This is a genomic window from Kineococcus sp. G2, assembly GCF_037154035.1.
In the GTDB taxonomy this organism is placed as follows: Bacteria; Actinomycetota; Actinomycetes; order Actinomycetales; family Kineococcaceae; genus Kineococcus.
This window is the reverse complement of sequence record NZ_JBBBEM010000132.1, coordinates 1-53,536: the sequence shown is the minus strand read 5'-3', so window position 1 is coordinate 53,536 and position 53,536 is coordinate 1. Positions and strand designations below refer to the sequence as shown.

54 protein-coding genes are annotated in these 53,536 nt (G+C 75.3%); 28 read left to right on the top strand and 26 right to left on the bottom strand.

Annotation, left to right across the window (positions count from 1 at the left end):
* From V9U69_RS17960 to V9U69_RS17945, 4 genes are all read right to left on the bottom strand, one after another.
* The coding region (locus V9U69_RS17960; RefSeq protein ID WP_337063224.1) for an RpiB/LacA/LacB family sugar-phosphate isomerase at window positions 1-188 on the bottom strand (188 nt) is incomplete at its 3' end.
* A 14-nt stretch (window positions 189-202) separates the two neighbouring features.
* Window positions 203-1,912: a dihydroxyacetone kinase family protein gene (locus V9U69_RS17955; RefSeq protein WP_337063223.1), complete on the bottom strand. Its 1,710-nt coding sequence runs from the start codon at window positions 1,910-1,912 to the stop codon at window positions 203-205.
* A gap of 23 nt (window positions 1,913-1,935) precedes the next feature.
* On the bottom strand, window positions 1,936-2,847 hold the full coding sequence (locus tag V9U69_RS17950; RefSeq protein WP_442907821.1) for a sugar phosphate isomerase/epimerase family protein: 912 nt from the start codon (window positions 2,845-2,847) through the stop codon (window positions 1,936-1,938).
* A gap of 217 nt (window positions 2,848-3,064) precedes the next feature.
* A complete protein-coding gene (locus V9U69_RS17945) occupies window positions 3,065-3,772 on the bottom strand; it encodes a GntR family transcriptional regulator (protein WP_337063221.1) in 708 nt (235 codons plus the stop codon).
* 74 nt (window positions 3,773-3,846) lie between these two features.
* Here V9U69_RS17945 and V9U69_RS17940 point away from each other — a divergent pair, with 74 nt between their 5' ends.
* The 12 genes from V9U69_RS17940 (at window position 3,847) to V9U69_RS17885 (ending at window position 17,070) form a co-directional block, all read left to right on the top strand.
* Window positions 3,847-5,226, top strand: a complete 1,380-nt coding sequence (locus V9U69_RS17940; protein WP_337063220.1) for a M20/M25/M40 family metallo-hydrolase — start codon at window positions 3,847-3,849, stop codon at window positions 5,224-5,226.
* Between the two features lie 118 nt (window positions 5,227-5,344).
* On the top strand, window positions 5,345-6,154 hold the full coding sequence (locus V9U69_RS17935) for an SDR family NAD(P)-dependent oxidoreductase (RefSeq protein ID WP_337063219.1): 810 nt from the start codon (window positions 5,345-5,347) through the stop codon (window positions 6,152-6,154).
* 243 nt (window positions 6,155-6,397) lie between these two features.
* Entirely contained in the window at window positions 6,398-7,516 is a 1,119-nt protein-coding gene (locus V9U69_RS17930; protein ID WP_337063218.1) for an FAD-dependent oxidoreductase, read from the top strand.
* A gap of 85 nt (window positions 7,517-7,601) precedes the next feature.
* Window positions 7,602-9,662 carry an excinuclease ABC subunit UvrC gene (uvrC, locus tag V9U69_RS17925; RefSeq protein ID WP_337063217.1) on the top strand — a complete coding sequence of 687 codons (2,061 nt, stop codon included), beginning with the start codon at window positions 7,602-7,604 and terminating at the stop codon, window positions 9,660-9,662.
* Between the two features lie 99 nt (window positions 9,663-9,761).
* A complete protein-coding gene (gene rapZ / locus V9U69_RS17920) occupies window positions 9,762-10,781 on the top strand; it encodes an RNase adapter RapZ (protein WP_442907815.1) in 1,020 nt (339 codons plus the stop codon).
* Window positions 10,778-11,827, top strand: coding sequence for a gluconeogenesis factor YvcK family protein (locus tag V9U69_RS17915; RefSeq protein WP_337063215.1), 1,050 nt, complete (start codon window positions 10,778-10,780; stop codon window positions 11,825-11,827). The genes rapZ and V9U69_RS17915 overlap by 4 nt, the downstream gene beginning before the upstream one ends.
* Window positions 11,828-11,915: 88 nt before the next feature.
* Window positions 11,916-12,896, top strand: a complete 981-nt coding sequence (gene whiA, locus V9U69_RS17910; RefSeq protein ID WP_337063214.1) for a DNA-binding protein WhiA — start codon at window positions 11,916-11,918, stop codon at window positions 12,894-12,896.
* A gap of 205 nt (window positions 12,897-13,101) precedes the next feature.
* Entirely contained in the window at window positions 13,102-14,106 is a 1,005-nt protein-coding gene (gap, locus tag V9U69_RS17905; RefSeq protein ID WP_337063213.1) for a type I glyceraldehyde-3-phosphate dehydrogenase, read from the top strand.
* A 101-nt stretch (window positions 14,107-14,207) separates the two neighbouring features.
* Window positions 14,208-15,434, top strand: coding sequence for a phosphoglycerate kinase (locus V9U69_RS17900; protein ID WP_337063212.1), 1,227 nt, complete (start codon window positions 14,208-14,210; stop codon window positions 15,432-15,434).
* Window positions 15,435-15,481: 47 nt separating this feature from the next.
* The gene (tpiA, locus tag V9U69_RS17895) at window positions 15,482-16,267 is read left to right on the top strand and encodes a triose-phosphate isomerase (protein ID WP_337063211.1); all 786 of its coding nucleotides are present in this window, start codon (window positions 15,482-15,484) and stop codon (window positions 16,265-16,267) included.
* Between the two features lie 121 nt (window positions 16,268-16,388).
* The gene (secG, locus tag V9U69_RS17890) at window positions 16,389-16,640 is read left to right on the top strand and encodes a preprotein translocase subunit SecG (RefSeq protein ID WP_337063210.1); all 252 of its coding nucleotides are present in this window, start codon (window positions 16,389-16,391) and stop codon (window positions 16,638-16,640) included.
* 79 nt (window positions 16,641-16,719) lie between these two features.
* The gene (locus V9U69_RS17885) at window positions 16,720-17,070 is read left to right on the top strand and encodes an RNA polymerase-binding protein RbpA (RefSeq protein WP_242124483.1); all 351 of its coding nucleotides are present in this window, start codon (window positions 16,720-16,722) and stop codon (window positions 17,068-17,070) included.
* Between the two features lie 95 nt (window positions 17,071-17,165).
* Here V9U69_RS17885 and pgl read toward each other — a convergent pair whose 3' ends face one another.
* From pgl to tkt, 5 genes are all read right to left on the bottom strand, one after another.
* Window positions 17,166-17,918, bottom strand: coding sequence for a 6-phosphogluconolactonase (gene pgl / locus V9U69_RS17880; protein ID WP_337063209.1), 753 nt, complete (start codon window positions 17,916-17,918; stop codon window positions 17,166-17,168).
* Window positions 17,915-19,186, bottom strand: coding sequence for a glucose-6-phosphate dehydrogenase assembly protein OpcA (opcA, locus tag V9U69_RS17875; RefSeq protein ID WP_337063208.1), 1,272 nt, complete (start codon window positions 19,184-19,186; stop codon window positions 17,915-17,917). The genes pgl and opcA overlap by 4 nt, the downstream gene beginning before the upstream one ends.
* Window positions 19,187-19,247: 61 nt before the next feature.
* On the bottom strand, window positions 19,248-20,783 hold the full coding sequence (zwf, locus tag V9U69_RS17870) for a glucose-6-phosphate dehydrogenase (RefSeq protein ID WP_337063207.1): 1,536 nt from the start codon (window positions 20,781-20,783) through the stop codon (window positions 19,248-19,250).
* The gene (tal, locus tag V9U69_RS17865) at window positions 20,780-21,901 is read right to left on the bottom strand and encodes a transaldolase (RefSeq protein WP_337063206.1); all 1,122 of its coding nucleotides are present in this window, start codon (window positions 21,899-21,901) and stop codon (window positions 20,780-20,782) included. Before tal ends, zwf begins: the two co-directional genes overlap by 4 nt.
* A 127-nt stretch (window positions 21,902-22,028) precedes the next feature.
* Window positions 22,029-24,122: a transketolase gene (gene tkt / locus V9U69_RS17860; RefSeq protein ID WP_337063205.1), complete on the bottom strand. Its 2,094-nt coding sequence runs from the start codon at window positions 24,120-24,122 to the stop codon at window positions 22,029-22,031.
* Window positions 24,123-24,508: 386 nt separating this feature from the next.
* Between tkt and V9U69_RS17855 the strand changes: the two genes are divergently transcribed.
* Window positions 24,509-25,531, top strand: a complete 1,023-nt coding sequence (locus tag V9U69_RS17855) for a heme o synthase (RefSeq protein ID WP_337063204.1) — start codon at window positions 24,509-24,511, stop codon at window positions 25,529-25,531.
* A 290-nt stretch (window positions 25,532-25,821) separates the two neighbouring features.
* Here the strand turns inward: V9U69_RS17855 and V9U69_RS17850 are convergent, their stop codons facing one another.
* The 3 genes from V9U69_RS17850 to V9U69_RS17840 form a co-directional block, all read right to left on the bottom strand.
* On the bottom strand, window positions 25,822-26,712 hold the full coding sequence (locus V9U69_RS17850; protein ID WP_442907820.1) for a COX15/CtaA family protein: 891 nt from the start codon (window positions 26,710-26,712) through the stop codon (window positions 25,822-25,824).
* A gap of 88 nt (window positions 26,713-26,800) precedes the next feature.
* Window positions 26,801-27,607, bottom strand: a complete 807-nt coding sequence (locus V9U69_RS17845; protein WP_337063202.1) for an ABC transporter permease — start codon at window positions 27,605-27,607, stop codon at window positions 26,801-26,803.
* On the bottom strand, window positions 27,604-28,566 hold the full coding sequence (locus V9U69_RS17840) for an ABC transporter ATP-binding protein (RefSeq protein WP_337063201.1): 963 nt from the start codon (window positions 28,564-28,566) through the stop codon (window positions 27,604-27,606). The genes V9U69_RS17845 and V9U69_RS17840 overlap by 4 nt, the downstream gene beginning before the upstream one ends.
* Before the next feature lie 110 nt (window positions 28,567-28,676).
* Between V9U69_RS17840 and V9U69_RS17835 the strand changes: the two genes are divergently transcribed.
* The 5 genes from V9U69_RS17835 to V9U69_RS17815 are packed head-to-tail and all read left to right on the top strand — an operon-like array spanning window position 28,677 to window position 33,309.
* Window positions 28,677-29,486 (top strand): helix-turn-helix transcriptional regulator, encoded by an 810-nt coding sequence (locus V9U69_RS17835; RefSeq protein ID WP_442907814.1) that lies wholly within the window; start codon window positions 28,677-28,679, stop codon window positions 29,484-29,486.
* An 8-nt stretch (window positions 29,487-29,494) separates the two neighbouring features.
* Window positions 29,495-30,922 carry a Fe-S cluster assembly protein SufB gene (gene sufB / locus V9U69_RS17830; RefSeq protein WP_442907819.1) on the top strand — a complete coding sequence of 476 codons (1,428 nt, stop codon included), beginning with the start codon at window positions 29,495-29,497 and terminating at the stop codon, window positions 30,920-30,922.
* Window positions 30,922-32,148, top strand: a complete 1,227-nt coding sequence (gene sufD / locus V9U69_RS17825; RefSeq protein ID WP_337063198.1) for a Fe-S cluster assembly protein SufD — start codon at window positions 30,922-30,924, stop codon at window positions 32,146-32,148. The genes sufB and sufD overlap by 1 nt, the downstream gene beginning before the upstream one ends.
* Window positions 32,148-32,906: a Fe-S cluster assembly ATPase SufC gene (sufC, locus tag V9U69_RS17820; RefSeq protein WP_337063197.1), complete on the top strand. Its 759-nt coding sequence runs from the start codon at window positions 32,148-32,150 to the stop codon at window positions 32,904-32,906. The genes sufD and sufC overlap by 1 nt, the downstream gene beginning before the upstream one ends.
* Window positions 32,907-32,922: 16 nt before the next feature.
* Window positions 32,923-33,309 (top strand): metal-sulfur cluster assembly factor, encoded by a 387-nt coding sequence (locus V9U69_RS17815; protein WP_337063196.1) that lies wholly within the window; start codon window positions 32,923-32,925, stop codon window positions 33,307-33,309.
* Window positions 33,310-33,361: 52 nt separating this feature from the next.
* On the opposite strand, the gene V9U69_RS17810 is transcribed toward V9U69_RS17815, so the two are convergent.
* Genes V9U69_RS17810 through V9U69_RS17800 form a run of 3 tightly spaced genes read right to left on the bottom strand, consistent with a single transcriptional unit; the run spans window position 33,362 to window position 35,470 of the window.
* Entirely contained in the window at window positions 33,362-34,138 is a 777-nt protein-coding gene (locus V9U69_RS17810; RefSeq protein ID WP_337063195.1) for a CbiQ family ECF transporter T component, read from the bottom strand.
* A complete protein-coding gene (locus V9U69_RS17805) occupies window positions 34,135-34,806 on the bottom strand; it encodes an energy-coupling factor ABC transporter ATP-binding protein (protein ID WP_337063194.1) in 672 nt (223 codons plus the stop codon). Before V9U69_RS17805 ends, V9U69_RS17810 begins: the two co-directional genes overlap by 4 nt.
* 40 nt (window positions 34,807-34,846) lie before the next feature.
* Entirely contained in the window at window positions 34,847-35,470 is a 624-nt protein-coding gene (locus V9U69_RS17800; protein ID WP_337063193.1) for a biotin transporter BioY, read from the bottom strand.
* A gap of 179 nt (window positions 35,471-35,649) precedes the next feature.
* Between V9U69_RS17800 and V9U69_RS17795 the strand changes: the two genes are divergently transcribed.
* Window positions 35,650-37,200 carry an ABC-F family ATP-binding cassette domain-containing protein gene (locus tag V9U69_RS17795; protein WP_442907818.1) on the top strand — a complete coding sequence of 517 codons (1,551 nt, stop codon included), beginning with the start codon at window positions 35,650-35,652 and terminating at the stop codon, window positions 37,198-37,200.
* A gap of 59 nt (window positions 37,201-37,259) precedes the next feature.
* Window positions 37,260-37,544, top strand: a complete 285-nt coding sequence (locus V9U69_RS17790; protein WP_337063226.1) for a helix-turn-helix domain-containing protein — start codon at window positions 37,260-37,262, stop codon at window positions 37,542-37,544.
* Between the two features lie 81 nt (window positions 37,545-37,625).
* Here V9U69_RS17790 and V9U69_RS17785 read toward each other — a convergent pair whose 3' ends face one another.
* From V9U69_RS17785 to V9U69_RS17770, 4 genes are all read right to left on the bottom strand, one after another.
* Window positions 37,626-38,378, bottom strand: coding sequence for an SDR family oxidoreductase (locus V9U69_RS17785; RefSeq protein WP_337063191.1), 753 nt, complete (start codon window positions 38,376-38,378; stop codon window positions 37,626-37,628).
* Between the two features lie 78 nt (window positions 38,379-38,456).
* The gene (locus V9U69_RS17780; RefSeq protein WP_337063190.1) at window positions 38,457-39,464 is read right to left on the bottom strand and encodes an SURF1 family cytochrome oxidase biogenesis protein; all 1,008 of its coding nucleotides are present in this window, start codon (window positions 39,462-39,464) and stop codon (window positions 38,457-38,459) included.
* Window positions 39,461-39,652 (bottom strand): hypothetical protein, encoded by a 192-nt coding sequence (locus tag V9U69_RS17775; protein ID WP_442907817.1) that lies wholly within the window; start codon window positions 39,650-39,652, stop codon window positions 39,461-39,463. Before V9U69_RS17775 ends, V9U69_RS17780 begins: the two co-directional genes overlap by 4 nt.
* A gap of 140 nt (window positions 39,653-39,792) precedes the next feature.
* Complete coding sequence (locus V9U69_RS17770; RefSeq protein ID WP_337063188.1) at window positions 39,793-40,194, bottom strand: DUF3099 domain-containing protein; 402 nt, start codon at window positions 40,192-40,194, stop codon at window positions 39,793-39,795.
* Between the two features lie 100 nt (window positions 40,195-40,294).
* On the opposite strand from V9U69_RS17770, the gene fabG reads away from it, so the two are divergent.
* On the top strand, window positions 40,295-41,050 hold the full coding sequence (fabG, locus tag V9U69_RS17765; RefSeq protein WP_442907813.1) for a 3-oxoacyl-ACP reductase FabG: 756 nt from the start codon (window positions 40,295-40,297) through the stop codon (window positions 41,048-41,050).
* Between the two features lie 28 nt (window positions 41,051-41,078).
* A complete protein-coding gene (gene fabI, locus V9U69_RS17760) occupies window positions 41,079-41,846 on the top strand; it encodes an enoyl-ACP reductase FabI (protein WP_337063187.1) in 768 nt (255 codons plus the stop codon).
* A gap of 150 nt (window positions 41,847-41,996) precedes the next feature.
* Here the strand turns inward: fabI and serB are convergent, their stop codons facing one another.
* From serB to glgC, 3 genes are read right to left on the bottom strand one after another with little or no spacing between them, the layout of a single operon-like run.
* A complete protein-coding gene (gene serB, locus V9U69_RS17755) occupies window positions 41,997-43,259 on the bottom strand; it encodes a phosphoserine phosphatase SerB (RefSeq protein WP_337063186.1) in 1,263 nt (420 codons plus the stop codon).
* Between the two features lie 17 nt (window positions 43,260-43,276).
* Entirely contained in the window at window positions 43,277-44,104 is an 828-nt protein-coding gene (locus V9U69_RS17750; protein ID WP_337063185.1) for an LLM class F420-dependent oxidoreductase, read from the bottom strand.
* Window positions 44,105-44,164: 60 nt separating this feature from the next.
* Window positions 44,165-45,406 carry a glucose-1-phosphate adenylyltransferase gene (glgC, locus tag V9U69_RS17745; protein ID WP_337063184.1) on the bottom strand — a complete coding sequence of 414 codons (1,242 nt, stop codon included), beginning with the start codon at window positions 45,404-45,406 and terminating at the stop codon, window positions 44,165-44,167.
* A 123-nt stretch (window positions 45,407-45,529) separates the two neighbouring features.
* Here glgC and glgA point away from each other — a divergent pair, with 123 nt between their 5' ends.
* The 3 genes from glgA to V9U69_RS17730 are packed head-to-tail and all read left to right on the top strand — an operon-like array spanning window position 45,530 to window position 48,371.
* On the top strand, window positions 45,530-46,720 hold the full coding sequence (gene glgA / locus V9U69_RS17740) for a glycogen synthase (RefSeq protein WP_337063183.1): 1,191 nt from the start codon (window positions 45,530-45,532) through the stop codon (window positions 46,718-46,720).
* A 14-nt stretch (window positions 46,721-46,734) separates the two neighbouring features.
* Complete coding sequence (locus tag V9U69_RS17735) at window positions 46,735-47,832, top strand: type III polyketide synthase (RefSeq protein WP_337063182.1); 1,098 nt, start codon at window positions 46,735-46,737, stop codon at window positions 47,830-47,832.
* A gap of 5 nt (window positions 47,833-47,837) precedes the next feature.
* Window positions 47,838-48,371: an isoprenylcysteine carboxyl methyltransferase family protein gene (locus V9U69_RS17730; RefSeq protein WP_442907816.1), complete on the top strand. Its 534-nt coding sequence runs from the start codon at window positions 47,838-47,840 to the stop codon at window positions 48,369-48,371.
* Window positions 48,372-48,512: 141 nt separating this feature from the next.
* Here V9U69_RS17730 and V9U69_RS17725 read toward each other — a convergent pair whose 3' ends face one another.
* Together V9U69_RS17725 and V9U69_RS17720 are read right to left on the bottom strand one after the other, a co-directional pair.
* Window positions 48,513-49,082 (bottom strand): hypothetical protein, encoded by a 570-nt coding sequence (locus tag V9U69_RS17725; protein ID WP_337063180.1) that lies wholly within the window; start codon window positions 49,080-49,082, stop codon window positions 48,513-48,515.
* Window positions 49,083-49,342: 260 nt separating this feature from the next.
* The gene (locus tag V9U69_RS17720) at window positions 49,343-50,164 is read right to left on the bottom strand and encodes a hypothetical protein (protein ID WP_337063179.1); all 822 of its coding nucleotides are present in this window, start codon (window positions 50,162-50,164) and stop codon (window positions 49,343-49,345) included.
* Between the two features lie 70 nt (window positions 50,165-50,234).
* On the opposite strand from V9U69_RS17720, the gene V9U69_RS17715 reads away from it, so the two are divergent.
* Window positions 50,235-51,056: an ABC transporter ATP-binding protein gene (locus V9U69_RS17715; RefSeq protein ID WP_337063178.1), complete on the top strand. Its 822-nt coding sequence runs from the start codon at window positions 50,235-50,237 to the stop codon at window positions 51,054-51,056.
* Between the two features lie 34 nt (window positions 51,057-51,090).
* Here V9U69_RS17715 and V9U69_RS17710 read toward each other — a convergent pair whose 3' ends face one another.
* Both V9U69_RS17710 and V9U69_RS17705 read right to left on the bottom strand, forming a co-directional pair.
* Window positions 51,091-51,822, bottom strand: coding sequence for a pyridoxine/pyridoxamine 5'-phosphate oxidase (locus V9U69_RS17710; RefSeq protein ID WP_337063177.1), 732 nt, complete (start codon window positions 51,820-51,822; stop codon window positions 51,091-51,093).
* 21 nt (window positions 51,823-51,843) lie between these two features.
* Entirely contained in the window at window positions 51,844-52,578 is a 735-nt protein-coding gene (locus V9U69_RS17705; protein WP_337063176.1) for an aminoglycoside 3'-phosphotransferase, read from the bottom strand.
* A gap of 98 nt (window positions 52,579-52,676) precedes the next feature.
* On the opposite strand from V9U69_RS17705, the gene V9U69_RS17700 reads away from it, so the two are divergent.
* Both V9U69_RS17700 and V9U69_RS17695 read left to right on the top strand, forming a co-directional pair.
* On the top strand, window positions 52,677-53,183 hold the full coding sequence (locus V9U69_RS17700; protein ID WP_337063175.1) for a sigma-70 family RNA polymerase sigma factor: 507 nt from the start codon (window positions 52,677-52,679) through the stop codon (window positions 53,181-53,183).
* Window positions 53,183-53,536 (top strand): zf-HC2 domain-containing protein (locus V9U69_RS17695; protein ID WP_337063174.1); only part of this gene is annotated, 354 nt, incomplete at its 3' end. The genes V9U69_RS17700 and V9U69_RS17695, both read left to right, overlap by 1 nt.

Genomic DNA, 53,536 nt, shown 5'->3' with positions numbered 1-53,536 from the left:
GCGGCGATCTTGCGGGCGCCGGCCACGGCCACGTGCGGGTAGGCGGTCTTGTCGGTGTCGGAGCCCACCCCGACGTCGATGACCTCCTTCACCCGCGGGTCCTTCTCCAGGTCGGCCTTGATGGCGTCCTTGTAGCTCACGCCCGCCTCGTCGGCGGCGAGCACGACGCGCCACTGCTGGTCGGTCACGGTGTTCCTCCGGTTCAAAGCTTGTCGGCGATGGTGCGGGTCACCAGCGCCAGGGAGATCGCGCCGGCGTCGGGGTGGCCCAGGGACCGCTCGGCCAGGGGCCGGGCGCGCCCGATCTGCGGGCGCAGGTCCTTGGTGGCCTCGGCGGCCTCGGTGGCCGCCTGCGCCGCGGTGGTGAAGGCCGTCTTCAGGTCGTCCCCGGCCGCGACGCGCTCGGCGAGCGCCTCGGCGAAGGGCACCTGCGCGTCCAGCATCGTCTTGTTGCCCACGCGGGCCCCGGCCAGGCGCATGACGGCCTCGACGGAGGCCTGCGCGCCCTCGGCGGCCTGCTGCGCGCTGGGGGTGCCCTCGTCGCCGAGCTTGTCGGCGAAGGCGTGCAGCAGCACGCCCCAGATCACCCCCGAGGTGCCGCCGGCCCGGTCGGCCCACGCGCCACCGGCCGCGGACAGCGTCGCGCCCGCCCCGGCCCCGGCGTCGGCGGCGGCGCGGGCGGCGGCGGCCGCGGCGACCGATCCGTTGACCATGCCGGTGCCGTGGTCGCCGTCACCGGCGATCGCGTCGATGCGGCCCAGCTCGGCCTCGGCGTCCTTGAGCACGTCGCGCACGGCCTCGATCAGCGCGGCGACCCGCTGGCCGGCCGCCTGAGCGGCCTCGGGGGTGCCGGAGTAGTCGGCGACCTCGTCCTCCGGCGCGACGTACCGCGGGGCGGGGGTGGTCTCGATGGTGGGGCCGACGGACAGCGCGGGGCACTGGGCCGGCGCGGTCCACAAGGTCTCCAGCTCCTCGTCCAGCCACGTGACCGTCAGCGAGGCACCGGCCATGTCCAGGGAGGTGACCAGTTCGCCGACCTGGGGGGCGACGATCTCGTACCCGGCGGCGCGCAGCTTCGCGGCGATCGGCCCGTAGAGGAGGAACAGCTCCTCGTACTTCGTCGAGCCGAGGCCGTTGACCAGGACCGCGAGCTTCCCGCCCTCGGGCGCGCCCTCGGGCTTGCCGCCCAGGACCTTGCCCACCAGCAGGTCGGCGATCTCCTCAGGGGTGCCGATCGGCTCCTCGGAGATGCCCGGCTCGCCGTGGATGCCCAGGCCGATGCCCATGTGCCCCTCGGTGACCGTGAACAGCGGTTCGGTCTCCCCGGGCAGGGTGCAGCCGGCGAAGGCGATGCCCATCGAGCGGGTGCGGTCGTTGGCGTGCCGCGAGACGCGGACCACGTCGTCGAAGCCGTACCCGGCCTCGGCGGCCGCGCCGGCGATCTTGAAGGCGACGACGTCGCCGGCGATGCCGCGGCGCTGCCCGTTGGCCCCCTGGCCCTCGCTGGCCACGTCGTCGGTCACGACGAGCAGCTCGGCCGGGATGCCCTCGGCGCGCAGCCGCTCGGCGGCCAGGCCGAAGTTGAGGATGTCGCCGGCGTAGTTGCCGAAGCCGAGGACGACACCGCCGCCGCGGTTGGCAGCCTTGGCCACGTCGTAGACCCAGCGGGTCGAGGGCGAGGCGAACACGTTGCCGCACACCGCGCCGTCGGCCAGGCCCGGCCCGACGTAGCCGGCGAACGCGGGGTAGTGCCCCGACCCGCCGCCGGCGATCACCGCGACCTTGCCCTCGGGGGTGGCGGTGGAACGGATCACCCCGTGCGGCACCGGCTGCACGAAGCGGGAGTAGATGTCCACGAAACCGGCGACGGACTCGTCGACGAACGACGCCGGGTCACCGAAGATCTTCGTCATGCGGAACGGTCTCCTTCGATCGCTCAGAGGGTGCGGAACGGCGCCCAGGGCGTCTGCTTCGGCAGGACGCGGCGGATGTACTCGCGGTTGGTGGCGCCGACGCTGATGCTGTCGCCGCCGTAGTGCTCCACGCAGAACGCGCCGCGGAAGCCGGACTCGATCGCGATGGCGATGGCCTTGCGGTAGTTGATGGTGCCGAACTCCAGCGGCGCGGGGTGCGTGCGCACCGAGCCGGTGCTCGGCTCCTCGTCGCGGTAGTAGTTCTTCAGGTGCCAGTAGTTGGTGTGCGGCAGCATCTTCGCCGCGATCTCCTCCCACGGCTCCACGGGGCGGTGCAGGCGCCAGATGTTGCCGAAGTCGGGGTTCAGGCCGACGTTGTCGTAGCCCACCTCGTGGATGAACCGAACGGCCGAGTCGGCGGTGCCGAGGTAGGTGTCCTCGTACATCTCCAGCGCGATCTGCACGCCCACCTCCTGGGCGTGCTTCGCCAGTTCCTGGATCTTCTTCACGGCGGTGCGGCGCGCCTCGTCGGAGAAGTCGTCGGAGTAGCCGGGCTCCAGCCAGAACCACAGGGCCTCGGCCTGCGCGGGGGTGAAGCCGCGCATGAAGCCGAAGTTGACCAGCGGGATGCCGATGGCGGCGCAGGCGTCGATGGCGCGGTGCGAGTAGGCGAGGTTCTCGTCGGCCCTCTCGTGGTCCATGACGCTGCGGCGGGAGGTGGAGAACGCCGGGATGCTCAGGCCCGCGGCGCGCACGGTGCGGGCGAACTCGTCCAGCCGCTGCGGCGACAGGTCCGCGATGCGGATCCACGTGTCGGTGGGGTCGATGCTGGTGTACCCGGCGTCGACCATGACGTCGAGGGTCGCGGCCCAGCCCTCGGCGGACTGGTCCTGCACCGACGTGCCGTCGGCGAGGACGCCCGGGTGGGGCATCATCGGCACGGTGATCGGCCAGTTCTCCCGCGTCAGCGTCTCGGGGTAGCCGTCGAAGACGGTCGTGCGCTGGTTGGACTGTGCGGCGTCGTCGCTCACGTCTCGCTCCATCGGGTCTCGGGCCCCGGATTCTATAGAAAATCAGGACGGGGAGCAGACTGCCCCACGCGCTGCGAGCTGTCAACGGCCCCGGACCCGTCCGGGTGCCCGGTGCGGCCGGTCAGCCCGGCGCGGCCCGCGACAGCACCCGCTCCAGGTGCACCCGCATGGCCGCGGACGCCGCCGCCGGGTCGCGCTCCTCGAAGGCGCGCACGATCGCCTCGTGCTCCGCCACGCTCTCCGCCGAGTCCGGCACGTGCTGCTCGACCTGGTGCAGGCGCTGCACGAAGCCGCGGAAGGAGTCCAGCGTCCGGACGATGAACGGGTTGCCGGTGCCCTCGGCGACGAGCTCGTGGAAGCCCCAGTCGGCCTCGAGGTAGTCCTTGAAACCGCTGTACCCCGGACCCGTGGGAGCCCGCCGCTGCCGCTCCACGGCCAGGTGCAGGCGCCGCACGAACTCCTCGTCCGCGCGGGCGCACGCCCGTTCGGCGTTCCCCGGCTCCACCAGCAGCCGCACGTCCACCAGCTGGGCCAGCTCCCGCTCCGACAGCAGCGGTGCGGCCCGGTACCCGCGCCGGGCGCTGCGCACCACCAGGCCCGTGCCCTCCAGCCGTGCGAGCGCCTCGCGCACCGGCGTCGCCGAGACCCCCAGGCGGTCCGCGAGGTTCTGCGTGCGCAGCGCCGCCCCGGGCTCGACCCCGCGGCTCATCAGCAGTTCCAGCAGCGCGTCGTGGACGGAGTCGGTCACCCCGCGGTGCTCGCCCGCCGTCCACTCCTGCGCGCCGTTCTCTCGCGGGCGCAGCGCCGCGCCGGGAGGCAGGGTGTCCATGGCACGGGGACGTTACCGCCCGTCGCGGCCCCCGCCCCCGCGCGAGGTGCCCGCCGCCCTCTAGCGTGGCGGGCGTGAGCGCACACGGGACGGCGGGCCGGGCGGCGGACGGGCAGCAGGGGGCGGGCGACCTCGCCCCCCGGGCGCGGGAGGTCGCCCAGGACGAGGTCGTCGACCTCGCCCGCGACCTCATCCGCATCGACACCTCCAACCCCGGCGACGGTTCCGGACCCGGCGAGCGGGCCGCCGCCGAGCACGTCGCGGCCCTGCTGCACGAGGTGGGCCTGCAGCCGGAGTACGTCGAGGGGTTCCCCGGTCGCGGCAACGTCGTCCTGCGCATCCCCGGCGACGAGCGCGGCACCGCCGAGCGCGGTGCGCTGCTGCTGCACGGGCACTTGGACGTCGTGCCCGCCCGCGCCGCGGACTGGAGCGTGGACCCCTTCGCCGGCGAGATCGCCGACGACTGCCTGTGGGGCCGCGGCGCCGTGGACATGAAGGACATGGACGCGATGCTGCTGGCCGTCGTGCGCGATCTGGCGCGCACCGGGCAGAAGCCGCCGCGCGACCTCGTCGTGGCCTTCCTCGCCGACGAGGAGGCGGCCGGCGTGCAGGGCGCGGAGTGGCTCGTGCACCACCGCCCCGACCTGTTCGAGGGCGTCACCGAGGCCGTCAGCGAGGTCGGGGGTTTCTCCGTGGACCTGGACGGCCGGCGCGCGTACCTGCTGCAGACCGCGGAGAAGGGCCTGGCCTGGCTGCGGCTGGTGGCGCACGGGCGCGCCGGTCACGGCTCGCAGGTCGGCACCGACAACGCCGTCACCCGCCTGTGCGCGGCCGTGGCCCGCATCGGCGAGCACGAGTGGCCGGTCGAGTACACCGCCACCGTCCGACAGTTCCTGCAGGGCGTCTCCGAGATCACCGGGGTGGCGTTCGACGAGCGCGACCCCTCCGCGCTGCTGGCGACGCTGGGGACCACGGCCCGCTGGGTGGGGGCGACCCTGCAGAACACCGCCAACCCGACGGTGCTGGAGGCCGGGTACAAGCACAACGTCATCCCCGGCACCGCGTCGGCGCTGGTGGACTGCCGCTACCTGCCCGGCCGGCAGGAGGAGCTGCTGGCCACGATCCGGGAGCTGGCCGGTGAGCGGGTCGACGTCGAGACCGTCAACGAGTCCGTGGCCCTGGAGACGGACTTCGCCGTGCCGCTGGTGGACCGCATGCGCGACGCCCTGGAGGCGGAGGACCCCGGGGCGGCCGTGCTGCCGTACTGCCTGGCCGGCGGCACCGACAACAAGTCCTTCTCCCACCTGGGCGTCCGCGGGTACGGCTTCGCGCCCCTGCGCCTGCCCGCGGGCATGGACTTCGCCGGCATGTTCCACGGCGTCGACGAGCGGGTGCCGCTGGACGCGCTGCGCTTCGGCGTGCGGGTGCTGCAGCGCTTCGTCGCCACCTGCTGACGCGCCCGCCCCTCGTGCGATCCCCGTTCGGCGCGCATGGTCCGCGCCGCACGGGGCACGGGGTGCAGCGGGGCCGCCGCGCGGGCGGCCCGAGCCGATCAGCACCCGGAGGTCCGCAGTGAGCACCGCAGACGCTTCCCGCCCGTTCGCCGTCGTCACCGGAGCCTCCACCGGCATCGGCCTGGAGCTGGCCAAGCGGTTCGCGGCCGGCGGCTACGACCTGCTCGTCGCCGCCGAGGACGAGCGCATCACCGGCGTGCCCGCGCAGCTGGCCGAGGTGGAGGCCGCCGCCCGCGTCGAAGCGGTGCGGGTGGACCTCGCCACCGCCGCGGGCGTGGAGCAGCTCTGGGCCACCGCCACCGCCGGCGGGCGGGCCGTCGACGCGGTGGCGATCCACGCAGGGGTCGGCGTGGGAGGGGAGTTCGTCGAGAACGACCTCGAGGACGAGCTGCGCATGATCGACCTCAACGTCGTCTCGTCCGTGCACCTGGCCAAGCTGGCCGCGCGCGCCATGGTGGAGCGCGGCGAGGGCCGGCTCCTGTTCACGTCCTCGCTGGCCGCGCGCGTGCCCGCCCCGTACCAGGCCGTGTACGGGGCCACCAAGGCGTTCGTGCAGTCGCTGGCGCAGTCGCTGCGGCAGGAGCTGGACCAGAGGGGCGTGAGCGTCACCGCGTTCCTGCCCGGCCCCACCGACACGGAGTTCTTCGAGCGCGCCGGCATGGAGGACACGAAGATGGCGCACACGTCCGCCAAGGACGACCCGGCCACGGTGGCCGCGCAGGCGTTCAAGGCGCTGCAGAAGGGCCGCGACCACGTGGTCACCGGCTCGCTCGGCACGAAGCTGCAGGGCGCCGCCGCCAACGTGTCCCCGAACGCGCCGCTGGCCAAGGCGCAGGGCAAGCTCGCCGAGCCCGGCTCGGCGGACTGAGGGGCGAGCAGCGGTCACCCCCGCGGCTCTCCACCCCCTCGTCGGCTACCCAGCGACGTCGTCTGATCACCAGGCGTAGTAGTTGTCGGGTGGGTCCCGGAAATGCCGCGCAGCGCGCCCCCGTGCTGGAAGACTGCCCACCTCCGCGCGACCCGACCGGGCGCCGGACGAGGGACAGCGCCGGGGGACCCCGGCCGTGCGCAGCAGCACGGCGGGGCGGCGCAGGGGGAGGGGAGAGGACCCGTGAGCGCACCGACTCTCACGCGCCCGCAGGCGCGTGCCGGGACGGACCTGCCGATCGTCGTCGCCGGGGGAGGCTCGCGCGGCCTGGCGGCCGCGGAGGCCCTGCTCGACGCCGGCCGGCCGGTCGTCGTCGTCGAGGCCGCCGACGCGGTCGGTGGACTGGCCCGCTCCGTCGAGCTGTGGGGGTCGGCGCACTCCCTCGCCGCGCACGGCGTGCCCGCCACCGCCGGAGCGGGGGTGCCCGCGCAGTGGCTGGACCTGGCCGGGGGGCACGTGGAGCGCACCGCAGCCCACCGGGTCACCGTCCGCGCCGGCCGGTCCGCCGGCCCGGTGCGGCCGGCCGGGCGGCTCGCGCGCTCGGCCGCCCGCCTCTCCGGCGCCCCGGCCCGCGCCGGGCGGCACGACGTCCTCAGCCCCGCGGCCGGCACGGGCGCCCTGTGGGCGGAGCTGGCCCGCCGGCTGCGCGCGCGCGGCGCGGACCTGCTGCTGGGCACCACGGCAGTCGGCCTGGAGGTGCAGGACGGCCGCGTGCGCGGTCTGCGCGTGCGCGACGCCGCGGGCGAGCGCGTGCTCGCCGCCAGCGGTGTCGTCGACGCCCTGCCCGCCCACCGCCGGCTGCTCGCTCCCGGGGCGGTGGCCGTCGCGCGCAGCCTCGACACCCACCTCGTGCACCTGCTCGTGGCCGCCCCCGAGGGTGCGCCCGTCGGGCCACCCGTGCACGAGGTCACCGTCGAGGACCCCTCCCTGCGCACCCACCGGCTGACCGCGGCCCGCGCCTGGCGCCCCCGCGCGCTCGCCGGCCCCGGCGGCGCCGTCCTGCGCGCCGAGCTGCGCACCGGCGCCGACGACGAGGTGGCCGGCCTGGACGACGCCGCCCTGCGCGACCTCGTCGTGGCCGAGCTGCCCGCCCTGGGGGTGCTCCACCCGGTGCGGGTGCTGGAGCACGCGGTGGTGCACCTTCCCGCGAGCGCACCCGTGCCCGGGGCCGCCCTGGCCGAGGTCCCCGGCGCCCTGCCCGCGGGGCTGGTGCGCGCCGAGGACGGCCCGGTGCCCGGTGCGGGCGACGGGCTGCCCGCCGGGCGGGCCGCCGCCGCGCGGTCGCCGCTGGCCGTCCGCTGACGGCTCCCGGGCGCCGGGCCGGCACCGGCTCGGCGCCCGGCGGCTCGGTGCCCGGTGTGTCGTCGGCGCGTCCTAGCCTCTAGGCGTGCCCGACCCCTCCACCTACCGCCCCAAGCCGGGGGAGATCCCCGACGAGCCGGGCGTGTACCGCTTCCGCGATCCGCAGGGGCGCGTAATCTACGTCGGCAAGGCCAAGAGCCTGCGCCAGCGCCTGGCCAACTACTTCCAGGACGTGTCCGCCCTGCACCCGCGCACCGCGGCGATGGTCACCACCGCCGCGGGCGTGGAGTGGACCGTGGTGTCCACCGAGGTGGAGGCCCTGCAGCTGGAGTACTCCTGGATCAAGGAGTTCGACCCGCGCTTCAACGTCAAGTACCGCGACGACAAGTCCTACCCGTACCTGGCGGTCACGATGGGTGAGGAGGTCCCGCGCGTGCAGGTGGTGCGCGGGTCCAAGCGCCGGGGCACCCGCTACTTCGGCCCCTACACGCACGCCTGGGCCATCCGGGAGACCGTCGACCTGCTGCTGCGCGTCTTCCCGGTGCGCACCTGCTCGAACGGGGTCTACAAGCGCGCCGCGGCCTCCGGCCGACCGTGCCTGCTCGGCTACATCGACAAGTGCTCCGCGCCCTGCGTGGGACGCATCCCGGTGGACGAGCACCGGGCCCTGGCCGGCGACTTCTGCGACTTCGTCGCCGGCAACACCGCCCGGTTCGTGCGCCGCACCGAGCGGGAGATGCGCGCCGCGGCCGCCGAGCTGGACTTCGAGCGCGCCGCCCGGCTGCGCGACGACCTCGGCGCGCTGCAGAAGGCCCTGGAGAAGTCCGCCGTCGTGCTGCCCGACGCGACCGACGCCGACGTGTTCGCCGTCGCCGACGACGAGCTGGAGGCCGCCGTGCAGGTCTTCCACGTGCGCGGCGGGCGGGTGCGCGGCCAGCGCGGCTGGGTCGTGGAGAAGGTCGAGGACGTCGGTCCCGCCGAGCTGGTCGAGCAGCTGCTGCTGCAGGTCTACGGCGGCGAGAGCGGCGAGAGCGTGCCCCGCGAGGTGCTCGTGCCGCACCTGCCGGCCACCGGCGAGGCCGAGGTGGAGGACTGGCTCGGCGAGCTGCGCGGCTCGCGCGTGGACCTGCGGGTCCCGCAGCGCGGCGACAAGCGCGCCCTCATGGAGACGGTGCAGCGCAACGCCGTCCAGGCGCTGGCGCTGCACAAGACGCGCCGCGCGGGGGACCTCACCACCCGCAGCCAGGCGCTGCAGGAGCTGCAGGAGGCCCTGGGCCTGGACGAGGCGCCGCTGCGCATCGAGTGCTTCGACGTCTCGCACACCCAGGAGACGAACGTCGTGGCCTCCATGGTGGTCTTCGAGGACGGCCTGCCGAAGAAGGGCGACTACCGCCGCTTCAGCGTGCGCGGCGACGAGGGCGGCCTCGACGACACCCGCGCCATGCGCGAGGTCCTGACCCGTCGCTTCCGCCGCGCCCGCGCCGGGGAGGACGCCGGCGCGCTCCCCGTGGCCGGCGGGACCGAGGCCGCGCTCGAGGACGCCCGCGCCGCGGGAGCGACCGGGGACGGCGCGGGGCTGGAGGTCGTGGAGGTCGACGGCGAGGCGGGCCCGGCGCTCCCCGGCGGCCTGGACCCGGAGACCGGCCGGCCGCGCCGCTTCGCGTACGCGCCCAACCTCGTCGTGGTCGACGGCGGCCGGCCGCAGGTCGAGGCGGCCGCGCGCGCTCTCGCCGACGCCGGCGTGGTCGACGTGGCCCTGTGCGGGCTGGCCAAGCGGCTGGAGGAGGTGTGGCTGCCGGGGGAGGAGCACCCCCTGGTGCTGCCGCGCACCAGCCAGGGGCTGTTCCTGCTGCAGCGCGTGCGCGACGAGGCCCACCGCTTCGCCATCACCTACCACCGGGCCAAGCGCAGCCGCGCGATGACCGGCAGCGCCCTGGACGGCGTGCCCGGTCTCGGCGCGACGCGCCGGGCCGCGCTGCTGAAGCACTTCGGCTCCGTCAAGCGGCTGCGCGCGGCCACCGTCGAGGAGGTCGCCGCCGTCCCCGGCGTGGGCCCGCGCACGGCGGCCGCCGTGGTCGCGGCGCTCGCCGCGACCGGTGCCGGTGAGCCCGCGGTGAACACCGCGACCGGGGAGGTGCTCGACTGAGCGGGGACGTCGCGGCACCCCGGCCGACGGGGTTCTCAGTCACCGTCTGACAGCGCAGCGTGCAGGGCCTGTCGTGCGCGACACGCCCGGGGTGACAGGATGGCGCGCGTGGGAGAACCGGCCGACGACAGCACCGACGCCCGCGCCGACGTGCCGGCCACCGGCTCCGGGGAGGTCCCCGCACCGGCACCGCGCGAGGAACCGGGCGAGGAACCGGGCGAGGGCTCGCACGGGCAGGCGCCGGCGGGCGAGCGCCCGCGCCGCCCCGAGCTGCTCGTCATCACCGGCATGTCCGGCGCCGGCCGCTCCACCGCCGGCAAGGCGCTGGAGGACCTCGGCTGGTACGTGGTGGACAACCTCCCGCCGCAGATGCTCGAGCCGCTCGCGGAGCTGGCCGCGCGCGCCGGGCTGTCCGTGCCGCGCATCGCCGTCGTCGTCGACGTGCGCGGGCGCAGCTTCTTCGCCCAGCTCACCGGCACCCTCGCCGCGCTCGACACCCGCCACGTCTCCCCGCGCGTGCTGTTCCTCGACGCCACCGACGAGGTGCTCGTGCGCCGCTTCGAGTCCGTGCGCCGCCCGCACCCGCTGCAGGGCGACGACCGCGTCGTCGACGGCATCGCCCGCGAGCGCGCCCTGACCGGCGACCTGCGCTCGCGCGCCGACGTCGTCGTGGACTCCTCCTCCTTCAACGTGCACCAGCTCGGCGCGCTCGTGGCGTCCCTGTTCGAGGCCGAGGGCACCGACGACCTGCGCGTGACCGTCATGAGCTTCGGCTTCAAGTACGGCACCCCCGCCGACGCCGAGCACATCGCCGACCTGCGCTTCCTGCCCAACCCGCACTGGGAACCGGAGCTGCGGCCCCTGACCGGCCAGGACGGCCCCGTCTCGGAGTACGTGCTGGCGGCCGAGGGCGCCCGCCCCTTCCTCGACCGCTACGTCGAGGCGCTGGAGCCGGTGCTGACCGGCTACCGCCGCGAGAACAAGCGCTACGCGACCATCGCGTTCGGCTGCACCGGCGGCAAGCACCGCTCGGTGGCGATGGCCGAGGAGCTCGGGGCGCGCCTGCGCGGCACCGGCGTGGTGGTGCGGGTGCTGCACCGCGACCTGGGGCGCGAGTGAGCCTGCCCACCGGCCCGATCCCCGTCACCGGCGCGCTGCCGTCGCGCGGCCCGTCCTCGGACGCGCCCGCGGTCGTCGCCCTGGGCGGCGGGCACGGGCTGTCCGCGTCCCTGTCGGCCCTGCGCCACCTCACCGACCGGCTCACCGCCGTCGTCACCGTCGCCGACGACGGCGGCTCCTCCGGGCGGCTGCGCCGGGAGCTCGGGGTGCTGCCCCCCGGCGACCTGCGCATGGCCCTGTCGGCGCTGTGCGACGACTCCGAGTGGGGCCGCACCTGGCGCGACGTGCTGCAGCACCGCTTCGACTCGGGCGGCGGGCTGCACCAGCACGCCACCGGCAACCTGCTGATCGCCACCCTGTGGGAGCTGCTCGGCGACGAGGTCACCGGCCTGGACTGGGTGGCCCGCCTGCTCGGCGCGCGCGGGCGGGTGCTGCCGATGGCCGCCGTGCCGCTGGACATCGAGGCGGACGTGCTGGGCCTGGTGCCCGGGGACGAGACGGCCGTGACGGCCGTGCGCGGCCAGGTCGCCGTCGCCTCCACCGCCGGGCGCGTCAGCGGGGTGCGCCTGGTGCCGCCGGACCCGCCCGTGCCCGCCGAGGTGCTGCACGCCGTGCGCACCGCGGACTGGGTGGTGCTGGGGCCCGGTTCGTGGTTCACCAGCGTCCTGCCCCACCTGCTCGTGCCGGCCCTGGCGCAGGCGCTGTGCGGGACGAGCGCGCGGGTGTGCGTGACGCTGAACCTGGCCGGTCAGCCCGGGGAGACCGACGGGTTCAGCGCCGAGGAGCACCTCGAGGTCCTGGCCGCCCACGCGCCCGGCCTGCGGGTGGACGCCGTGCTCGCCGATCCGGTGGCCGTGGCCGACCCCGCCTCGCTGGCGGTGGTCGCCGACGGGCTGGGGGCGCGGTTGCTGCTGCGGCCCGTGGCGCTGGGCGACGGCACCGCCCGCCACGACGCGCTGCTGCTGGCGGCGGCCTACCGCGACGTCTTCGCCGGCCCGCCGGGGCCCGCCCGGGGTGCGGCGGTGGCACCGTGGGGTGCTCCGTGAGGGGCCCCCGGGAGCCGGGCGGGCCCGGCACGCAGGAGGTGGCGCGGTGCGCGCCGCAGGGGGACGCGACGTCCGAGGAGGACAGGGCATGGCGATGACGGCGGCGGTCAAGGACGAGCTGAGCCGGCTGCCGGTGACGACCACCGCGGCCCGCAAGGCCGAGGTGTCGGTGATGCTGCGCTTCGCCGGGGGCCTGCACATCGTCTCCGGGCGCATCGTCATCGAGGCGGAGCTGGACTCCGCCTCCATCGCGCGCCGGCTGCGCCGCGACATCGCGGACGTGTTCGGTCACCCCAGCGACCTGCTCGTGGTGCAGGCCTCCGGGTTGCGGCGCGCCACCCGCTACGTGCTGCGCGTGGCGCGCGAGGGGGAGTCGCTGGCGCGGCAGACGGGCCTGCTGGACGCCCGCGGCCGTCCCGTGCGGGGCCTGCCCTCCCACATCGTCTCCTCCTCCACGCAGATCGCCGAGGCCGCCTGGCGGGGGGCGTTCCTGGCCCGCGGCTCGCTCACCGAGCCCGGCCGCTCCGCCGCGATGGAGGTCACCTGCCCCGGCCCGGAGGCCGCGCTGGCCCTGGTGGGCGCCGCACGGCGCCTGGAGCTGTCCGCCAAGGCCCGGGAGGTGCGCGGGGTGGACCGCGTCGTCCTGCGCGACGGCGACGCCATCAGCGCGCTGCTGACCCGCCTGGGCGCGCACGACGCGATGATGACGTGGGAGGAGCGGCGGATGCGCCGCGAGGTGCGCGCCACCGCCAACCGCCTGGCCAACTTCGACGACGCCAACCTGCGCCGCTCGGCGCGCGCCGCCGTGGCCGCCGGGGCGCGCGTGGAGCGGGCGCTGGAGCTGCTCGGCGACGACGTGCCCGACCACCTGCTGCAGGCGGGCCGGCTCCGCCTGCAGCACAAGCAGGCCAGCCTGGAGGAGCTGGGGCAGCTCGCCGACCCGCCGATGACGAAGGACGCCATCGCCGGGCGCATCCGCCGGCTGCTGGGCATGGCGGACAAGCGCGCCGCCGAGCTGGGCGTGCCGGGCACGGACTCGGGGCTGACGGCCGACATGCTCGACGCCTGAGGCGCGTCCCGCGGGCGCGCTCGGGGCCGCGTCCGGGCCCCGGCCCGGCGTCGTGACCCACCCCCGCTGCACCCGACGTGACGCAGGCCATAGGGTCGACCCCGTCGCCGCGGCGCTGCGGCGGGCGCAGCACGAGATGAGTACGCAGACGAGTACGCACAGTTGACGCGCCCGGGAACGCCCGGTGCGTCGAGGAGGAGAGCGCATGACCACCAAGGTCGGCATCAACGGCTTCGGCCGCATCGGCCGCAACTTCTTCCGCGCCGCGCTGGCCTCCGGCGCGGACCTCGAGGTCGTGGCGGTCAACGACCTCACCGACGCGAAGGCGCTGGCCCACCTGCTCAAGCACGACTCCGTGCTGGGCAAGCTCGCCGAGGACGTGCGCGTGGACGGCGACTCCATCGTCGTCGGCTCCCGCAGCGTGAAGGTCCTGGCCGAGCGCGACCCGGGCAAGCTGCCCTGGGGCGAGCTGGGCGTGGACGTCGTCATCGAGTCCACCGGCTTCTTCACCGACGGCGAGAAGGCCAAGGCGCACGTCGAGGCCGGCGCCAAGAAGGTCGTCATCTCGGCGCCCGCCAAGAACGACGACGTCACCGTCGTCATGGGCGTCAACGACGGCGACTACGACCCGGCGAAGCACACGATCATCTCCAACGCGTCGTGCACCACGAACTGCCTGGCGCCGCTGGCGAAGGTCCTCAACGACGCGTTCGGCATCGAGCGCGGCCTGATGACGACGGTGCACGCCTACACCGCCGACCAGAACCTGCAGGACGGCCCGCACAAGGACCTGCGCCGCGCCCGCGCCGCCGCCCTGAACATCGTCCCCACCAGCACCGGTGCGGCCAAGGCCATCGGCCTGGTCCTGCCCGAGCTGAAGGGCAAGCTGGACGGCTACGCGCTGCGCGTGCCGGTCCCCACCGGCTCCGCCACCGACCTCACCGTCACGCTGAGCCGCGAGGTCAGCGCCGAGGAGGTCGACGCCGCGTACCGGGCCGCCGCCGAGGGCCCCCTGAAGGGCTACCTGGTGTACTCCGACGAGGAGCTCGTCTCCAGCGACATCGTCACCGACCCCGCGTCCTGCATCTACGACTCGGGCCTGACCAAGGTCATGGGCGACCAGGTGAAGGTCGTCGGCTGGTACGACAACGAGTGGGGCTACTCCAACCGCCTCGTCGACCTCGTGAAGCTGGTCGGCAGCTCCCTCTAAGCCCCTCCACCGGCCCGGGGCACCGCGCCCCGGGCCGGTGAGGGCTGCCCGCAGCCCCCTCGACCCCGCCACCGCGCACGAGACGCCCCACCGGAGGAACCGTGAAGACCATCGACGACCTCGAGCAGCAGCTCGGCGGCCTGCGCGGCAAGCGGGTGCTCGTGCGCAGCGACCTCAACGTGCCGCTGGACCGCTCCGGCGGCACGCCCCGCATCACCGACGACGGCCGCGTGCGCGCCTCCGTGCCCACGCTGCGCCGCCTGCTGGACGCCGGCGCCCGCGTCGTCGTCACCGCCCACCTGGGCCGCCCGAAGGGCGAGCCGGAGGAGAAGTACTCCCTGGCGCCGGTGCACGCCCGCCTGGCCGAGCTGCTCGAGGGCGTGGACGTCTCCTTCTGCCCGGTCACCGTCGGCGACGAGGCCACCGCCGCCGTCGAGGCGCTCGCCGACGGCTCCCTGGTGCTGCTGGAGAACGTGCGCTTCAACGCCGCCGAGACCAGCAAGGACGACGCCGAGCGCGGTGCGTTCGCCGACCGGCTCGCCGCCCTGGCCGACGGCTACGTCTCCGACGGCTTCGGCGCCGTGCACCGCAAGCACGCCAGCGTCTACGACGTCGCGCAGCGCCTGCCGCACGCCGCCGGCGGCCTGGTCGCCACCGAGGTGGAGGTGCTGCGCCGGCTGACCGCGTCCCCCGAGCGCCCCTACGCGGTGGTGCTGGGCGGCTCGAAGGTCTCCGACAAGCTCGGCGTCATCGACAACCTGCTCGGCTCGCTGCTCACCTCCGGGGACCGGATCCTCGTCGGCGGCGGGATGGTCTTCACCTTCCTCAAGGCCGCCGGTCACGAGGTGGGCAGGTCCCTGCTGGAGGAGGACCAGCTGGAGACGGTGCGCGGCTACGTCCGCACCGCCGCCGAGAAGGGCGTGGAGCTGGCGCTGCCCACCGACGTCGTGGCGGCCACCGCGTTCGCCGCGGACGCCGAGCACGACGTGGTGCCCGTGGAGGCCATCCCGGCCGACAGGCTCGGCCTGGACATCGGCCCCGCCTCCGCGAACGCGTTCGCCGCGCAGCTCGCCGACGCGCGCACCGTGTTCTGGAACGGCCCGATGGGCGTGTTCGAGATGGAGCCGTACGCCGGCGGCACGCGGGCCGTCGCCCAGGCCCTGGCCGACTCGGAGGCGTTCAGCGTCGTCGGCGGCGGCGACTCGGCCGCCGCCGTGCGCACGCTCGGCTTCGCCGACTCGCAGTTCGGTCACATCTCCACCGGAGGCGGGGCCAGCCTGGAGTACCTCGAGGGCAAGCAGCTGCCCGGCCTCGACGTGCTCGGCTGACCGGCCCGCACGACGCCGACCGAACCCCCACCCGAGGAGGACCCGACGTGGCCCGCACCCCCCTGATCGCCGGGAACTGGAAGATGGTCCTGGACCACCAGCAGGGCACCCTGCTGGTGCAGAAGCTGGACTGGACGCTGAAGGACGCCAAGCACGACCACAGCGCCGTCGAGGTCGCGGTGCTGCCCTCGCACACGTCCCTGCGCACGATCCAGACCCTGATCGAGGGCGACAAGCTGGCGATCAAGCTCGGCGCGCAGGACGTCTCCGCGCACGAGTCCGGTGCCTACACCGGTGAGGTCTCCGCCGCGCAGCTGGCCAAGCTGGGCGTCGAGTACGTCGCGGTGGGCCACTCCGAGCGCCGCCAGTACCACGGCGAGGACGACGCCACCGTGCGCGCCAAGACCGCCAAGGCCCTCGAGCACGGGCTGACCCCGATCGTCTGCGTCGGTGAGGCGCTGGACGTGCGCAAGGCCGGTGAGCACGTGGCCTTCACCGTGGGGCAGGTCACCGCGGCCCTGGAGGGCCTCAGCGCCGCGCAGGTGGCCGGGCTCGTGCTGGCCTACGAGCCGGTGTGGGCCATCGGCACCGGTGAGGTCGCCACGCCCGAGGACGCGCAGGAGGTGTGCGAGGCGGTGCGCACCGCGGTCGCCGGGCAGTTCGACGCCGAGACCGCGCAGGCCGTGCGCATCCTCTACGGCGGCAGCGTCAAGCCCGCCAGCATCGCCGCCATCATGAAGCAGCCGGACGTCGACGGCGCCCTCGTGGGCGGTGCCAGCACCGACGCCGGCGACTTCGCGGCCATCGTCCGCTACCGCGACCACCCCGCCTGAGCGCGGACCGGAGCACGCCACCGGCGGCGCGTCCCCCGGGACGCGCCGCCGATGGCCTACCCTGGTCCCGCACCGACCCGGTCGGCCCGCGGCGCGGGCGGCCTCGAGACGAAGGATCCGCGTGACCGTCCTCCGCACCGTGCTGCAGGTCCTGCTGGCGCTGTCCAGCCTGTTCCTGACGCTGCTGATCCTCATGCACAAGGGCAAGGGCGGGGGGCTGTCGGACATGTTCGGCGGCGGCGTCACCACCAGCCTGTCCGGGTCGAGCATGGCCGAGCGCAACCTCAACCGCTTCACGGTCGGGGTCGCCCTGCTGTGGTTCGCGTCGATCGTGCTGCTCGGCCTGCTGCAGCGGTTCACCGACGACTTCTGACGCCGGCACCCGGCCGAGCGGCCGGCAGCCAGCACGACCAGCACCACACCGCGAGAGCGGACGAGGGGAGACGTTCAACGTGGCAGGTGGCAACGCCATCCGGGGCAGCAGGGTCGGCGCCGGCCCCATGGGGGAGGCCGAGCGCGGGGACACCGCACCGCGCATCCGCATCTCCTACTGGTGCGCGAACGGGCACGAGACCAAGCCCAGCTTCGCGGAGGAGTCGGGCGTCGAGCCGCCGGAGACGTGGGACTGCCCGCGGTGCGGCTTCCCGGCCGGCACCGACCGGGCCAACCCGCCGGCCCCGCCGCGCAACGAGCCGTACAAGACGCACCTCGCGTACGTGAAGGAGCGCCGCAGCGACGCCGACGGTGAGGCGATCCTCAACGAGGCGCTGGAAGGGTTGCGCGCCCGCGGCCTGATCCGCTGAGACACCGGCGGGCGCCCGCGCACCGGCCCCGCACGCACGAAGGCCCCGACCGGGGAACGGTCGGGGCCTTCGTGCGTGCGGGGCCGGTGCGCCGGTCAGCCGGGCAGCTCCGCGGCCGCCGCTGCGTCCACCAGCCACAGGGTCGACTCCGTGCCGCGCACCCCGGCGGCGGGGGTGGCGCTGACGTCCTCCCCGGCCACGCCGCGCGCCACGGCACCCGCCTTCTCCGCGCCGGAGGCGACCACCCACACCTGCCGTGCGCGCGCCAGCGCACCGAAGGTGAACGACAGGCGCACCGGCGGCGGCTTGGGCGACTCGCGCACCCCGATGACGCTGGACTCGTCCCGCGCCAGGCCGGGGTGGTGCGGGAACAGGGAGGCGACGTGCCCGTCCGGTCCCATGCCCAGCAGCAGCACGTCGAACGCAGGCACCTCGGCGCCACCGGCCGCCGCCGCCAGCTCGGCGGCGTACCGGGCGGCTGCCGCGTCCGGGTCGTCGCCGTCCGGCCCGTCGGAGGCGGGCGGTTCGTGCACCGTCGCCGGGTCCAGGTCCAGCGCGTCGAGCAGGGCGCGCCGCGCCTGCGTGGCGTTGCGGTCCGGGTCCCCGGCCGGCAGGAAGCGCTCGTCGCTCCACCACAGGTGCACGCGGCGCCAGTCCACCGCGTCGCGCGCGGGGGAGGCGGCGACGGCCTCCAGGGTCTTGCCGCCGATCGTGCCGCCGGTCAGCGACACGTGGGCCACGCCCCGCTGGGCGAGGGCGTCGGTGACGGCCGACAGCAGCCGACCGGCGGCCGCGTGCGCCAGCACCTCGGGGGTGGGGTGGACGACGACCAGGGGGTGCGCGCTCACGCCGAGGTCCTCCGGCTCGTGCGTCCAGCGGTACCGCCGGACGCGGCCCGCTTCGCGGGGGCGGCCTTCTTCGCGGTGGTCTTCTTCGCGGCCGCGTTCCTGCCGGTCGCCGTCCGCTTCGCGGCAGCGGCCTTCTCAGCCGGTGCCGTCCCGCGCTCCGAGGCGTTCTCGGAGTGCTCGTCGTTCGGCACCGCGGTGCCGCCGACGCGCTGCGTGGGCTCGGTGGGCCGGGCCCGCTTCATCGCCCGGGACACCCGCGCCGACTCCACCTCCGCCGCCGCCTGCTCGCGCGCCGTCTCGGCGGGCGGGCGCAGTCGGCCCTGCGCCTGGGCGGCACGCACCGTCACGACCTTGGAACCGACCTTCGGCAGCCCGTCGCGCAGCACCTCGCCGTAGACCTCGTCCGGGTCCAGGCGGCGCAGCTCCTCCGACAGGCAGTCCTTGACGGGACGGCGGGCCAGCGCCATGCGCCGGTCCGGCTGGCCCGGCTGCGTCAGCGTCGCCACGTTCTGGTCGGGACGCACCAGCTCCACGGCGCCCGAGGGGCGCTCCAGGCGCACGCTCTGCACGCCGGTGCCCTTCTTCGTGCGGGCCCGCAGCACCGGGGCCTTCAGCTTCACGGCCAGCCACGCCGCCAGCAGCTCGGTGCTCGGGCTGTCCGGGGCCCCGGCCACCGTGATGGAGGTGACGCGCTCGAAGGGAGGCTGGTCCAGCGCCGCGGCGAGCAGGGCGCGCCAGTTCGTCAGTCGCGTCCAGGCCAGGTCGGTGTCCCCGGCGCGGTAGGTGGCGCGGCGCTGCTCCAGGGCCTTGCGCGGGTCGCGGGACTCGGCGGAGTCGGTGATCCGGCGCTGCGCGATCCGCCCGATGGGGTCGTTCGCGAGGTCCTCCGGTGCGGTGCCCGGCCACCACGCCACGATCGGCGCGTCCGGCAGCAGCAGCGACACCACCGTGGTCTGACCGTGCTCGACGAGCGGGCCGTACGCGCGCAGCACCACGACCTCGCTGGCCCCGGCGTCGCCGCCCACCCGGATCTGGGCGTCCAGGCGAGCCGCGCCGCGCTTGTTGCCGCGGGCCAGCACGAGCACCCGGCACGGGTGCTCGCGGCTGGCCTCGTTGGCCGCGGCGATCGCGTCCTCGGCGTGCGCGTCGTCGGTGACGACGACGAGCGTGAGCACCCGGCCGAGCGCGACCGCGCCCCCGGAGTCGCGCAGGTCGACCAGGGCCTTGTTGATGGCGCTGGTGGACGTGCTGGGCAGGTCGATGATCACTTCGTCCGCTCCCCGTCGAGGTGCTGTCCGGTCCTGGGGTCCGCCGCCGAGGCGGCGCGCCTCACGGCCGCCGCCACGAGCGGCCGGTGCGCTCGAGCATCGCCGTGGCCGAGGCCGGTCCCCACGTGCCGGACGCGTACGGCTCGGGCTTGCCGTTGCGGGCCCAGAACTCGATGATCGGGTCCAGGATCTTCCAGGACAGCTCGACCTCCTCGTGCCGGGGGAACAGCGGCGGGTCGCCGAGCAGCACGTCCAGGATGAGCCGCTCGTACGCCTCGGGGCTGGACTCGGTGAAGGCGTGGCCGTACCCGAAGTCCATGGTGACGTCGCGCACCTCCATCGCGGTGCCCGGCACCTTGGAGCCGAACCGCAGGGTGACGCCCTCGTCGGGCTGCACCCGGATCACCAGGGCGTTCTGCCCCAGCTCCTCGGTGGCGGTGTGCTCGAAGGGCAGGTGCGGCGCCCGCTTGAAGACCACGGCGATCTCCGTGACCCGCCGGCCCAGGCGCTTGCCGGCGCGCAGGTAGAACGGCACGCCCGCCCAGCGGCGCGTGTCGATCTCCAGCTCGATCGCCGCGAACGTCTCGGTCGTGGAGTCCGCGGGGATGCCCTCCTCGTCCAGGTACCCCTTGACGTGCTCGGAGCCCTGCCACCCGGCGGAGTACTGCCCGCGCGCGGTGGAGCGGGACAGGTCCTTCGGCAGCCGGACCGCCGAGAGGACCTTCGCCTTCTCCGCGCGCAGGTCGGCCGCGTCGAAGGAGACCGGCTCCTCCATCGCGGTCAGGGCCAGCAGCTGCAGCAGGTGGTTCTGGATGACGTCGCGGGCCGCGCCGATGCCGTCGTAGTAGCCGGCGCGGCCGCCGATGCCGATGTCCTCGGCCATCGTGATCTGCACGTGGTCGACGTGGTTGGCGTTCCACAGCGGCTCGAACATCTGGTTCGCGAACCGCAGGGCGAGGAGGTTCTGGACCGTCTCCTTGCCCAGGTAGTGGTCGATGCGGAACACCGAGTCCGCCGGGAAGACGTCCTCGACGACGGCGTTGAGCTCGCGGGCGGACCTCAGGTCGTGCCCGAACGGCTTCTCGATGACCACCCGTCGCCACTGGTCGCCGTGCTGGGCGCTCAGGCCGCTGCGGGCCAGCTGCTTGGCGACCACGGGGAAGAACCGCGGCGGGATCGACATGTAGAACGCGTGGTTGCCGCCGGTGCCGCGCACGCGGTCAAGGTCCGCCACGGTCGCGGCCAGCTGGTCGAAGGCCTCGTCGTCGTCGAACTCGCCGGGCACGAACCGGAAGCCCTCGGCCAGCTGCGCCCACACCGACTCGCGGAAGGGCGTGCGCGCGTGCTGGCGCACCGAGTCGTACACGATCTTGCCGAAGTCCTGGTCGACCCAGTCGCGGCGGGCGAACCCGGTGAGGGCGAACCCCGGCGGGAGCAGCCCGCGGTTGGCGAGGTCGTAGATCGCCGGCATCAGCTTCTTGCGGGCCAGGTCGCCGGTGACACCGAACATCACCATCCCGCACGGCCCCGCGATCCGCGGCAGGCGGCGGTCGCGGGGGTCGCGCAGCGGGTTCGTGCCCGCCGGGGTGGGGTTCACTTGCCCTCGACCTGGGTCTTCACGCGGTCCAGCTCGTCGGTGACCGTCTGCAGCAGCTCGGTCCAGCTCTTCTCGAACTTCTCCACGCCCTCGCGCTCGAGCAGGTCCACCACCTCGGTGTAGGACACGCCCAGGCGCTCGAGGTCGTCCAGGACGGCCTGCGACTCGCCGTAGGAGCCGCGGATCGTGTCGCCGGTGACCTCGGCGTGGTCGATGGTGGCGTCCAGCGTCTTGCCCGGCATGGTGTTGACCGTGTTCGGCGCCACCAGCTCCGTCACGTACAGGGTGTCCGGCAGGTTGGGGTCCTTCACGCCGGTGGAGGCCCACAGCGGCCGCTGCGCCTTGGCGCCGGCCTCCTTCAGCACCTGCCAGCGCGGGGTGGCGAAGACCTCCTCGTAGGCCTGGTACGCCAGGCGGGCGTTGGCCAGACCGGCCTTGGAGCGCAGCGCCTTCGACTCGTCGGTGCCGATGGCGTCCAGGCGCTTGTCCACCTCGGAGTCCACGCGGGAGACGAAGAACGAGGCGACCGACTCGATCTTCGAGATGTCCAGGCCCTTCTGCTGCGCCTGCTCCAGACCGGTGAGGAACGCCTGCATGACGGCGCGGTAGCGGTCCAGGGAGAAGATCAGCGTGACGTTGACGCTGATGCCCTCGCTGATGGCCGTGCTGATCGCGCCCAGGCCCTCGACGGTCGCCGGGATCTTGATGTACAGGTTGGGGCGGTCCACCGCGGCCCACAGCTTGCGGGCGGACTCCTCGGTGGCCGCGGTGTCGTGCGCCATGCGCGGGTCCACCTCCAGGGAGACCCGCCCGTCGAGGCCGTCGGTGCGGTCGAAGACCGGGCGCAGCACGTCGCAGGCGCGGCGCACGTCCTCGGTGGTGATCTGGAAGACCGCCTCCTCGGTGTCCGCACCGGCGGCGATCAGCTCCTTCACCTGGTCGGTGTAGGCGTCGCCCTTGGCCAGGGCCGTGGCGAAGATCGTCGGGTTGGACGTCACGCCCAGCACACCGGCGTCGACGAGCCGCTGCAGCTCGCCGGAGTCGGTCAGCTCGCGCGACAGGTCGTCCAGCCACACCGACACGCCGTGCTGGCGCAGGGTCTCGAGGTTGTTGCTCACGGGATCTCTCCGTTCCGTTCGTCCACCGCGGGCGCCGGGACGGCGCCCTCTGCGCTGGCGCCCGCACCCGGTGGGGGGACGCCGGAGCCCCGCGGGGCCGCCGGTCGGCGGCCCCGCGGGGGAAGGGTCACTGCAGGCCGGCCAGGCTCTCCTTGGCGGCCGTCACGACGGTCTCGTCCGTCAGGCCGAACTCCCGGTACAGGTCCTGGTAGTCCGCCGAGGCGCCGAAGTGCTCGATGCTCACCACGCGGCCGGCGTCGCCGACCAGCTCGTGCCAGCCCTGGCCGATCGCGGCCTCCACCGACACGCGGGCCTTCACCTGCGGCAGCAGCACGGTGTCGCGGTACGACTGCGGCTGCGCGTCGAACCACTCGCGGCACGGCATCGAGACCACGCGGGTCGGGATGCCGGCCTCCTCGAGCTTCTCGCGGGCGGCCACGGCGATCTGCACCTCCGAGCCGGTGCCCATGAGGATCACCTGCGGGGTGGCCGCGGAGGCCTCCACCAGCACGTAGCCGCCCTTGGCGGTGCCCTCGGCCGCGCCCCAGCCGGGCTGCGAGCGGTCGAAGGTGGGCAGGTTCTGCCGGGACAGCGCCAGACCCGCCGGGCGGTCGGTGTTCTCCAGGACCGTCCGCCACGCCCACGCGGTCTCGTTGGCGTCGGCCGGGCGCACCACGTCCAGGCCCGGGATGGCCCGCAGCGACGCAAGGTGCTCGATCGGCTGGTGCGTGGGGCCGTCCTCGCCCAGGCCGATGGAGTCGTGCGTCCACACGTACGTCACCGGCAGCTTCATGATCGCCGCCAGGCGCACCGAGGGGCGCATGTAGTCGCTGAACACCAGGAAGGTGCCGCCGTAGGGGCGGGTGCCGCCGTGCAGGGCGATGCCGTTGAGGATCGCGCCCATCGCGTGCTCGCGGATGCCGAAGTGCAGGGTGCGCCCGTACGGGTTGCCGTCCCACGTCTTCGTCGTGCGGCTGGCGGGCAGGAAGGACGGCTCGCCCTTCATGCTCGTCAGGTTCGACTCCGCGAGGTCGGCCGAGCCGCCCCACAGCTCCGGCAGGACCGGGGCCAGCGCGTTGAGCACCTCGCCGGAGGCCTTGCGGGAAGCGATCGCCTTGCCCGGCTCGAACACGGGCAGCGCGTCCTGCCAGCCGTCGGGCAGCGTGCGGGTGCTCATGCGGTCGAACAGCTCGGCGCGCTCGCCGGCGCCCTTCCGCCACGCGTCCAGCCGGCCCTGCCACTGCTCGCGCAGCGCCTTGCCGCGCTCGCGGGCGGCGCGGGTGTGCGCGATGACGTCCTCGGACACCTCGAAGGTCTGCTCGGGGTCGAAGCCGAGCACCTCCTTGGTGGCCTTGACCTCGTCCTCGCCCAGGGCGGAACCGTGCGACTTGCCGGTGTTCTGCAGGTTCGGCGCCGGGTAGGCGATCGTCGTGCGCAGGACGATCATCGACGGCTTGGTGGTCTCCGCCTTCGCCGCCTGCAGCGCGTCCCACAGGCCCTGCACGTCCTCGGTGTACGGGCCCTCGCCGCCGTTGGTCCAGTCGAGGGTCTGCACGTGCCAGCCGTAGGCCTCGTACCGCTTGCCGGTGTCCTCGGCCAGCGAGATCGCGGTGTCGTCCTCGATCGAGATGTGGTTCGCGTCGTAGATCGCGATGAGGTTGCCGAGCTCCTGCACGCCGGCGATGGCCGAGGCCTCCGCCGCCACGCCCTCCTGGATGTCCCCGTCCGAGGCCAGCACGTAGATGGAGTGGTCGAACGGGCTGGTGCCCGCCGGCGCGTCCGGGTCGAGCAGACCGCGCTCGCGACGGGCCGCCATCGCCATGCCGACGGCGGAGGAGATGCCCTGGCCCAGCGGGCCGGTCGTCATCTCCACGCCCGCGGTGTGGCCGTGCTCGGGGTGCCCCGGGGTCTTGCTGCCCCACTTGCGCAGCGCCTTCAGGTCGTCCAGCTCCAGGCCGTAGCCGGCCAGGTACAGCTGGATGTAGAGGGTGAGGCTGGAGTGGCCGCAGGACAGGACGAAGCGGTCGCGTCCCGTCCAGTCCGGCGCGGCCGGGTCGTGCTGCATGAGCTTCTGGAACAGCGTGTAGGCGACGGGGGCCAGGCTCATCGCCGTGCCGGGGTGCCCGTTGCCCGCGCGCTGCACGGCGTCCATCGCCAGGACGCGGACGGTGTCGACCGCCTTGCGATCGAGATCGCTCCACTCGAGGCTCTGCTGGCTCACGTGTCTCCTCCCGTGCGAACCAGCCGACCGTCCAGCGCCGCCGGGGCGGTGGGGGAACCGGCCGTGGTCCGCTCTCTGTCTGCGTCTCGTTCGTCCCCGGCGCCGTCACCGGTACCCGGTGCGGCACGGCGCCGCTGCCCGGGGGCTGCGACGGGACCCGGGCCGCCCGCGGTCGTCGTCAGTGGCACCGGCCGTGGGCCGTCGCGCGGGGCGACGGCGGGCGGGCCGGCGGATCACTGCACGACGAGCCTACTCGCAGGGCAGCGTGGCGCAGCTCACGGCCGGTCGCGGGGGTCCGGGACGCCACGGCGCGCCCCGGACAACGACACGACGTAATAGAGGCGTAGCATCGCTCCTGCCCGCTGCCGCCTCGCCCAGAGGATCCTGTGACTGTCGTCGACCCGCGTCCCTCCGACGCCCCTGCGCACTCGCGGCCCCTCCTGGGACGCCGGCGCGGGGCTCCCCGGGGACCCAGCCGGTTCCCGCGCGCCGCGGCGTACCTCGCCCTGACGAAGCCGCGCATCATCGAGCTGCTGCTGATCACCACGATCCCCGTCATGGTGTTCGCGGCCGGCGGACTGCCGCCGCTCGGCCTGGTGCTGGCGACGTTCGTCGGCGGCGCCCTCGCCGCCGGCTGCGCCAACACGCTGAACTGCTACTTCGACCGCGACATCGACGCGCTGATGAAGCGCACCGCGAAGCGGCCCCTGGTCACCGGTGAGGTCACCCCGCGCCAGGCGCTGGTGTTCGCCGCCGCCCTCGGGGTGGCGTCCGTGGCGCTGTTCGTGGCGTTCGTCAACGTGCTCTCCGCGGTCCTCGCCGTCGCGGCCATCGCGCTGTACATCCTGGGCTACACGCTGCTGCTGAAGCGGCGCACCTCCCAGAACATCGTCTGGGGCGGCGTCGCCGGTTGCATGCAGGTGCTCATCGGCTGGACGGCCGTGACCGGCCGCCTCGACTGGGCGCCGTTCGTCCTCTTCGGCGTCATCTTCCTGTGGACCCCGCCGCACTACTGGCCGCTGTCCGTGCGCTACCGCGAGGACTACGCCAACGCGGGTGTGCCGATGCTCCCCGTGGTCGCCCGCCCCACCACGGTCTCGCGCCAGATCGTCGCCTACACCGTGGCGATGGTGGCCTGCTCGCTGCTGCTCGTCCCCGTCGGCGGGGCCGGCCTCGTCTACGGCGTCGCCGCGCTCCTGCTCGGCGCGGGCTTCCTCGCCCAGACCGTGGGGTTGCACGCCCGCGCCCGCCGGTTCGAGCGAGAGACGGGCGGCCGCGACGCCGGCACCGTCGAGCAGCTCAAGCGCATCAGCCCCATGGGCGTCTTCCACGGCTCGATCACGTACCTGACGCTGCTGTCCGTCGCCGTGGCGGTGGACCCGTTCGTGCGGATCGCCTGGCCCTTCTGAGGTTCCCCGCTCCGAGCCCCCGTCGACCCCCCGCGGTCGGCGGGGGCTTCTCGCGTCCCGGCCGGGCTGGGGCCGCGGTGGTCACCGTGGTGGGGCGGTGGCGGGTGCCCGGTCCGGCTCTCCGCCCGCTGTCCCGTGCACCGTCTCGCCTCCGTGCGCGGGGCGGGCTCCGGACGCCGGCCCACGCACCCACCACCCGGCCGCCGACCTGACCGCGGTGACGGGAGCCACCAGCCAGGTACGACGAACGCCGGGCACCCGAGGGGCGCCCGGCGTTCGCGCCGGTCGCGTCAGGCCGTGGCTGCCGTCGGGGCCGGGGCGGCGGGGGAGAGCGCCTCGCGGGGGGCGGTGAGGGCGCACAGCAGGCGGACCTGGAAGACCACGAGGGCGCAGGCGCCGGCCATGTGGACGGCGACGAGGACCCAGGGCAGGTCGGTGAAGTACTGCACGTAGCCGACGACGGCCTGCGCCAGCGTCACGAGCAGCAGCTGCACGGAGGCGCGGCGGGCGGCGGCGGGGGCCGCCGTGGCGCGCAGGGCCACGACGACGCCCACCAGCAGGCCGGTGTAGGCCATGACGAGGTCGGCGTGCAGCCAGCTGACGGACTGCGGGTCCAGGCCGAAGCGGGCGGGTTCGTCGGCGTCGCCGGAGTGCGGGCCGGAGCCGGTGACGACGGTGCCGACGACGACCACCGCGTACAGCACGACCGCGGACAGCCAGGCGGCCCCGCGCACCTCCCGGCGCACGACGGGCTGCCGGGGTCCGGGCGCTTCCAGGCCGCGCCGCCACAGGACGGTGGAGGCGGTCACCAGCAGCGTCGAGACGAGGAAGTGGGTCATCACGTACCCGGGGGCGAGCTCCTTGTGCACGGTGATCCCGCCGATGACGGCCTGCGCGAGGATGCCGAAGATCAGCAGGCCCACGTACGGCAGGAGGTCGCGGCGGCGGTTGCGCCACACCACCACCAGGCAGGCGAGCGCCAGCAGCCCCACCAGGCCGGTGAGGGTGCGGTTCCCGAACTCGATCCACTTGTGGTAGCCCTCCGCCTGCACCACCACGGGGGTGTAGGAGCCGGGCACGCACTCGGGCCAGGTGGGGCAGCCCAGGCCGGAACCGGTCAGGCGCACCACGCCGCCGGTGACGACGATGAGGCACTCGCCGAGCACGTTCAGCAGCAGCACGAGGCCACCCCACGTGCCGAGCGCGCGCGCGGGTGCGCCGGTCCGGGTGTCCACGCCTGCGGGGGCGGAGGTCAGTCCCACGTGCTCACTACTCCCAGGAGAACCATCGGGCGGACGCGGCGGCGGCGGCGACCGCCCACGCGAGGAGGACGAGCAGCGGGCCGGCGGCCACCGCGTGCTCGGTGAGGGCGCTGCGCAGGGCGGTGCCCAGGGCCCCGGACGGCAGCGCGGAGGTCAGCGCCGGCACCGGTGAGGGCAGCACCAGGCCGCCCCCGGCCAGCAGCAGCACCCACACGAAGTTGGCGGCGGCCAGGGTGGCCTCGGCGCGCACGGTGCCCGCCAGCAGCAGCGCGAGCGCCGTGAAGGCGGCGCAGCCGAGCACGAGGGCGGGCAGCGCCGCGAGCAGGCCGAGCGGGTCCGGCCGCCAGCCGCAGGCGACGGCGACGGCGCACAGCACGACGACCTGGACGCCCACGAGCGCGGCGACGGCCCCGGCCTTGCCGGCCAGCAGCCCCGTGCGGCCCAGCGGGCTGGTCGCCAGCAGGCGCAGCACGCCGTTGCGGCGGTCGAAGCCGGTGGCGATGGCCTGGCCGGTGAACGCGGTGGAGACGACGGCGACGGCCAGCACCCCGGCCAGCGCCAGGGACGGCCGGTCGCCCCGGCCGAGGTCGACGGAGGTGGTGCGCGCGGCGGCCACCAGGACGATCACCGGCAGCACGAGGGTGAGCAGGAGCTGCTCGCCGTTGCGCAGGGCGACGCGGGTCTCCAGACCCGCCTGGCGCAGGGTGCGGCGCAGGAAGGGAGCGGCGGTGCCGCGGGGGGCCAGGTCCAGCGCGGGGCGGGGGGCGCCGGCGCCGGTCGGTGCGCCGGAGGCGGCCACGCGCGCGCCGTTCACCGCAGGGTCCGGCCGGTGAGGTCGAGGAACACGTCCTCGAGGGTACGGCGCGCGGCCCCCAGGCCCTGGGGGAGCACGTCGTGGGTGGCGCACCAGGAGGAGACGGTGGCGGCGGTGCGCGGGTCGGCGGGCACGCCGGTGACGGCGTAGCGGCCCGGCTCGGTCTCGGCCACCACCGCCCCGGCGGGCAGGGCGGCGGTCAGGGAGGCGGTGGGCAGGCCGGTGGGTGCGGTGAACGTCAGGGCGGCGGTGCCGCGGGTCAGCTCGGCGGGGGAGCCGGAGGCCACGACGCGCCCGTGGTCGACGACGACGACCTCGTCCGCCAGCCGCTCGGCCTCCTCCATCAGGTGGGTGGTCAGCAGCACCGCGACACCGGCGTCGCGCGCCTCGCGCACCACCTCCCAGACCGCCAGCCGGGCCTGCGGGTCGAGCCCGGCGCTGGGCTCGTCGAGGAAGAGCAGCTCCGGTCGCCCCACGAGGGCGCAGGCGAGGGCGAGGCGCTGGCGCTGACCGCCGGACAGGCGCCGCACGCGGGTCCGGGCGAAGGACGCCAGCCCGAGGCGCTCGGCGAGCGCTCCCACGGGCAGCGGGTCGCTGTGCAGGCCGGCGACGTGGCGCAGCACCTCCAGCGCGCCGACGCCGGTGGGCAGACCGCCGTCCTGCAGGACCACGCCGACGCGCGGGCGCAGGGCGGCGCCGTCGGTGGCGGGGTCCCGGCCCAGCACGCGCAGGGTGCCGGAGTCCACCCGCCGCAGCCCCTCGCAGCAGGCCACGGTGGTCGTCTTGCCGGCGCCGTTGGGGCCGAGCAGCGCGGTGACGCGGCCGCGGTGAGCGGTGAAGCTCAGCCCGTCCAGGACGGCGGTGCCGCCGAAGCTCTTGCGCAGCCCGCGCGCCTCGACCGCGGGGGCCGCGGCGTCGCCCGGTGCGGGGGCGGGGGGTTCGGGGGAGGCGACGGCCACGGGGCACGAGTCTACGAGCCGCGGTAGTAGCCGCGGTCCGCCGCGGCTGTGTCCCGCCTCACCTCCCCGCCGGGGCCCCCGGTTCCGACAGTGGAGACGAATTAGGTAACATGGGTGTTGTGGAATTGGTGAGGATCACCTCACCTCGGGGCGAGACCGCCGGGGGTGAGCCGAACGCCGCGGAGCTGCGCACGCGCACCCGCGTGCACGCCGCCGTGGCCGAGCTCGGCCCCGTCAGCGCCGCCCGCATCGCCGAGCTGCTCGGGCTGACCGGTGCCGCCGTGCGCCGCCACCTGGACGCGATGGTCGCCGAGGGCGTCCTGGAGGCGCGCGAACCCGCCCCCGGTCGCCGCCGCGGCCGCGGGCGTCCGGCCCGCGAGTTCGTCGTCTCCAGCGCCGGCCACGACGCGATGACCTCCGGCTACGACGAGCTGGCGGTGGCCGCGCTGGCGCACCTGGCCGCGGTCCAGGGCCCGGACGCGGTGGCGGGCTTCGCCGAGCAGCGCTTCGCGGCGCTGGGCGAGCGGCTGGCCGCCTCCGTCGACCCCGCCGTCCCCGTGCCGGAGCGGGTGCGCGCCCTGGCCGCGGCCCTGGCCGTGCAGGGCCACTCCGCCTCCGCCCGCCCCGTCGGCCGCGGAACAGCGGCCGAGGGGACCCAGTTGTGCCAGGGGCACTGCCCCGTGCGTCGGGTCGCCGAGGCGTTCCCGGAGCTGTGCGAGGCCGAGCGGCGCGCCTTCGAGCGCGTGCTGGGCACCCGGGTGCAGCGCCTGGCCACGCTCGCGCACGGCGACCACGTGTGCACCACCTACGTGCCGCACGAGCCGGGCGACGGCCCGCTCGCGCGGCCGCACGAACCGCAGAACCGCACCGCCGCCCCCGCCGCGGGGAACCGGACGCCGACGGAAGGACGACGACCGTGACCGACACCGTGTCCGACACCACGCAGGAGCTGGCCGGCCCCCCCGAGCTGGAGGGTCTGGGCAAGTACCGCTACGGCTGGGCCGACTCCGACAGCGCGGGGGCGACCGCCCGCCGCGGGCTGTCCGAGGAGGTCGTGCGCGACATCTCGGCGAAGAAGGGCGAGCCCGAGTGGATGCTCGCGCTGCGCCTGAAGGCGCTGAAGATGTTCGACCGCAAGCCCATGCCGAACTGGGGCTCGGACCTCACCGGCATCGACTTCCAGAACATCAAGTACTTCGTCCGGTCGACGGAGAAGCAGGCCACCAGCTGGGACGAGCTGCCCGAGGACATCAAGAACACCTACGACCGCCTGGGCATCCCCGAGGCCGAGAAGCAGCGGCTCATCGCCGGTGTCGCGGCCCAGTACGAGTCCGAGGTCGTCTACCACCAGATCCGCGAGGACCTGGAGGAGAAGGGTGTCGTCTTCGTCGACACCGACACCGGCCTGCGCGAGCACGAGGAGCTCTTCAAGGAGTACTTCGGCTCCGTCATCCCCGTCGGCGACAACAAGTTCGCCTCGCTGAACAGCGCGGTGTGGTCGGGCGGCTCCTTCATCTACGTGCCGCCGGGCGTGCACGTGGACATCCCGCTGCAGGCCTACTTCCGGATCAACACCGAGAACATGGGCCAGTTCGAGCGGACGCTGATCATCGCGGACGAGGGCTCGTACGTGCACTACGTCGAGGGCTGCACCGCACCGATCTACCAGTCCGACTCGCTGCACTCCGCGGTCGTCGAGATCGTCGTGAAGAAGAACGCCCGCGTGCGGTACACGACCATCCAGAACTGGTCGAACAACGTCTACAACCTGGTGACCAAGCGCGCCACGGCGGCCGAGGGCGCCACCATGGAGTGGATCGACGGCAACATCGGCTCCAAGGTGACGATGAAGTACCCCGCGGTCTACCTGATGGGCGAGCACGCCAAGGGCGAGACGCTGTCCATCGCGATGGCCGGCGAGGGCCAGCACCAGGACGCCGGCGCCAAGATGGTGCACGCCGCGCCGCACACCGCCAGCTCGATCGTCTCCAAGTCCATCGCCCGCGGCGGCGGGCGCACCTCCTACCGCGGCCTGATCCAGGTCCTGGAGGGTGCGCACCACTCGGCCTCCACGGTGCGCTGCGACGCCCTGCTGGTGGACACGATCTCGCGCTCGGACACCTACCCCTACAACGACATCCGCGAGGACGACGTCGTCATGGGGCACGAGGCGACCGTCTCCAAGGTGAGCGACGACCAGCTCTTCTACCTCATGAGCCGCGGCATGGCCGAGGACGAGGCGATGGCCATGATCGTCCGTGGTTTCATCGAGCCCGTCGCGCGCGAGCTGCCCATGGAGTACGCGCTGGAACTGAACCGCCTGATCGAGCTGCAGATGGAAGGGGCCGTCGGCTGATGACCGCCGTCGACGAGACGACCACCGACCCGGCGGCGGGCTCGCCCGCCAACACCGCCCGGGCCCACAGCCACGGCGGCGGCGTCGTGCCCGACGCCAGCCGCGCCGAGCGCGTGACGTCCTTCGACGTCGCCGACTTCGAGGTGCCCACCGGCCGCGAGGAGGAGTGGAAGTTCTCGCCGCTGCGCGAGTTCGCCCCCCTCTTCGAGACCGGCCCGGCCGGCTCCGCCGACGTCGAGGTCACCGCCCCCGACGCGGTGGTGCACCGCAGCGGCACGCTGCAGGAGGTGGGCGCCGGCACGGCGTTCACCCCCGGCGACCGGGCCGCGGCCGCCGGGTGGGCGGCCACCACCGAGGCGCACCTGGTCTCCGTGCCCGCCGAGGCCGAGCTGGACGCCCCCGTGCTCGTGACGGTGCGCGGCACCGCCGGCACCACCACCTCCGGGCACCTGGTCGTCGAGGCCGGGCGCCACTCCAGGGCGCTCGTCGTCCTGGCGCACACCGGCTCCGGCGCCCACCGCGGCGGCGTGGAGGTGCGCGCCGGCGACGGTGCCGACCTGACGGTGGTGACCCTGCAGGAGTGGGACGCCGACGCCGTGCACGTCGGCCAGCACGACGTCCTCGTCGGTCGCGACGCCCGGGTGCGGCACATCGCCGTCAGCCTCGGCGGCAAGGCGGTGCGGGTGTCCACCAACGTGCGCTACGCCGCCCCCGGCGGCGACGCGCAGGCCCTGGGCGTGTACTTCGCCGACGCCGGCCAGCACCTGGAGCACCGCCTGTTCGTGGACCACGAGGCCACGAACTGCAAGAGCTACGTGGAGTACAAGGGCGCCCTGCAGGGCGACGACGCGCACGCGGTGTGGATCGGCGACGTCCTCATCCGCGCCGCCGCCGAGGCCACCGAGACCTACGAGCTCAACCGCAACCTCGTCCTCACCGACGGCGCCCGCGCCGACTCGGTGCCGAACCTGGAGATCGAGACCGGCGAGATCGTCGGGGCGGGCCACGCCTCGGCGACCGGCCGCTTCGACGACGAGCAGCTGTTCTACCTGCAGGCGCGCGGCATCCCCGAGGACGAGGCCCGCCGGCTGGTGGTGCGCGGCTTCTTCGCCGGCATCGTCGAGCGCATCGGCGTGCCGGAGATATCCGAGCGCCTCATGACCACGATCGAGACCGAGCTCGCCGCCACCGCCCTGGCCGGCACGAGCAGCACCGAGGAGAACTGATGCCCACGCTGGAGATCCGCGACCTGCACGTCACGGTCGACGAGGCCGACGGCGGCACCAAGGAGATCCTCCGCGGTGTCGACCTCACCCTGAAGTCGGGCGAGGTGCACGCGGTCATGGGCCCGAACGGGTCCGGCAAGTCCACCCTGGCCTACTCCATCGCCGGCCACCCCAAGTACACCGTCACCGGCGGCACGGTGACGCTGGACGGCGAGGACGTCCTGGCGATGAGCGTCGACGAGCGCGCCCGCGCCGGGCTGTTCCTCGCCATGCAGTACCCCGTCGAGGTGCCGGGCGTGACGGTGTCGAACTTCCTGCGCACCGCCAAGACCGCCATCGACGGCGAGGCGCCGAAGCTGCGCACCTGGGTCAAGGACGTCAAGCAGGCGATGGACGACCTGAAGATGGACCCCACCTTCGCCGAGCGCAACGTCAACGAGCACTTCTCCGGCGGCGAGAAGAAGCGCCACGAGATCCTGCAGATGGAGCTCCTCAAGCCGAAGTTCGCGATCCTCGACGAGACCGACTCCGGCCTCGACGTCGACGCGCTGAAGGTCGTCTCCGAGGGCGTCAACCGCGCCCTGGCGAGCACCGGCCCCGGCGTGCTGCTGATCACGCACTACACGCGGATCCTGCGGTACATCAAGCCGCAGTTCGTCCACGTCTTCGTCGACGGCCGCGTCGCCGAGCAGGGCGGCCCCGAGCTCGCCGACTCCCTCGAGGAGACCGGCTACGACCGTTTCCTCACCCGCGCCTGAGACCCCGGAGGTCGTCGTGAGCGACACCACCACCGAGAGCACCCCGAGCACCGAGAGCACCGGGGCGAGCGCTCCCGCCGCGGCGGGCCCGACCCCCACCCCCGTGGAGGAGGTGGAGGAGGCCCTGCGCGACGTCGTGGACCCCGAGCTGGGGATCAACGTCGTCGACCTCGGCCTGATCTACGGCCTGTCCGTCTCCGAGGACAACGTGGCCACCATCGACATGACGCTGACCAGCGCGGCCTGCCCGCTGACCGACGTCATCGAGGACCAGACGGAGCAGGCGCTCGTGGACGTGGTCGCCGGGCACCGCATCAACTGGGTGTGGATGCCGCCGTGGGGCCCGGAGAAGATCACCGACGACGGGCGCGAGCAGCTGCGGGCCCTGGGCTTCAACGTCTGAGCCACGGCTCCTGAGCCACGTCGGCGCCTGAGCCGCCCCGACGTCCGGCGCCTCAGCGTCTGGACCGCAGCACCCGCCAGCCGGGGCCGTCCGCAGCAGCGGACGGCCCCGGCTCGCGTCCGCGCTCCTCAGCCGGTGCCTCGTCCTCCCGCGCCTCGTCCGCGCCGTGCTCCAGCCCGCGTGCCGCCAGCGCCTCGGCGACCGCCTCGGCGTGGGCGACCGTGCGCACCACCGCCGGCACCAGCACCGCCCGCGGGTCGCGCTGCAGCCCGCGCGCGGCGGCGGCCTCGCGCGCCTGGCCCAGCAGCCGCCCCACGACCGGCACCGCGGCCACCGCCACGGTGAACGTCAGCGCCACCTGCTCCGGGGGCACCCCCAGTCGCCGCAGCGGCCGGGCCGCGGCGGCGAGCGCGTCCAGCAGCAACGGCACCGGGGTGGTGGCGGTCACCGCCGCCGCCGCCCACAGGCAGGCCACCAGGGCCGCCAGCACCGCAGCGGCGCGCGCCGGGCCCTGCGCCCACAGCTGGAACGCCCCCAGCGCCACCAGCACCCACGCCAGTGAGCGCAGCTGGGCGATCAGGTAGCGCACGCGCAGCCCGGCGCTCAGCGCGAGCGCGCCCACCACCGCGCACAGCCCCACCAGGGCCAGGGCGCCCGGGACCGGCGGCATCGCCCAGCGCAGCAGCCCCGCACCCAGCCCCGCACCGGCCAGGGCCACCAGCTTGGCGCCCGCACCGGCGCGGTGCAGCCAGGAGGTGCCCGGCTGCAGCCGCCCCAGCAGCGGCGGGTCCACCGGCAGCCCGCGCCGCCGCGGGCGGCGCCACCTCACGCGCCCGCCCGGTAGGCGGCCACGACGTCCGCGGCCGGGCCGTCGGCGACCAGGCGCCCGCCGTCCAGCCACAGCGCCCGCCGGGTGCGCGCCGCCAGGTCGAGGTCGTGGGTGGCCACGACCAGCTGCGCGCTCGAGCGCAGCAGGACCTCGGCCACCCGGCGGGCGTTGCGCAGGTCCAGCAGGGTGGTGGGCTCGTCGCAGGCCAGCACCGCCGGCCCGGTGGCCAGCACCGCCGTCAGGGCCAGCAGCTGCCGCTGCCCGGAGGACAGCCGCCGCACCTCCGCGTCGGCGCCCTCGGCCAGGCCCTGCTCGGCCAGCAGCCGGCGCGCCAGCGCCTCGCGCTCGCGGCGGGGCACGCCGGCCCGGCGCAGCGAGAGCACCACGTCCTCCAGGGGCGTGGGCATGACCACCTGCGCGTCCGGGTCGGGGAAGACGAACCCCACCCGGCGCCGCACCGCCGCCAGGGCGTGCTCGGGCTGCAGGCCGTCGACCTCCACGGTGCCCGCGGAGGGCAGCACCAGGCCGTTGAGCAGCCGCAGCAGGGTGGACTTGCCGGAGCCGTTGGGGCCCACCAGCGCCACCGACGGCTCGGTGAGCTCCACGCTCAGCGGGTGCAGCACGACCCGCTCGCCGGCGCGCACCTCCGCCTCCACCAGGCGGATCACCGCGACCTGCCCGCGGCGGGTGCCGGGCGGCGGCCGGTGCTCAGCGGCCCAGCAGCAGCCGCGGCGAGGCGCGGTGCACCGCGGCGGCCACCACGACGGCCACCACGAGCTTGACCAGGTCGCCGGGCACGTAGCGCAGCGACGCCCAGGCGGCCTCGGCCGGGCTCAGCCCGCCGGCCAGCGCCATGCCGGGGACGCCGCCCGCGTAGACCACGGCGATGCCGCCCAGCAGGCACCCGGCGGCGGCGCCGAGCACCGCTGCGCCGCGGCGCGCGCCCGCCCGCGCCAGGGCGCCGGTGACCAGCGCCCCGGCCGGGTAGGCGAGCAGGAAGCCGGCGCTGGGGCCGGCCAGCACCGCCAGGCCCGCGGCGCCGCCGGCGAACACCGGCAGCCCGGCCAGGCCCATCAGCAGGTACACCAGCGCCGCCAGCGCGCCGCGCCACGGGCCCAGCACCGCCCCGCACAGCATCAGCCCCAGCGTCTGGAGGGTGATCGGCACCCCCACCGGCCCGGTGGGCAGCGCCGGCGTCAGCGCCAGCGCGGCGACCAGGGCGGCGAAGACCGCCACGAGGGCGAGGTCGCCGGTGCGCCCGGCGGGGCGGCGCACGCCGTCGGCGGCGGGTGCGGTGGTGCGCAGCGGCGAGCGGCGGAGGGGCGAGGGCACGGCAGGACGGTAGCGGACCGCCCCGGCGGCGGGGCCGCCGAGCGGGGCTGCGCCGCCCGGGGGGAGCGGGCCCGTGCACGCCCTACGATGGGTGCGTCCCCCGACTCCTCCCGCGTTGAGAGCTGCCCTCCGTGATCGTCGCCACCGACCTCGAACTGCGTGCCGGAGCCCGGCTCCTCATGGAGTCGGTCACCTTCCGCGTCGCCGCCGGCGACCGCATCGGCCTGGTCGGGCGCAACGGCGCCGGCAAGACCACCCTGACCAAGGTCCTGGCCGGGGAGGGGCAGCCGGCCGCCGGCACGGTGAGCCGGTCCGGGGAGATCGGGTACCTGCCGCAGGACCCCCGCGCCGGTGACCCGGAGATGCTCGCGCGCGACCGCATCCTGTCGGCGCGCGGCCTGGACGACGTCGTCGCCCGGCTGCGCCGGGCCGAGCAGGAGATGGCCAGCGACGACGCGAAGGTCCGCGACCGCGCGATGGACCGCTACGCCAAGCTCGACGCCCGCTTCGTCGCCATGGGCGGCTACACCGCCGAGAGCGAGGCGGCGCGCATCTGCGCGAACCTCAACCTGCCCGAGCGGGTCCTGACGCAGCCGCTGAAGACGCTCTCCGGCGGTCAGCGCCGCCGCGTGGAGCTGGCGCGCATCCTGTTCTCCGCCAGCGAGACGCTGCTGCTGGACGAGCCGACCAACCACCTGGACGCGGACTCCATCGCCTGGCTGCGCGAGCACCTGCGCAGCTACGCCGGCGGCCTCATCGTCATCAGCCACGACGTGGAGCTGCTGGAGGTCGTGGTCAACCGGGTGTTCCACCTGGACGCCAACCGCGCCACGATCGACGTCTACAACGTCGGGTGGAAGAACTACCTCAAGCAGCGCGACACCGACGAGCAGCGCCGGCGCCGCGAGCGCGCCAACGCCGAGAAGAAGGCCGGCACGCTGCTGGCGCAGGCTGACAAGATGCGCGCGAAGGCCACCAAGGCGGTCGCGGCGCAGAACATGGCCAAGCGGGCCGAGCGGCTGCTGGGCGGGCTGGAGGAGGTCCGCGTCCAGGACAAGGTGGCCAAGCTGCGCTTCCCCCAGCCGGCACCCTGCGGCAAGACCCCGCTGATGGCCGAGGGGCTGTCGAAGTCGTACGGGTCGCTGGAGATCTTCACCTCCGTCGACCTGGCCATCGACCGGGGCAGCCGCGTGGTCGTCCTGGGCCTGAACGGCGCCGGCAAGACGACGCTGCTGCGCATGCTCGGCGGCGTGGAGCGCCCCGACTCCGGGCGCGTCGTGCCCGGCCACGGCCTGAAGATCGGCTACTACGCGCAGGAGCACGAGACGCTCGACACCGGGCGCACGGTGCTGGAGAACATGCGCTCGGCCGCCCCGGACCTGGACGACACCCGGGTGCGCACGGTGCTGGGGTCGTTCCTCTTCTCCGGCGACGACGTCGACAAGCCCGCCGGGGTGCTCTCCGGCGGGGAGAAGACGCGTCTGGCGCTGGCCACGCTCGTCGTCTCCAGCGCCAACGTGCTGCTGCTGGACGAGCCGACGAACAACCTCGACCCCGCCAGCCGCGCGGAGATCCTCGACGCGCTGCGGCACTACGAGGGTGCGGTGGTGCTCGTGACCCACGACGAGGGGGCCGTGGAGGCGCTGGACCCCGAGCGGGTCGTGCTGCTGCCCGACGGCGTGGAGGACCTGTGGAACGCCTCCTACGCGGAGCTGGTCTCGCTGGCCTGACCCGCTCCCGGCGCCGCTCCGCCGCGTTCGAGTGGCCGATCCCGCCGCGGGTGGTGACCATGGTGGGCGGCGGCGACGACGTGGAGGAGGTCGGTGTGACCGAGGCGGTCAAGCGGGGATCCCGGTTGAGCGGAGCGGAACGTGCGCAGCTCGCCGAGGAGCTGTCGAAGGGCTACGCGGAGGGAAAGAGCATCCGGGCGCTGGCGGAGGAGACCGGCCGCTCGTACGGCTTCGTGCACCGGCTGCTGAGCGAGAGCGACGTGTCGCTGCGCAGCAGGGGCGGAGCCACCCGGGGGCGTGCCAAGGAGCAGCCCCAACCCCAGCCGGAGCAGCGAGCCAGCTGAGGCGGCTCCCCCGGGGCGAGCTGCCCGGGGGAGCCCACCGGAGGGGCCTGGCGAGGGGCCGCGGGTGGGAGTGCCGACCGCTCACAGCGAGCGGTCGGCACCCCCGTCCACGGTCAGCGAGGCCCCGCTGACGTAGGACGCCGCCGGCGAGAGCAGGAACACCGCGGCGCGGGCGAACTCGTCCGGCAGTCCAGCGCGGCGCAGGGGGATGGCCTCCAGCCCGTCGCCGTCCAGGACGACCGGCTCCTCGAACTCCAGCGGCGGGTCGGCCTCGACGCGCCCGACGAGCACGTTGTTGATGCGGATGCCGCGCGGGCCCAGCTCGTCGGCCAGCGCCTTGGCGGCCATGGCCAGCCCGGGCCGCAGGCCGTTGGCGACCCCGGCCTGCTGGTCGGGGCTGCGCACGGTGCTCGTCAGCAGCATCACCAGCGAGGCCCCCTCGCCCGTGGCGGCCTTGGCGACGGAGCGCGCCAGGCGCAGCGGGCCCAGCACGCTCGTCTCGAACGACTCGCGCCACGACGCGTCCGAGGCCTCCAGGACCGAGGACGTCGGGGCGGCGCCGCAGGAGACGACCGCACCGTCCAGCCGACCGAAGCGCGCGTTGGCGGCCGCGACCAGGCGCGTCTCGGTGCCGGGCTCCGAGATGTCGCCGGGCACCAGCAGCATCCGCTCCGGCGACCCGATGGTCGCCGCGGCCGCGGCCAGCTCCTCGCGGTCGGCGGCGGACAGCACCAGCAGGGCGCCCTCGTCGGCCAGCAGCTGCGCGCACGAGCGCCCCAGGCCGGTCGAGGCGCCGGAGACGATGTACACGCGGTCGCTCAGGCCAAGGTCCATGAACACATTGTTGCGCAGAGTGGCAGGTGATACACGCAGCATCACTCCGGTAGCCCGGTGGGGTGGTGCGGCAGCCGGTCAGCGCGGTGGGTGCGCACCCTCCACCGCCTGCGCGACCGCCAGGTCCTCGGCCTCCTCGTCGCTGCCGGGCCGCGCCCGCCGCGCACCGCGCACCGCGCGTCGCGGTGCCGCCGCACGCGGGGTGCCGACCGCCGACGGGCCGGCGCCGGAGGGCTCGGCGGCACCGGACCCGGGCGCCCCGCCCACCGCTGCCGGTGCGTCCACGGGCACCGCGCGCGCCTGCAGCTCCCGGCGCCCGGCGACCACCCAGACGACCAGGGCCGTCAGGGCGAAGCCGTACCACTGCACCGTGTACGCCAGGTGCGGCCCCTCGTCGACCTCGGGGCGCTCCGGGGCGGCGGGAGCCCGCGCAGGGGCCGGCTCCTCCTCGACCAGCACCGCGAAGGCGTCGCGCAGCGCGGGAGCAGCACCGGCCGCCGCGGCGGCGCGCGCCACCGGACCGGCCGCGATGGAGACCACCTGCCCCTCGGGCACCGTGCCCGCGCGCTCGGGCTCCCAGGGGCGCACGTGCGCCGTCACCGTGACCTCACCGCCCGGGGGCGCCGGCACGGCGTCCGGCGCTCGGCTGCTGCTGCCGGCCGGCACCCAGCCGCGGTCCACCAGCAGCGCGGTGCCGTCGTCCAGGACCAGCGGTACCAGGACGTCGTAGCCCACCGACCGCCCCTGCTGCCGGTTGCGCGCCAGCACGGTCGCGTCCGCGTCGTAGGTGCCGCTCACGCGCACCGGCGTCCACGCGTCCCGCGCGGCCAGCGGCGCACCGCCCGGCAGGACCGAGTCCAGGGCCACCGGTGCGTCGTCGTAGTTCTGCACCAGGGGGGCGTTGGCGGCCAGCCGCGCCTGGCGGCGGTGCCACTGCCACTGGCCCAGCAGCAGGCACGCCACGGCCACGGCGACGGCCAGGGCCAGGCCGCGGCGCCAGCCCGGCTCGCGCAGCAGGCCCAGCACCCCGCGCGGGCCAGCGGCCGCCGCGCGGTCGCCGCCGCCCGCCTGCGCGGTGCCGCTCACGAGGGCAGCGCGTCCACCCCGACGACCTCCCGCAGGAAGCCGCGGGCGCCGAGGAAGCGCGCCAGGTGCTCACGGTGCTGCTCGCACGCCAACCAGGTCTTGCGCCGCTCGGGCGTGTGCAGGCTGGGGTTGTTCCACAGCAGGCCGAAGTCGGCGGAGGAGGTGCAGCCGCGGGCGCTGCACACCAGGTCGGACGGCGGTTCGTGCCCCGGTTCGCCGGCGGTGCCGCGCGCGTGCGGCCCCGCCGGGACGGCTGGAGTGTCCACGGCGCCAGTCTCGCACCGCCCCGGTGCGCCGGGCGACGCCGCCGCGGTGACGGGCGCGCTCGTCAGGAGGCCCGCCCGTCCCGCTCGTGCGGGGTGCCGCCGTCCTCGCCGGGCGAGCGCACCGAGGTGATGCGCGCCTCCAGCGCCGGCAGCTCGTGCACGGGGGCCGCCGGCACGGAGAAGGACTCCGGCGGCGGGCCCTTGGACTCCCGGCCGGCGTTGGCGAGCACGACGGCCACGTACGGCAGGAAGACCGCGCCGGCCACGAAGAACCAGCGCGTCCAGTGGTCGATCACCACGAACAGCACGAAGCAGGCCGTGCGCACGAGCATCGAGACGACGTACTTGCGGTAGCGCACGCCGAGGTCGTCGGTGTGGGCGGTGGGAGCGGCGGTGATCCGGTAGACACCGGGCGGTTCCGCGTCAGCGGTGCGCCCGCCGGTGGGGGTGGGGTGCGAAGGCACGCCGTCCACGGTAAGCGGTGGGTCCGACACGTGCCCGGGGGCGCGGGCCGGGCGCGGGCGGCGGCCGCCCGGCGGCGGGGATGCGTTAGCTTTCCTCCCCGTGCCCGACGCCACGACCGACCCGACGCCCCAGACCCCGGCCGGTGCCGCCCCGGCCGCACCGCGCAGCGTGCTGGTCACCGGCGGCAACCGCGGCATCGGCCTGGCCGTCGCCCGCGCCTTCGCCGCCCGCGGTGACCGCGTCGCGGTCACGCACCGCTCCGGCGAGGCGCCCGAGGGGCTGCTCGGGGTGCGCGCCGACGTCACCGACGGGGCGTCCCTGGACGCCGCGTTCGCCGAGGTGGAGGCCGCGCACGGGCCCGTGGAGGTCCTCGTCGCCAACGCCGGCGTCACCCGCGACCAGCTGCTGATGCGCATGGGCGACGACGACTTCGACGCCGTGGTGGACACCAACCTCGCCGGCGCGTGGCGCTGCGCGCGCCGCGCCGTGCGCGGCATGGTGCGCGCCAAGCGCGGCCGCATCGTCTTCGTCTCCAGCGTCGTGGGCCTGTACGGCTCCCCGGGGCAGACGAACTACGCGGCCAGCAAGTCCGGCATGGTGGGCCTGGCCCGCTCCATCGCCCGCGAGCTCGGCGGGCGCGGCATCACCGCCAACGTGGTCGCGCCCGGGTTCATCGACACCGACATGACCCGCGCGCTGCCCGAGGCCACCGCCGCCGACTACCGGGGCCGCATCCCCGCCGGCCGCTTCGGCGCGGTCGACGACGTGGCGCAGGCCGTGCTCTTCCTCGCCGACGCCGGCTACGTCAACGGCGCGGTGCTGCCCGTCGACGGCGGCCTCGGCATGGGCCACTGACACCGACCGAAGGACTGAGAGGAACCCCATGGGTCTGCTGGACGGCAAGCGGCTGCTCGTCACCGGAGTGCTCACCGACCGCTCGATCGCGTTCGCGGTCGCGCGCGTGGCGCAGGAGGAGGGCGCCGAGGTGGTGCTGTCGTCCTTCGGGCGCCAGATGAAGATCACCTCCACGATCGCCAAGCGGCTGCCGGAGCCCGCACCGGTGATCGAGCTCGACGTCACCAGCGAGGAGGACCTCGCGGCGCTGGAGGGCCGCGTGCGCGAGCACGTCGACGGCCTCGACGGGGTGCTGCACTCCATCGGCTTCGCGCCCAAGGAGGCCATGGGCGGCAACTTCCTGAACACCGCCTGGTCCGACGTGGCCACGGCGGTGCAGATCTCGGCGTACTCGCTGAAGTCGCTGTCGGTGGCCGCGCTGCCGCTCATGGCGAACGGCGGCTCCGTCGTGGGCCTGACCTTCGACGCGCGCGTGGCGTGGCCGGTCTACGACTGGATGGGCGTGGCCAAGGCCGCGTTCGAGTCCACCGCCCGGTACCTGGCGCGCGACCTCGGCCCGAAGGGGGTGCGCGTCAACGTGGTCTCCGCCGGCCCGCTGCGCACCACCGCGGCCACCTCCATCCCCGGTTTCGAGACCCTCGAGGGCACCTGGGGCGAGCGCTCCCCGCTGGGCTGGGACGTGACGAACACCGAGCCGCCGGCGCGCGCGGCCCTGGCCCTGATGTCCGACTGGTTCCCCGCCACCACCGGCGAGATGATCCACGTCGACGGCGGTTTCCACGCCATGGGGTCCTGAGCGCGCGTGGCGCCCGAGCCCCCGCCCTCCGCCGGCCGCCGCCTGCTGGCGGTGGCCGCCGCGATGCTCCTCGTCGTCGTCGCGCTGGTGGCCCTGGCCACCTGGGCCAGCCGCAACGGCTGACACCCGGCCCGCGCCGGCCGGTCGCGCTCAGCGGCCGGCCGGCACCCGCTCGGCCAGCAGCTCGTCGGCCAGGTCGGCGTCCTCGACGTCCTCGCGGGTGATGCCCAGCAGCGGCAGCACCGCGTCCAGGTAGGGCACGTTCAGCGCCGCGTCGGCCTGCTCGCGCACCACGGGCTTGGCGTTGAAGGCGATGCCGAGCCCGGCCGCGCCGATCATGTCCAGGTCGTTGGCGCCGTCGCCGATCGCCACGGTGCGGTGCAGCGGCAGGCCCTCCGCGGCGGCGAACTCCCGCAGCGCGGTCGCCTTGGCGGCGCGGTCCACCACCGGGCCCAGCAGGCGGCCGGTGAAGCGGCCGTGCACCACCTGCAGCCGGTTCGCGCGCACGTGCGCGATGCCCAGCTCGGCGGCCAGCGGCCCGACGACCTCGAGGAACCCGCCGGAGACCAGGGCCAGGGTGAAGCCGAGGCGGTGCAGGGTGCGGCACAGGGTGCGCGCACCGGGGGTGAGCACCACCGCCTCGCGCACCCGCTCCACGACGGACACGTCCAGCCCCTCCAGGCAGGCGACCCGCTCGCGCAGCGAGGCGGCGAAGTCGATCTCCCCGCGCATGGCGCGCTCGGTGACCGCGGCCACCTCCGCCTCGCGGCCGGCGTGCGCGGCCAGCAGCTCGATGACCTCCTGGCGGATCAGCGTGGAGTCCACGTCCATGACGACCAGGCGACGGCCCAGCCGCGCCAGGCCACCGGGGGAGACCGCCGCGTCCAGGCCGTGCCGGGCCGCCTCCACCGCCAGGGCGCGGCGCAGGTCCAGGACCTCCTCGGCGCAGGCGTCCACCGACACGTCGAACTCCACGCTGGTCACCGGGGTGGCCGACATGCGCCGCACCCGGTCGACGTTGGCGCCGCGCTCGGCGAGCACCGCGGTGGTGCGGGCGATCGCGGCCGGCCGCAGCGGGGCGCCCAGCAGCGTCACGTGCAGCCGGCGCGGTCGCACCCGCGGCGGCACGGGCTCGCGCACCGTGCAGGTCACGTCCAGCCCGAGCGGTGCGCCCCAGCCGGCCAGGGCCGAGGTGACGGCCGCCGGCTGCCCGGTGCCCACGAGCACCGCCAGGGTCAGCACCCCGCCGACGACGACCTGCTCGACGTCGAGGACCTCCGCGTCCGTGCCCGCCAGGGCGGTGAACAGCGCCGACGTCACCCCCGGGCGGTCCGCGCCGGTGACCGTGACCAGCAGGGCCGGGGCGGTGGGGAGCGCGGGGACCGGGGCCGTGGCGTCGAGGGTTCCGGGCACGCGCCGAAGGCTACCGGTCAGGAACCGGTGGCGTTCTTCTCGTCGCGCCAGGCCAGCCAGTCCGCCAGCGGCGCCAGGTCGAAGTCCGGCCCGCCCACGCCGATGGTGAACAGCCGGGTGCCCACCGCGTGCAGCGCCTCGCCCTTGTCGGCGGGGCTGTCGGCGGCGTCCACGCCGGCGGAGCGCTCGATCTCACCCGGGTCGCGGCCGAGGGCGGCGCAGTGCCCGTCGAGGACCTCGTGCTTGCGGGCGATGGTCTCCGCGTCGCCGAAGCCGTGCCAGATGTCGGCGTGCCGGGCCACGATGCGCAGGGTCTTCCTCTCCCCGCCGCCGCCGATGAGGACGGGCAGGTGCCGGGTGGGGGGCGGGTTCAGCTTCGCCAGGCGCGCCTCGATGCGCGGCAGGTCCTCGGCCAGCTTGTCCAGGCGCCCGCCGGCGGTGCCGAACTCGTAGCCGTACTCGTCGTAGTCCTTCTCGAACCAGCCCGAGCCGATGCCGAGGATGAGGCGGCCGGTGCCCGTGTCGTGCGCGGAGACGTGGTCCACGGTGCGGGCCATGTCCGCCAGCAGCTCCGGGTTGCGGTAGCTGTTGCAGGTGACCAGGGCACCGATCTCGATGCGGCTGGTGGCCTCCGCCCACGCCGCGAGCACCGTCCAGCACTCGAAGTGCAGCCCGTCCGGGTCGCCGTACAGCGGGTAGAAGTGGTCCCAGTTGAACGCCACGTCCACCCCCATCTCCTCCGCGCGGGCTGCGGCGGCGCGGATCGCGGGGTAGGTGGCGTGCTGGGGCTGCAGCTGGACGCCGATGCGCACCGGACGGTCGCCGGCGGGTGCGGGGGAAGTCATGGCACGGATGCTGCCGCACCCGTCCCGCCCGGCGACAGGGGCGCGCCGGGCGGGAGGGGGTCAGGCGGGCGGGACGGTCTGCCCCTTGCCGACGACCGTGATGCCGGACTCGGTGACGGTGAAGCCGCGGGCGCGGTCCTCCTCGGGGTCCACGCCCACGCGCGCGTCGTCGGGGACCACGACGTTCTTGTCGAGGATGGCGCGCTGCACCACCGCGTGCCGGCCCACCTGCACGTTGTCCATGAGGACCGACTCGCTCACGTGCGCCCAGGAGTCCAGCCGCACCTTCGGGGAGACCACCGACTTCTCCACCAGGGCGCCGGAGACGACCGTGCCGGCGGAGATGATGGAGTTGACCGCGTGCCCGTAGGTGCCCTGCCAGCCGTGCACGAACTTCGCCGGCGGGTAGAAGTCCTGCGCGGCGATGATGGGCCACTCGTAGTTGTAGAGGTTGAACACCGGCAGCACCGAGATGAGGTCCATCTGGGCCTCGAAGTAGGAGTCCAGCGTCCCCACGTCCCGCCAGTACGCGCGGTCGCGGTCGGTGGCGCCGGGCACCTCGTTGTCCTTGAAGTCGTACACGTTCGCCAGGCCGCGCTCGACGAAGTCGGGCACGATGTCGCCGCCCATGTCGTGCTTGGAGTCCTCCTCCTCGGAGTCGCGGGTCACCGCGTCCACGAGCGCGTCGGCGTCGAAGACGTAGTTGCCCATCGAGGCGAGGACCTCGTGCGGGGAGTCGGCCAGCCCCTGCGGGTTCTTCGGCTTCTCCAGGAACTGGGCGATCCGGTTCGAGCCCGGCTCGGTCTGGATGACGCCGAACTGGTCGGCCAGCGAGATGGGCTGGCGGATCGCGGCCACCGAGCACGGGGCGCCGGAGGCGACGTGCGCGTCGACCATCTGGGAGAAGTCCATCCGGTACACGTGGTCGGCGCCGACGACCACGACGATGTCCGGGCGCTCGTCGTGGATGAGGTTCATCGACTGGTAGATCGCGTCGGCGCTGCCGAGGTACCAGCGCTTGCCGACGCGCTGCTGCGCCGGCACGGAGGCGATGTAGCTGCCGAAGAGGTTCGACATGCGCCAGGACTGCGAGATGTGCCGGTCCAGGCTGTGCGACTTGTACTGCGTCAGCACGACGATCTTGCGGTAGCCGGCGTTGACGAGGTTGGACAGGGCGAAGTCGATGAGCCGGTACGTGCCGCCGAAGGGCACCGCGGGCTTGGCCCGGTCGGCGGTGAGGGGCATGAGCCGCTTGCCCTCCCCGCCGGCGAGGACGATCGCGAGGACGTTGGGTGCAGCCACGAGGGGCACGATAGGCCCGCGACCGCCACGATGCCCGGGCGACGCGGGCGGAGATCGCCCGCGTCGTCGCCGCGGGACCTTCGCGGCGGTGCGGTGGACGAGCTGCGAGGACGAGGAGCGGACATGCGCGTGGACCTGCTGACGAAGGAGTACCCGCCGGAGGTGTACGGCGGTGCGGGCGTGCACGTGGCCGAGCTGGTGCGCGCCCTGCGCGCCGCCGAGGGCGGCCCGGAGGTGCGCGTGCGCTGCTTCGGCGCCCCGCGCGAGGAGGAGGGCGTCACCGCCTACGGCGAGCCCGCCGAGCTGGCCGGCGCCAACGCGGCGCTGCGCACCCTGGGCGTGGACCTGCCCATGGCCGCCGGTGCGGCCGGGGCGGACCTGGTGCACTCGCACACCTGGTACGCCAACACCGCGGGTCACCTGGCCTCCCTGCTGCACGGGGTGCCGCACGTGGTCACCGCCCACAGCCTGGAGCCGCTGCGGCCGTGGAAGGCCGAGCAGCTCGGCGGCGGCTACGCCCTGTCCAGCTGGGCCGAGCGCACCGCCTTCGAGGCCGCCGCCGCCGTCATCGCCGTCAGCGCCGGGATGCGCGCGGACATCCTGCGCAGCTACCCGGCCCTGGACCCCGAGCGCGTGCACGTGGTGCACAACGGCATCGACGCCACCGAGTGGACCCCGGTGGACGGTCGCGACCTCGTGCGCGCCAACGGGGTGGACCCGGACCGGCCCAGCGTCGTCTTCGTCGGGCGCATCACCCGCCAGAAGGGCCTGCCGCACCTGCTGCGCGCGGCCGCCCAGCTGCCGCCCGAGGTGCAGCTGGTGCTGTGCGCCGGGGCGCCGGACACCCCCGAGATCGCCGCGGAGGTCTCCGGCCTGGTCGCCGAGCTGCAGCAGCAGCGCTCCGGCGTGGTGTGGCTGGACCGGCACCTGTCGCGCGAGGAGCTGCTGCAGCACCTGTCGCAGGCCACCGTCTTCGTGTGCCCGTCGGTGTACGAGCCGCTCGGCATCGTCAACCTCGAGGCCATGGCCTGCGGCGCCGCGGTCGTCGGCACCGCCACCGGCGGCATCCCCGAGGTCGTCCAGGACGGCACCACGGGCTGGCTGGTGCCCATCGAGCAGGTCCAGGACGGCACCGGCGCACCGGTGGACCCCGAGCGGTTCGTCGCCGACCTGGCCGCGGCCCTGACCGACGCCGTCTCCGACCCGGACCGCGCCCGCGAGCGCGGCGCCGCCGGCCGGCGCCGCGCGGTGGAGGCGTTCAGCTGGTCGGCGATCGCCCGGCGCACTCTCGAGGTGTACGAGTCCGTCCTCTGAGACAGCATCGGGCCATGCCCGCCACCCGCCCGCCCACCGCCCCCCCGCCCCCGCGGGTGGTGGCGGTGGAGCCGGTCCTGCCGCCGCACCGCTACGAGCAGGCGGAGATCACCGCCGAGCTGGCGCCCCTGCTGGCCCCCGCCGGGGCCCGGCGCCAGCTGCTGCACCGCCTGCACGCGGCCGGCGGCGTGGAGCGCCGGCACCTGGCGCTGCCCCTGGAGCGCTACGCGCACCTGGACTCCTTCACCGCCGCCAACGCGGCGTTCGCCGAGGTGGGCCTGGACCTGGCCGAGCGCGCCGTGAAGGGGGCGCTGGCCACGGCCGGCGTGGCCCCGGAGGAGGTGGACTTCCTGCTGTTCACCACCGTCACCGGCGTGGCGGCCCCCTCCCTGGACGCGGTGCTGGCCGGTCGGGTGGGCCTGCGCCCGGACGTCAAGCGGCTGCCGAGCTTCGGGCTGGGCTGCGCCGGCGGCGCCGCCGGGCTGGCCCGGGTGGCCGACTACCTGCTGGGCCACCCCGGCCAGGTGGGGGTGCTGGTCTCGGTGGAGCTGTGCTCGCTGACCCTGCAGCGCCAGGACCCCTCCACCGCCAACCTCGTCGCCAGCGGCCTGTTCGGCGACGGGGCCGCCGCCGTCGTCCTCGCCGGTGCCGAGCGCGCAGCGGGCACCCCGGGCTGGGACGTGCTGGACTCGCGCAGCCGGCTCTTCCCCGGCACCGCGGACGCGCTCGGCTGGGACGTGGGGACCTCCGGGATGCGCATCGTGCTGTCCCCGGACCTGCCCGGCCTGCTGGCCGACCGGCTCGGCGACGAGGTGCGCGCCCTGCTCGTCGGCACCGGCCTGGACGCGGGGCGGGTGCAGCGCTGGGTGGTGCACGCCGGCGGGCCGAAGGTCCTGCGGGCCGTCAGCGACGCCCTGCACCTGCCCGAGGACGCCCTGGCCGCCAGCTGGGCCTCGCTGCGCGAGGTCGGCAACCTCTCCAGCTCCTCCGTGCTGCACGTGCTGGCCGCCACCGAGCACCGTCCCGGCGAGCACGCCGTGGTGCTGGCCGTGGGGCCCGGCGTGGGCACCGAGCAGGTCCTGCTGCGGGCCACCGGGGGAGCGCCGGCGTGAGCTCCCTGGCCTGGTTCACCGTCCTCGTGCTGGCCACCGGCGCCGAGCGCGTCGCGGAGCTGGTGGTCTCCACCCGCAACGCGCGCTGGTCCTTCGCGCGCGGCGGCGTCGAGACCGGCCGCGGCCACTTCGGCCCCATGGTGGTGCTGCACACGGGGCTGCTGCTGGCCTGCCTGGCCGAGGCGGCGCTGGCCGAGCGCCCCTTCCTGCCCCTGCTCGGCTGGCCGATGCTGGCGCTGGCCGTGCTCAGCCAGGTGCTGCGCTGGTGGTGCATCGCCTCGCTGGGGCCGCGCTGGAACACCCGCGTCATCGTCGTGCCGGGCCTGCCGCCGGTCGTGCGCGGGCCGTACCGGTTCCTGAAGCACCCCAACTACGTCGTCGTGGCCCTGGAGGGGGTCGCCCTGCCGCTGGTGCACACCTGCTGGGTGACCGCGGCGGTGTTCACGGTGCTCAACGCCGTGCTGCTGCTGCGCTTCCGGCTGCCGGCGGAGAACCGCGCGCTGGCGTCGCTGCCGGCCGCGCAGAGCACCGCGGGCTGACGCGGGGGGAGCTGCTGGGTCGCTCCCGTCGCGGAGCTCCCCCGGTCGGGGGGCACCGGGGGAGCTCCTGGTCGGTGGTGCCGGTGCGGCCACCACCGATGCACCAGGAGCTCCTCCCGTGTCGCTGTGCTGAGCTGGAGGTCAGCCCTCGTCCTCGGCGCCGACGTCGATGGCGTTGGCCATGATGTAGGTCTGGCCCTCCCACTCGGTGTACAGCTCGTCCTCGAGGTCGAGACCCAGCTCCTCCTCGACCTCGGTGAGGACGAAGGCCTGCTCCACCGTGCCGGAGACGTCGACCTCCATGTCCTCCTCGACGGTCGTGCCCGAGGTGGCGCTGACGACGAGGAGCGGCTCGACGTCGCTGCCGTCGCCGGCGATCGTGAAGGACGAGTCGTCGAGGACCGTGTTCACGGCGGCGGAGACGGTGACCTCCTGGCCGATGAGGCTCTCCTGCTCCTCGACGAAGGCGCTGTCGTAGGCGCCCTCGTAGCCGAGTTCGCCGGTCTCCGCGCCGACCTCGGTCTCCGTCTCGACCTCGGACTCCGCCTCGTTGACGTCCTCGACGCTGGTGGCGGTCTCGTCGCCCGCCGTGTCGCCGCAGGCACCCAGGCCCAGGGCGAGGACGGCGGCGCCGCCGGCGGCCACCAGGCCGCGGGTCAGGGCGCGGGGACCGGTGGTGGGCACGGTGCGGGTGCGGTCACGAGTGGTCATGGTTCCTCCGTGGTTCGCGTCTCAGCACGGCTGGGCAGCCGGGCTCTGGTCCGTGCGCCTCGCCGAGCCCCCCGGTTCCTCGGGGGCTGCGGGCGTTCCTCGGGGCCGTCGGCCCCTGTGGCACTCCTCGACCGTAGGAAAGCCGGTACCGCCCCGCCTGCCGAGACGAGCTCCCGGAGGAGTCCGTAACAGGACCGTCACGAGCGGAACAGGACCGTCATGACCGGCGCTCCCGAACCGCTGCGTTCAGCGCCCGGTGATCACGATCCGCCGGGCAGGTCCCGGCTGCGCACCGGTTCCGCGTGCGCGTTGACCGCCGCGACCACGGCCCGCCGCGCCACCTGCGCGACCTCGCGCAGCGCCCGCGCCCGCGAGGCCGCCTCGAAGCCGGTGACCGCGGCGCCGTCGTCCTCGGCGGCCAGGTCCACGATGGCCAGCACCCGCGCCGCCGTCTGCAGCACCCGCGCCGCCCGCGGTGCCGTGCCCGGCGGCAGCGCGTCGCGGGCCAGGCCGCCGTCGCGCACCGCGGCGATGCGGTCGGCGGCGTCCTCGCGCCAGCGCGCCACGTCCAGCGCGGACAGCGCCCGCGTCGCGGTGGCCAGCGCCCCGCGCAGCTCCGCCTCCGCCTCCGCCACGCTGGAGGACTCCGGCGCGCGTCGCGGCGCCGCCCCCAGCACCGCCCACGTCACGAAGGCGCCCGGCTCCCACACCGAGCCGAACTCCGTCACCTCCGGCACCAGCGCCCAGCGACCGGGCGCACCCGGCGGCTCGGCGAGCACGCACTCGCCGGCCTCCAGCGCCGCCGCGTTGACCGCCGCCGGCCCGGGCAGCCCGCGCGGGTCGCCCGGCACCGGCAGCGCCAGCAGCAGCGGGCCGCACCCGGCCGAGGTCAGCGCGCGCAGCAGGCCGCGCACGTCGGCCGGGTCCGGGCCGGGCGCGGCGGGCGCCCCCTCGGCCCAGCGCACGGCGTGCGGTTCGTCGTCGCGCACGACCGCGGAGACCGCGGCGTCCAGCCCGGCGGCACCGGTGAGCACACCGGTGCCCCAGGCCGCCAGCCGGGCGGAGCGGGGCAGGTCCAGCACGCGCGGCAGCCTACGACGGCACCGCCCACCCCCGGCGGCGCCGGGGCCCCGCGCTGGCTAGGGTTCCCCCGTGCCCGTCACCCCCGCCGCCGCGCCGCCCGCTCCCGAGGACGACGAGGTCCTGGGCCTCGACGCCGTCACCGTGCGCCGCGGCACGAACCTGCTCCTGGACGCGGTGGACCTGCGCGTGCACGAGGGGGAGCGGTGGGTCGTGCTCGGCCCCAACGGCGCCGGCAAGTCCACGCTGCTGTCGGTGGCCGCCGCGCGGCTGTTCCCCACCAGCGGTGCCGTGCGCGTCCTCGGCGAGCGGCTCGGGCGGGTGGACGTCTTCGAGCTGCGCCCGCGCATCGGCCTGGCCAGCACCGCGCTCGCCCGCGCGGTGCCCGGCCGGGAGAAGGTCCGCGACGTCGTCGTCACCGCCGCCTACGGCGTCACCGGCCGCTGGCAGGAGGCCTACGACCCCGACGACGACGAGCGCGCCCTGCAGCTGCTGGACCTGCTCGGCGTGGCCCACCTGGCCGAGCGGCCCTTCGGCACCCTCAGCGACGGCGAGCGCAAGCGCACCCAGATCGCGCGCGCCCTCATGACCGACCCGGAGCTGCTGCTGCTCGACGAACCGGCCGGCGGGCTGGACCTGGGCGGGCGCGAGGACCTGCTGCGGCGCCTGACCGCCCTGGCCGCCGACCCCGCCGCCCCCACCACCGTCACCGTCACCCACCACGTGGAGGAGATCCCGGTGGGCACCACGCACGCGCTGCTGCTGCGGGACGGCCGCGCGGTGGCCTCCGGGCCGGTCGACGACGTCCTCACCGGTGAGCTGCTGACGCGCACCTTCGGGCTGCCGCTGTCGGTCGAGCGGCGCGGTGGGCGCCTGACGGCGCAGGCCGTCTGAGCGCCGCCGCGCCCCGGGCCGGCGCGGCGGGGCGTCAGGGGCGCAGCAGCTGCCGGTCGTAGCCGCCGTGCTCGGCGCGCGAGTACCGCAGCCGCACGTGCTGGCCGTCGCGGGAGGACTGCCAGAACTCCACCCGGGAGGCGTCCACGCCCCACAACCGCCAGGAGGAGGCCACCACCGACGGCTCCAGGTGCACCAGGTCGTCGACGTCGGCGAACTCGTCGGACAGGTGCGTCTCGTCCAGCGGGCGGCTCTGCCGGTCCAGCAGCGACTCGGCGCGCCCGTGCGCGGGCCGCTGCAGGAAGTCGCGCGCGGCGCGCTCCTCGTCGCCCGGGCGCACCCGCCCCCGCACCCGCACCTGCCGGCCCTGCTGCGGCCAGTAGAACACCAGCGCCGCCACCGGCACCGACTCCAGCTGCCGGCCCTTCGGGCTGCCGGCGCCGGAGGCCACCCACAGAGCGGACTCGGCCACGTCCCGCAGCGCCACCACCCGCGCGTCGGGGCGCCCGGCGGCGTCGACGGTGGCCAGGGTCAGCGCGTGCGGTTCCGGCACGCCGGCCGCCGCCGCCTCCCGCAGCCACGACACCAGCAGGTCCAGCGGTTCGTCGGGCGCGTCGGCGGGGCGGAAGGGCGGCGGGTCCACCGCCAGCAGCGGCAGGTCGTGCAGCCAGGCGCGCAGCGAACCGTCTCCGCTGCGCCCACCGGCGTGCTCGGCGGGGTGCTCGGGGGGGTGCTCGGGGGACCAGGAGCGGGCCGTGCGCGTCACGCCTCGACGGTACCCGCGTCCTCAGGGGCCGGCGTCCCAGAGCGCCCGGTAGTAGGCGGTGCGCACCGGGTCCGCCGCGACGCCGTACGCGTCCAGGAACACCTCCTCCCACCCCGGCCCGTAGTTCCAGCCCAGGCTCATCGTGGCCACCGCCAGGTCCGCCCACCGGTCGGCGACCCCCAGCCCACCGAGGTCCACGTGCGCGACCGGTTCGCCGTCCTCGCCCAGCAGCGTGTTCGGCGCGCACGCGTCACCGTGGCAGACGACCGCCACGTCCACCGGCGGCGCCGGTCCCAGCCGCGTCACGTCCCCCACCGCCCGCGCCAGCCGGTGCGGCACCGACCAGTCGAACGGGCAGGAGTCCACCGGCAGCCGCTCGTGCAGGGCTCGCAACCCCCGCGCCAGGGCGGGCACCGCCACGTCCGGCCGCGCCAGCCAGCGCGGGGAGACCGCCGACTCCCCGGGCAGCGCCGCGGTCAGCAGCCAGGAGCCGTCGGTCTCGACCCCGTGCGCCAGCACCCGCGGCACGGGGGTGAAGGCGGCCGCCCACGCCGAGCGCTCCGCCTCCGCGGCCAGGTCCAGCGGTGCGCCGGCCGGCGCCCACTTGCAGAACCGGTCGACGCCGCCGGGGCCGCCCCCCGCGAGGCGGAAGGTCGTCCCGCCCACCTGGTTCAGCCACACCGCGCTCACGGCCGCCGGCCCGGCGATGCGGCGCACGACCGCCGGCACCGGCAGCGGCGCGTCGGGGATGCTCACCCGGCCCACCGTAGGGGCCGCACCGAACCGGACGGGCCGCTGCACCGTTCTCCCCGCCGGGCGGGTGCGCTCAGCGCACCGCCGGAGAGGAGGACGCGGTGCCCGACGCCGACGAGCAGCTGCTGCGTGGCCTGCACGACGAGCACGCCGGCGCCCTGTACGGCTACGTGCTCTCGCTGACCGGCGACCGCGCCGAGGCGCAGGACGTGGTGCAGGAGACGCTGCTGCGCGCCTGGCGCAACCCGGCCGCGCTGGACCCGGCCACCGGCTCGAACCGGGCGTGGCTGTTCACGGTGGCCCGCCGCCTCGTCATCGACCAGCGCCGCTCGGCGCGCGCCCGCCGCGAGAGCGTGCGCGCCGAGGTGCCGGAGACGTCCGTGCTCGACGAGTCCGAGCAGGTGCTGCAGCAGTGGGTGGTGCAGCAGGCCCTGGAGCGGCTCTCGCCCGAGCACCGCGCCGTGCTGCGCGAGTGCTACTTCCGCGGCCGCTCCGTCGCCGAGGCCGCCCGCGTCCTGGGCGTGCCGGCGGGCACCGTGAAGTCGCGCACGCACTACGCCCTGCTGAACCTCAGACTGGTCCTGCGGGAGATGGGGGTGGGCCGCTGATGAGCACCGGAGCAGGCGACCCGTTCGCCGTGGACGCCGGCCCGTACGTGCTGGGGGCGCTCTCGCCCGCCGAGCGCGACGACTTCGAGGAGCACCTGGCCGGCTGCTCCACCTGCCGCGCCGCGGTGGAGGAGCTGGCGGGGCTGCCGGGCCTGCTCGCGCACGCGCCGGCCGCCGCGGTCGCCGCCCTGGCCGACGACGCCCCGCCGGAGCCGCCGGAGCCGCCGGAGGCGCCGCGGACCCTGCTGCCGCGGCTGCTGCGCGCGGCGCGGGCCCACCGCCGGCGCCGCCGCGCCGCCGTCTGGGCCGGGCTCGCCGCCGCGTGCGCGGCCGCCGCCGGGACGGTGGCGCTG

What these genes read in the sequence shown, in the direction of transcription:
- V9U69_RS17785 (WP_337063191.1), bottom strand. Translation starts at nt 38,378, where the DNA reads ATGGACCTTGGCCTGAGCGACCGCGTGTACATCGTCTCCGGCGCCTCG.
- rapZ (WP_442907815.1), top strand. Translation starts at nt 9,762, where the DNA reads ATGGCGCGCGTGGGAGAACCGGCCGACGACAGCACCGACGCCCGCGCC.
- whiA (WP_337063214.1), top strand. Translation starts at nt 11,916, where the DNA reads ATGGCGATGACGGCGGCGGTCAAGGACGAGCTGAGCCGGCTGCCGGTG.
- V9U69_RS17950 (WP_442907821.1), bottom strand. Translation starts at nt 2,847, where the DNA reads ATGATGCCCCACCCGGGCGTCCTCGCCGACGGCACGTCGGTGCAGGAC.
- V9U69_RS17945 (WP_337063221.1), bottom strand. Translation starts at nt 3,772, where the DNA reads ATGGACACCCTGCCTCCCGGCGCGGCGCTGCGCCCGCGAGAGAACGGC.
- sufD (WP_337063198.1), top strand. Translation starts at nt 30,922, where the DNA reads ATGACCGCCGTCGACGAGACGACCACCGACCCGGCGGCGGGCTCGCCC.
- V9U69_RS17735 (WP_337063182.1), top strand. Translation starts at nt 46,735, where the DNA reads ATGCCCGCCACCCGCCCGCCCACCGCCCCCCCGCCCCCGCGGGTGGTG.
- sufC (WP_337063197.1), top strand. Translation starts at nt 32,148, where the DNA reads ATGCCCACGCTGGAGATCCGCGACCTGCACGTCACGGTCGACGAGGCC.
- gap (WP_337063213.1), top strand. Translation starts at nt 13,102, where the DNA reads ATGACCACCAAGGTCGGCATCAACGGCTTCGGCCGCATCGGCCGCAAC.
- V9U69_RS17835 (WP_442907814.1), top strand. Translation starts at nt 28,677, where the DNA reads ATGGGTGTTGTGGAATTGGTGAGGATCACCTCACCTCGGGGCGAGACC.
- glgA (WP_337063183.1), top strand. Translation starts at nt 45,530, where the DNA reads ATGCGCGTGGACCTGCTGACGAAGGAGTACCCGCCGGAGGTGTACGGC.
- V9U69_RS17750 (WP_337063185.1), bottom strand. Translation starts at nt 44,104, where the DNA reads ATGACTTCCCCCGCACCCGCCGGCGACCGTCCGGTGCGCATCGGCGTC.
- V9U69_RS17795 (WP_442907818.1), top strand. Translation starts at nt 35,650, where the DNA reads ATGGAGTCGGTCACCTTCCGCGTCGCCGCCGGCGACCGCATCGGCCTG.
- V9U69_RS17790 (WP_337063226.1), top strand. Translation starts at nt 37,260, where the DNA reads ATGGTGGGCGGCGGCGACGACGTGGAGGAGGTCGGTGTGACCGAGGCG.
- V9U69_RS17725 (WP_337063180.1), bottom strand. Translation starts at nt 49,082, where the DNA reads ATGACCACTCGTGACCGCACCCGCACCGTGCCCACCACCGGTCCCCGC.
- fabI (WP_337063187.1), top strand. Translation starts at nt 41,079, where the DNA reads ATGGGTCTGCTGGACGGCAAGCGGCTGCTCGTCACCGGAGTGCTCACC.
- V9U69_RS17955 (WP_337063223.1), bottom strand. Translation starts at nt 1,912, where the DNA reads ATGACGAAGATCTTCGGTGACCCGGCGTCGTTCGTCGACGAGTCCGTC.